The sequence below is a fragment of the Marinomonas sp. CT5 genome (assembly GCF_018336975.1).
GTDB lineage: Bacteria > Pseudomonadota > Gammaproteobacteria > Pseudomonadales > Marinomonadaceae > Marinomonas.
Genome location: NZ_CP025572.1, coordinates 2,397,162 through 2,454,832, shown reverse-complemented (window position 1 = coordinate 2,454,832; position 57,671 = coordinate 2,397,162). Strand labels below are relative to the sequence as shown.

43 protein-coding genes and 8 tRNA genes (1 of these 51 only partly in view) are annotated in these 57,671 nt (G+C 41.6%); 24 read left to right on the top strand and 27 right to left on the bottom strand.

The features are described 5' to 3' along the window. From C0J08_RS11520 to nadC, 12 genes are all read right to left on the bottom strand, one after another. A protein-coding gene (locus C0J08_RS11520; protein WP_212652120.1) for a sensor histidine kinase crosses the window boundary here: on the bottom strand, positions 1-89 show its start. Its footprint begins 601 nt before the window's first position; the window shows 89 of its 690 coding nt (coding positions 1-89); it begins with the start codon at positions 87-89; its stop codon lies off the left edge, out of view. 3 nt (positions 90-92) lie between these two features. Then, positions 93-1,304 carry a response regulator gene (locus C0J08_RS11515; RefSeq protein WP_212652119.1) on the bottom strand — a complete coding sequence of 404 codons (1,212 nt, stop codon included), beginning with the start codon at positions 1,302-1,304 and terminating at the stop codon, positions 93-95. A gap of 25 nt (positions 1,305-1,329) precedes the next feature. Next, on the bottom strand, positions 1,330-1,554 hold the full coding sequence (locus C0J08_RS11510; protein ID WP_212652118.1) for a DNA gyrase inhibitor YacG: 225 nt from the start codon (positions 1,552-1,554) through the stop codon (positions 1,330-1,332). Continuing rightward, positions 1,548-2,159, bottom strand: a complete 612-nt coding sequence (coaE, locus tag C0J08_RS11505; RefSeq protein WP_212652117.1) for a dephospho-CoA kinase — start codon at positions 2,157-2,159, stop codon at positions 1,548-1,550. The genes C0J08_RS11510 and coaE overlap by 7 nt, the downstream gene beginning before the upstream one ends. Then, positions 2,156-2,947, bottom strand: coding sequence for a prepilin peptidase (locus C0J08_RS11500; RefSeq protein WP_212652116.1), 792 nt, complete (start codon positions 2,945-2,947; stop codon positions 2,156-2,158). The genes coaE and C0J08_RS11500 overlap by 4 nt, the downstream gene beginning before the upstream one ends. Then, positions 2,948-4,012, bottom strand: coding sequence for a type II secretion system F family protein (locus tag C0J08_RS11495; RefSeq protein WP_212652115.1), 1,065 nt, complete (start codon positions 4,010-4,012; stop codon positions 2,948-2,950). It abuts the gene before it with no gap. Next, entirely contained in the window at positions 3,999-4,946 is a 948-nt protein-coding gene (locus tag C0J08_RS11490) for a GspE/PulE family protein (protein ID WP_212652114.1), read from the bottom strand. Before C0J08_RS11490 ends, C0J08_RS11495 begins: the two co-directional genes overlap by 14 nt. Then, the gene (locus C0J08_RS11485) at positions 4,943-5,395 is read right to left on the bottom strand and encodes a pilin (protein ID WP_212652113.1); all 453 of its coding nucleotides are present in this window, start codon (positions 5,393-5,395) and stop codon (positions 4,943-4,945) included. The genes C0J08_RS11490 and C0J08_RS11485 overlap by 4 nt, the downstream gene beginning before the upstream one ends. Before the next feature lie 71 nt (positions 5,396-5,466). After that, on the bottom strand, positions 5,467-5,832 hold the full coding sequence (locus C0J08_RS11480) for a hypothetical protein (protein ID WP_212652112.1): 366 nt from the start codon (positions 5,830-5,832) through the stop codon (positions 5,467-5,469). Between the two features lie 160 nt (positions 5,833-5,992). Further along, positions 5,993-8,092 carry a phosphate acetyltransferase gene (pta, locus tag C0J08_RS11475; protein WP_212652111.1) on the bottom strand — a complete coding sequence of 700 codons (2,100 nt, stop codon included), beginning with the start codon at positions 8,090-8,092 and terminating at the stop codon, positions 5,993-5,995. 46 nt (positions 8,093-8,138) lie between these two features. Then, positions 8,139-9,329, bottom strand: coding sequence for an acetate/propionate family kinase (locus C0J08_RS11470; protein WP_212652110.1), 1,191 nt, complete (start codon positions 9,327-9,329; stop codon positions 8,139-8,141). A 2-nt stretch (positions 9,330-9,331) separates the two neighbouring features. Further along, on the bottom strand, positions 9,332-10,180 hold the full coding sequence (nadC, locus tag C0J08_RS11465) for a carboxylating nicotinate-nucleotide diphosphorylase (protein ID WP_212652109.1): 849 nt from the start codon (positions 10,178-10,180) through the stop codon (positions 9,332-9,334). A gap of 885 nt (positions 10,181-11,065) precedes the next feature. Here nadC and aceE point away from each other — a divergent pair. Next, positions 11,066-13,732, top strand: coding sequence for a pyruvate dehydrogenase (acetyl-transferring), homodimeric type (aceE, locus tag C0J08_RS11460; RefSeq protein WP_212652108.1), 2,667 nt, complete (start codon positions 11,066-11,068; stop codon positions 13,730-13,732). 93 nt (positions 13,733-13,825) lie between these two features. Continuing rightward, positions 13,826-15,757, top strand: a complete 1,932-nt coding sequence (gene aceF, locus C0J08_RS11455; RefSeq protein ID WP_212652107.1) for a dihydrolipoyllysine-residue acetyltransferase — start codon at positions 13,826-13,828, stop codon at positions 15,755-15,757. 65 nt (positions 15,758-15,822) lie between these two features. On the opposite strand, the gene C0J08_RS11450 is transcribed toward aceF, so the two are convergent. Both C0J08_RS11450 and rne read right to left on the bottom strand, forming a co-directional pair. Continuing rightward, positions 15,823-17,478 (bottom strand): SulP family inorganic anion transporter, encoded by a 1,656-nt coding sequence (locus C0J08_RS11450; RefSeq protein ID WP_212652106.1) that lies wholly within the window; start codon positions 17,476-17,478, stop codon positions 15,823-15,825. A gap of 124 nt (positions 17,479-17,602) precedes the next feature. Next, entirely contained in the window at positions 17,603-20,770 is a 3,168-nt protein-coding gene (gene rne / locus C0J08_RS11445; RefSeq protein ID WP_212652105.1) for a ribonuclease E, read from the bottom strand. A 471-nt stretch (positions 20,771-21,241) separates the two neighbouring features. Between rne and rluC the strand changes: the two genes are divergently transcribed. Both rluC and C0J08_RS11435 read left to right on the top strand, forming a co-directional pair. Next, positions 21,242-22,213, top strand: coding sequence for a 23S rRNA pseudouridine(955/2504/2580) synthase RluC (rluC, locus tag C0J08_RS11440; RefSeq protein ID WP_212652104.1), 972 nt, complete (start codon positions 21,242-21,244; stop codon positions 22,211-22,213). A 186-nt stretch (positions 22,214-22,399) separates the two neighbouring features. Beyond that, complete coding sequence (locus tag C0J08_RS11435; protein WP_212652103.1) at positions 22,400-23,866, top strand: anion permease; 1,467 nt, start codon at positions 22,400-22,402, stop codon at positions 23,864-23,866. A gap of 84 nt (positions 23,867-23,950) precedes the next feature. On the opposite strand, the gene C0J08_RS11430 is transcribed toward C0J08_RS11435, so the two are convergent. The 3 genes from C0J08_RS11430 to C0J08_RS11420 form a co-directional block, all read right to left on the bottom strand. Further along, on the bottom strand, positions 23,951-25,849 hold the full coding sequence (locus tag C0J08_RS11430; protein WP_212652102.1) for a methyl-accepting chemotaxis protein: 1,899 nt from the start codon (positions 25,847-25,849) through the stop codon (positions 23,951-23,953). A 472-nt stretch (positions 25,850-26,321) separates the two neighbouring features. Beyond that, positions 26,322-28,217 carry a PhoX family protein gene (locus C0J08_RS11425; protein ID WP_212652101.1) on the bottom strand — a complete coding sequence of 632 codons (1,896 nt, stop codon included), beginning with the start codon at positions 28,215-28,217 and terminating at the stop codon, positions 26,322-26,324. Positions 28,218-28,394: 177 nt separating this feature from the next. After that, complete coding sequence (locus tag C0J08_RS11420) at positions 28,395-29,723, bottom strand: aminotransferase-like domain-containing protein (protein WP_212652100.1); 1,329 nt, start codon at positions 29,721-29,723, stop codon at positions 28,395-28,397. An 85-nt stretch (positions 29,724-29,808) separates the two neighbouring features. On the opposite strand from C0J08_RS11420, the gene C0J08_RS11415 reads away from it, so the two are divergent. From C0J08_RS11415 to C0J08_RS11405, 3 genes are all read left to right on the top strand, one after another. Further along, the gene (locus C0J08_RS11415) at positions 29,809-30,408 is read left to right on the top strand and encodes a DJ-1/PfpI family protein (RefSeq protein ID WP_249344244.1); all 600 of its coding nucleotides are present in this window, start codon (positions 29,809-29,811) and stop codon (positions 30,406-30,408) included. Between the two features lie 205 nt (positions 30,409-30,613). Continuing rightward, entirely contained in the window at positions 30,614-31,105 is a 492-nt protein-coding gene (locus C0J08_RS11410; protein ID WP_212652099.1) for a hypothetical protein, read from the top strand. 17 nt (positions 31,106-31,122) lie between these two features. Continuing rightward, entirely contained in the window at positions 31,123-31,872 is a 750-nt protein-coding gene (locus C0J08_RS11405) for a CLCA_X family protein (RefSeq protein WP_212652098.1), read from the top strand. A 425-nt stretch (positions 31,873-32,297) separates the two neighbouring features. Here the strand turns inward: C0J08_RS11405 and C0J08_RS11400 are convergent, their stop codons facing one another. After that, positions 32,298-33,374, bottom strand: a complete 1,077-nt coding sequence (locus C0J08_RS11400; protein ID WP_212652097.1) for a GGDEF domain-containing protein — start codon at positions 33,372-33,374, stop codon at positions 32,298-32,300. 139 nt (positions 33,375-33,513) lie between these two features. Continuing rightward, positions 33,514-34,677 carry an MFS transporter gene (locus C0J08_RS11395; protein WP_212652096.1) on the bottom strand — a complete coding sequence of 388 codons (1,164 nt, stop codon included), beginning with the start codon at positions 34,675-34,677 and terminating at the stop codon, positions 33,514-33,516. Positions 34,678-34,770: 93 nt separating this feature from the next. Here C0J08_RS11395 and C0J08_RS11390 point away from each other — a divergent pair, with 93 nt between their 5' ends. Further along, positions 34,771-35,670, top strand: a complete 900-nt coding sequence (locus C0J08_RS11390; protein ID WP_249344242.1) for a LysR family transcriptional regulator — start codon at positions 34,771-34,773, stop codon at positions 35,668-35,670. A gap of 155 nt (positions 35,671-35,825) precedes the next feature. Here the strand turns inward: C0J08_RS11390 and gcvP are convergent, their stop codons facing one another. The 3 genes from gcvP to glyA form a co-directional block, all read right to left on the bottom strand. Next, positions 35,826-38,690, bottom strand: a complete 2,865-nt coding sequence (gcvP, locus tag C0J08_RS11385) for an aminomethyl-transferring glycine dehydrogenase (RefSeq protein ID WP_212652094.1) — start codon at positions 38,688-38,690, stop codon at positions 35,826-35,828. A gap of 93 nt (positions 38,691-38,783) precedes the next feature. After that, positions 38,784-39,167 carry a glycine cleavage system protein GcvH gene (gene gcvH / locus C0J08_RS11380; RefSeq protein WP_212652093.1) on the bottom strand — a complete coding sequence of 128 codons (384 nt, stop codon included), beginning with the start codon at positions 39,165-39,167 and terminating at the stop codon, positions 38,784-38,786. 56 nt (positions 39,168-39,223) lie between these two features. Continuing rightward, positions 39,224-40,501: a serine hydroxymethyltransferase gene (glyA, locus tag C0J08_RS11375; protein ID WP_212652092.1), complete on the bottom strand. Its 1,278-nt coding sequence runs from the start codon at positions 40,499-40,501 to the stop codon at positions 39,224-39,226. A 366-nt stretch (positions 40,502-40,867) separates the two neighbouring features. Here glyA and gcvT point away from each other — a divergent pair, with 366 nt between their 5' ends. From gcvT to C0J08_RS11355, 4 genes are all read left to right on the top strand, one after another. Next, on the top strand, positions 40,868-41,968 hold the full coding sequence (gcvT, locus tag C0J08_RS11370) for a glycine cleavage system aminomethyltransferase GcvT (protein ID WP_212652091.1): 1,101 nt from the start codon (positions 40,868-40,870) through the stop codon (positions 41,966-41,968). Between the two features lie 131 nt (positions 41,969-42,099). Further along, positions 42,100-42,639, top strand: coding sequence for an elongation factor P hydroxylase (locus C0J08_RS11365; protein ID WP_212652090.1), 540 nt, complete (start codon positions 42,100-42,102; stop codon positions 42,637-42,639). Then, positions 42,620-43,762, top strand: coding sequence for a 4-phosphoerythronate dehydrogenase (locus tag C0J08_RS11360; RefSeq protein ID WP_212652089.1), 1,143 nt, complete (start codon positions 42,620-42,622; stop codon positions 43,760-43,762). Before C0J08_RS11365 ends, C0J08_RS11360 begins: the two co-directional genes overlap by 20 nt. A gap of 9 nt (positions 43,763-43,771) precedes the next feature. Further along, positions 43,772-44,494, top strand: a complete 723-nt coding sequence (locus tag C0J08_RS11355; RefSeq protein WP_212652088.1) for a flagellar brake protein — start codon at positions 43,772-43,774, stop codon at positions 44,492-44,494. A gap of 68 nt (positions 44,495-44,562) precedes the next feature. Here the strand turns inward: C0J08_RS11355 and C0J08_RS11350 are convergent, their stop codons facing one another. Continuing rightward, on the bottom strand, positions 44,563-45,963 hold the full coding sequence (locus C0J08_RS11350; RefSeq protein WP_212652087.1) for an NAD(P)(+) transhydrogenase (Re/Si-specific) subunit beta: 1,401 nt from the start codon (positions 45,961-45,963) through the stop codon (positions 44,563-44,565). A gap of 10 nt (positions 45,964-45,973) precedes the next feature. Beyond that, the gene (locus tag C0J08_RS11345; RefSeq protein WP_212652086.1) at positions 45,974-47,542 is read right to left on the bottom strand and encodes a Re/Si-specific NAD(P)(+) transhydrogenase subunit alpha; all 1,569 of its coding nucleotides are present in this window, start codon (positions 47,540-47,542) and stop codon (positions 45,974-45,976) included. 534 nt (positions 47,543-48,076) lie between these two features. Between C0J08_RS11345 and C0J08_RS11340 the strand changes: the two genes are divergently transcribed. The 4 genes from C0J08_RS11340 to C0J08_RS11325 all read left to right on the top strand — a co-directional run bounded on the left by C0J08_RS11340 (position 48,077) and on the right by C0J08_RS11325 (position 53,368). Next, entirely contained in the window at positions 48,077-48,574 is a 498-nt protein-coding gene (locus tag C0J08_RS11340) for a formate dehydrogenase subunit gamma (protein WP_212652085.1), read from the top strand. Next, positions 48,574-50,148 carry a formate dehydrogenase beta subunit gene (locus C0J08_RS11335; protein WP_212652084.1) on the top strand — a complete coding sequence of 525 codons (1,575 nt, stop codon included), beginning with the start codon at positions 48,574-48,576 and terminating at the stop codon, positions 50,146-50,148. Before C0J08_RS11340 ends, C0J08_RS11335 begins: the two co-directional genes overlap by 1 nt. 1 nt (position 50,149) lies before the next feature. Continuing rightward, on the top strand, positions 50,150-53,014 hold the full coding sequence (gene fdhF / locus C0J08_RS11330) for a formate dehydrogenase subunit alpha (RefSeq protein ID WP_212652083.1): 2,865 nt from the start codon (positions 50,150-50,152) through the stop codon (positions 53,012-53,014). Between the two features lie 123 nt (positions 53,015-53,137). Further along, the gene (locus C0J08_RS11325) at positions 53,138-53,368 is read left to right on the top strand and encodes a formate dehydrogenase subunit delta (protein ID WP_212652082.1); all 231 of its coding nucleotides are present in this window, start codon (positions 53,138-53,140) and stop codon (positions 53,366-53,368) included. Positions 53,369-53,442: 74 nt separating this feature from the next. Here the strand turns inward: C0J08_RS11325 and htpX are convergent, their stop codons facing one another. The 3 genes from htpX to C0J08_RS11310 all read right to left on the bottom strand — a co-directional run bounded on the left by htpX (position 53,443) and on the right by C0J08_RS11310 (position 56,351). Continuing rightward, positions 53,443-54,321, bottom strand: coding sequence for a protease HtpX (htpX, locus tag C0J08_RS11320; protein WP_212652081.1), 879 nt, complete (start codon positions 54,319-54,321; stop codon positions 53,443-53,445). A 67-nt stretch (positions 54,322-54,388) separates the two neighbouring features. Then, entirely contained in the window at positions 54,389-55,606 is a 1,218-nt protein-coding gene (locus C0J08_RS11315; RefSeq protein ID WP_283247037.1) for a pyridoxal phosphate-dependent aminotransferase, read from the bottom strand. 175 nt (positions 55,607-55,781) lie between these two features. After that, positions 55,782-56,351, bottom strand: a complete 570-nt coding sequence (locus tag C0J08_RS11310) for a YajG family lipoprotein (protein WP_212652079.1) — start codon at positions 56,349-56,351, stop codon at positions 55,782-55,784. Between the two features lie 131 nt (positions 56,352-56,482). Here C0J08_RS11310 and C0J08_RS11305 point away from each other — a divergent pair. From C0J08_RS11305 to C0J08_RS11270, 8 genes are all read left to right on the top strand, one after another. Next, a tRNA-Glu gene (locus C0J08_RS11305) sits at positions 56,483-56,558 on the top strand. 58 nt (positions 56,559-56,616) lie between these two features. Continuing rightward, positions 56,617-56,691, top strand: a tRNA-Gly gene (locus tag C0J08_RS11300). Between the two features lie 51 nt (positions 56,692-56,742). Next, positions 56,743-56,818: transfer RNA gene (locus C0J08_RS11295), tRNA-Glu, on the top strand. Positions 56,819-56,910: 92 nt separating this feature from the next. Then, a tRNA-Gly gene (locus tag C0J08_RS11290) sits at positions 56,911-56,985 on the top strand. Between the two features lie 50 nt (positions 56,986-57,035). After that, positions 57,036-57,111, top strand: a tRNA-Glu gene (locus C0J08_RS11285). Positions 57,112-57,197: 86 nt separating this feature from the next. Then, positions 57,198-57,272 (top strand) — tRNA-Gly (locus tag C0J08_RS11280). A 50-nt stretch (positions 57,273-57,322) separates the two neighbouring features. Continuing rightward, positions 57,323-57,398 (top strand) — tRNA-Glu (locus C0J08_RS11275). Between the two features lie 86 nt (positions 57,399-57,484). Next, a tRNA-Gly gene (locus tag C0J08_RS11270) sits at positions 57,485-57,559 on the top strand. Positions 57,560-57,671 lie beyond the last annotated feature (112 nt).

Below are 57,671 nucleotides of genomic sequence, written 5' to 3'. Positions count from 1 at the left end.
CCTTGCAAGTGATACAGCATAGTACCTACTTGGTTTTTACTTTCATGGATTGCACTGGCTAAAATCGTGCTAATGTTGATTTTTTTCATCCGTTAATTCCCAAAAGACTTTTCATAAGTCGAATATTGCTGTTTAGTCGGAGGCGTTGCGAGGTTAGACTCAACTTCACTAAGCCAAACTTCAAATATTTGTTTTGCCGTAGACAGATCATTTTCGGAGAGGAAAATATCTATCTCATAGCTGTAAGATTTAGCTTTATTATCAGGGTTATCAAAGAAAAATTCGTGTACTTTTTTTAAAGTACTGTCGAAATTATCTCTTTGACGAGGGTTAAGGGGCCCACTATCAGATATTCTAGCAAGAGCTTCTAAGTGTTTTAAATACACGTCAGCTGTGTTGTAACAAGAATATTTCGCGAGGAACACCGATCTACGGAATGACATTTCGGCCGTAATATAATCGTTTATCGACAAACTAATATTACCAAGTTCCATTTGTCTTAAAATATTCTTAGGGGATTTACCGATGGCTTCTATGAGCGTTGATTGTGCTTCTTCTATCTTGTTCTGTATAACTTGAATCTTTGCTAGCCAATCATAAGCGCTTACAAAGAAACGGTTATCAAGCATAAGTTGTCGAAAGTTTTGCTCTGCTTTTTCCATATCATTCATGTAAAAATAACACCTTGCTTTACCAAATAATGCCCAAGGCATCTTTCGGTTTTTTAAGGTTTTATTAAATAGAGAAAATGCTTTTTTGTATTCTTTTAGTTCTAGAAGGCTTTCACCTATAATTCTTTCACATTTGCCTGTTAATGCGGGGTGCTGCTTTATTACTTGCTTAGCTGCCTGAATAGCTTCTTTATAATTACTCGCGTCTAATGCGACGTTAACTTTATAGAGTTTGTCTTTTGTTTCCAATAATTTATTAAGACGTCTTTGTAGAACAGCTTGAGAAAAAGGTTTAGTAATATAACCATCAGGTTGGTATTCAATGGCTCCCATTACCATTTCGATTGAAGTTTCTGCCGTAACCATTAAATAAGTTGCAGTATTAGGAATGAGTTTCGAATGGCGAATTTCTTCTAGTAGTTGCTGGCCATCTTTACCATTACCCAGATTGTAATCAGACAAAATAACATCAAAAGATGTGTTTCTCAGAAGCTCTATAGCGGTTTCTGCTTTCATTGCAATATCAATAGAGGTGAACCCAAAGTCAGTCAGCATTTTTCTCTGCATGATTCTTGCTTCAGCCATGTCCTCAATAAGCAACGCTTTTTTCTTTGAGAAATCTTGTTTTGTCATAAGGAACTACATTCCGTTTAAGCAATTATAGGAAAGATTTATTTGGATCAATCACAAGATCTTCTGAAAAAATTTCATCCTCTTCAGAGGTTTGTTGGGGAATAGAATAGGATTCACTTGCCCAAGCTCCTAAATCAATGAGTTTACAGCGAGGACTGCAAAAAGGTCGGTCTATATTGTCTTTGGACCAAGGCGTTTTTTTTTGGCAGGTAGGGCAAGCGACTAAGGGCGCTGTATTACTTTCTAACATGATAACGACTCTAAAATTTTTTGGTGCAATTTGATAACTTTATCATTCAATTCGGCAAGGTTGCCAGTGTTTTCCAAGCAGAAGTCCGCTCTATTGAGGCGATCATTGTTGCTTAATTGAGAGTTGATAATTTTTATCACATTATCGCGAGTTGTTGAGTCGCGCTTCATAACACGTTCTAGTTGTATTTCTCTTGAAACATCAATAGCAATAATAAAATTACAAAGAAAATCTTGTTGAGTCTCGAACAATAGCGGATGAACTAGTAAAGCATATGGGGTATTTATGGAATCTAATTGTGACCGTATTTCTTCTCGGATAGCTGGGTGTGTTTTTGACTCTAACCACGCTTTTTCTTCTGGTTGGTCGAAAATAATGTTACGTAATGCTCTACGGTTTAAATTGCCATCATCTAATAAAATAGCATCGCCAAAATGTTGATGTATTTCTCTAAGGCAAGGCGTGCCTAGTTCAACTATTTGTCGAGCCACATCGTCAGCATCAACGCTTAAAATGCCAAGAGCATTGAAGCATTTTGCAATTGTGCTCTTACCGGATCCAATCCCACCAGTAAGGCCAACTATAGGAGTTTTTGTTAAGGTCATGGGTGAAAATAAAATACCAATAGGGCGGAAAATATTAAAAATGGACCAAATGACAAGTGTTTAGGTCCATTTTTACGTAAGCATATAGTGTATAGGATTCCGCTCAAACTTGCACCGAGTAGCAGGTAAGCTAAGTTTGAAATCCCTAGCCAAGCGCCAAGAGCTGCAAGTAGTTTTGCATCACCTAACCCAATACCCTCTTGATGTTTTAATAGATAGTAAATAAATCGTACGCCATAAATAATGGTGTAGCCAAAGAGCATACCTAAGACACTATTTTCTATAGATCCGGCCATAATATTAAGTATAAGAGCGCAGCCTAAAACAACGATATTGCAGCCGTCGGGAATCAATTGTTGCTCAAAATCAATGACAGCTGACACCATTAAAGCGCTAGCAAGAATTGTTAATAAGCTAAGCTGATAGATATCACCCGCCTTGGTAAAAAGAAGTAAGCAGAAAATTAGGTGCAGTAATTCTATTATTGGATATCTGTAGGATATTTTATGATGGCAATAACGACAGTTTCCTTTTAATGCTATAAAGCTGATTAAAGGAATAAGGTCCATAATTGTCAAAGTATGGAAGCAGTGGAAACATTGTGATCGTGATGTTGTAATGGGTAATGGTTTTGTTTTATAGAATGGTTTAGATAACAATTGATGTGCTTCTTTTTCCCATAAGTAAAAAGCCTTAATAGGCCATCTGGCGGTATAACTTGCGATAAAACTGCCGATACTTAATGTGATTAAAATATAAATTAAATACTCTGATATTAAAAATGTCATTTAAGGTACTTCAAGTAACGGAAGATAAATGGAAACTAGCGCAGAGGCGACAACACTACCAGCAATGAAAAGGCACAATGCTGGAATGAGTTTTTCAAGGAAGGAAATGTGTTTATGCCATTGTTTTTGATGTTCCGTGGCAGCTAATAGCAGAGCCCTTTCAATATTTCCTCCTTGTTCAGCTGAGTGCATAGCAATTGCTGATGCTTTAGGAAACCAATGAGATGGAAAACTTGATGAGTAATGTTGACCAAGCCGAAGGCAGTAATAAGCTTGATAGATCTCCTGTTTTATTGGTTGGTATTGGAAATAATCTGGCATGCGTAAAAGCGCTTGTTGTAAACTTAATCCAGTTTGTCGACTTGTACTAAGTAGGGTGAAAAGTTTTGTTAGCCGGAAACTGCGACTAAGTTTTTCTAGCCAATAACATGCTTGTCCAAGATAAAGGCTTCGGATGCTTGCGAGCTGCAAAAGACTGCATAATAAATAGATGGCAATGTCTTTGGTTAAAGTAAAGAGAAAGCTTTCTTTGCCTTGCTGTTGTAGGGCATGATTAACAATCAGAATAATTAAAGCAATTTGAATAACGCAGAAGGGATAAACAATCGCTTTCAACAATCGTTGAGACCAATCTAATAGCGCTTTTAGTTGGTCAATAGAAACGGATAAGCTTTTTTCACAATCTTCTCTAGTACCTTTTGAATTAATGAGTTGGCAGTAGGGTGCAGCGGAGGAGGTTGTTAATTTCTCCAAGGCTTCATTAAGATCAATTCCTTTATTTAACTCTCCCAATAATGCTTTGCAAACGTTAGATATTATTGAGTTTGTAGACGACATCGCTAGGTGGGATATCGCTTCGCTTAATTGCAAACCTGAGTTAAGGGCATTGTGTAATTCAGTATAGAATGTACGCAACGATTTGTAGTCTAGTTTTTTGGGTCTCCATTCACGAATTCTTAATTCCCATTCTCCATGACTGATATAGTCAAATAAGACCTGCTTTTCTGAATCGCCATAAGAATAATCTACTTTGCCATTTAGGTGTTTAACTTCATACCATGTCATGTTTCACCTCATTGCTATGATGAGTGAAAGCTTTCCATAAAGAGGGGGAAATTAAAGTATCGTAATCCTTTGGAAGAGACTCTCTCCATTCTGGGCGTAACCCATTAAAAATAGGTTGTTGAGAAGAGCTCTTGTATTGCATAGACTGATGGATAATGAGTTTTATAGAACTTACTAAAGAAAAGAAGTCGACTTGCCATCCGTGGCAACGGTGAATAGCATCTAAGGCTGAATTGGTATGTAGTGTAGCTAATACAAGATGACCTGTCAGAGCCGCATTTACAGCTAAATTAGCTGTAATGGCATCACGAACCTCCCCAATCATAATGATATCTGGGTCTTGTCTCATAAATGATTTCAATAGATTGGCAGAATCTAATCCGATTACAGGGTTAGGTTCACATTGAAATAAGTTTGGAATCTCATACTCCACAGGGTCCTCAATGGTGAAAATGCTTTTTTTACCCGTATTGAGAACATCAAGACAAGAATACAGAGTGGTGCTTTTTCCTGCACCAGTTGCGCCACAAACTAAAATTAAACCACTTTTATAGCTTAATGCTGATCTTAACTCTTTAAGAAGAGAGTCTTGTATTCCAATGTCGTTAAGCGCTAGGCGACTTTTCTCTGGCAGCAATCTTAAAGCGGCTTTTTCACCCTTCACAGTAGAAATAATACTGACACGAATAAAGGTACTGCGGCTTTTTTCTTCAAATAAAAATTGTCCTTCTTGAGTTCTCCTCGTTTCTGATAGGTCAAGATTCGCACGCATTTTAATGCGATTCATTATACTGTCACCCTCTGGCAGGTCAGTGACCTTTTTTAGAGATCCATAGCTTCTTTGATAAACGCATATTGTTGGCTTCGAGTGTTCGATGTGAATGTCTGTCGAATGACTATTGAGGGCGTTTGATAAAATTTCTTCTAATGTCATTCCTCATCTCCCGATTGACTCTCGCAATTTATAGGGAGAATTTTTGTTTCTAAATCTGAAACACATTTCCAATTATTATTGGAATCTCGGGTATACCTCAAGTATTGATCTTCAGTAATTCCCGTATTGTCGTTAAGGGTTAGTAGAAAGTCTCCATCACGTTTATTCTGGTTCTCTACGGTAAGGGATTTTGCTATTGAATCAGGCTTTAAGGTTTGTTTGATTAGGTTGAATTCATTTTGATTTGGGAAACTGCCGTGAAGCATGATGAACTCTTCAATCAAAGATTGATGCTGGGTCGCTAGGTTTTGAGCTTCGATTAGTTTTGCTTTTGCTATTTGACGAGTAAATGTTGGAGCCGAAAGGCTAGCTAAAATGGAAATTATGGCAATAACTACCATCAATTCTAGTAGGGTAAAGCCATGAAGGGCTATACGGGAAAGTCGCATTCTTCACTCCTTGAAGATGTTTTTTAGTACATGGCATCCTGCCAATTCTTACTGGGATTTTTTGTTATGAATTAAACCGTATTATCAAGAATTTCTCCGGTTGGCTTCTCCTCCTCATCATAGTGTGTTGTTTTTTTCTCTTTATTGTTAATTAAAATATCATCTTCATCAATGAATTCTTCGAACTCGAGCAGAAGTCCATCACGTTTACTTGCCTGAGTCTCTTTATGCTCTTTATTATTCCGTTGTGCAAGCGCTTGACCTTCTTCGGATATAGTAACAACAAAGTCGCTTGATGCTTTAGCGTTACGAGCATTCAACGCAGCCATATTTGTATCTTCATCAGAGCGTAAATCATATGTGGTATAACCAGGCGTAACAGTGGTATTTGCTGTATGGTTAGCAATTGCAATGGAGTGAGGAAGACTACCGGACATATGGGCCACCAACTTTTGTCTGACGATTAATATTAATTGGCAATTTTCGATATGTCCAATTTTTAACCAGCTTACTAACTTAGAGAAAGAGGGGAGGGGGAATGCTTTTTCTCTAAGTTAGTAAAAAAGTTTAAAAGGTAACGGCCAACTAGCTTGGGTGTTAACTTGCTTTAACATTACCTGCTTGTATGGCTGTTATGGCAATAGTATAAACTATGTCATCGACTAAAGCGCCACGAGATAAGTCATTGACTGGTTTGCGGATACCTTGAAGCATAGGCCCAATACTTACCACATCGGCACTTCTTTGAACCGCTTTATAAGTAGTATTGCCAGTGTTTAAGTCTGGAAAAATAAACACAGTAGCTTTACCGGCCACTTTACTATTTGGTGCTTTTTGCTTAGCAACTTTTTCCATAATGGCAGCATCATATTGGAGCGGACCATCTATTAATAGATCTGGGCGAAGATTTTGTGCAATAGTTGTGGCTTCCCTTACTTTATCAACATCGTTACCGCTCCCAGATCCACCAGTACTGTAGCTGATCATGGCAACTTTTGGCGTAATGCCAAATGCTGCAGCTGAATCAGCACTTTGAATGGCTATTTCTGCAAGTTGCTCGGCGGTTGGGTCTGGATTAATAGCGCAATCGCCATAAACTAATACTTGATCCGGTAAGCACATAAAGAAAATGGATGAAACCAGGTTAGAGTTAGGCGATGTTTTAATTAATTGCAATGCTGGACGAATAGTATTTGCCGTCGTATGAACAGCACCAGATACTAGACCATCAACATCCCCAACTTGAAGCATCATGGTGCCTAAGACTACATTGTCTTCGAGCTGTTCACGAGCAACGATATCGGTTAGTCCGCGGCTTTTTCTTAACTCAACCATTGGTGCCACATAACGTTCTCTAATACTGCTAGGATCTAGTATTTCAATGCCGTGACTTAATTCAATACCATTGTTTTGGGCGATTCGAAGAATTTCCGTTTCTTTACCTAGAAGAGTACAACGAGCTATTCCACGCTCAGCACAGATAGACGCAGCTTGAATGGTGCGAATCTCTTCTCCCTCTGGGAGAATAATACGCTTGTTCAGAGATCGAGCGAGCTCGATTAGACGAAAACGGAAAGCGGGTGGGGAAAGTTTTCTTTCTTCTTGGTTTAACGCAAATGAGTTAATCCAATCATGATCGATGCAACGAGCTATATGCTCTTTAACCATTAATACTCGCTCTTTATCATCAAGCGGTATTTCTTGGTTGAAGGACTGCATGTTGATTACCGTTTCCCAGCTATTGGACTCAACGGAAAGAACCGGTAAGCCTTTTGCCATCGCTTTGCCGCAAAGTTCCATTAGCGCTTCACTTGGTTGGTATCCACCGGTAACGACTAATGCTGCAATTTTAATATCATTTAGCGCCGCAATGGCGGTAGCCATAATGATGTCGGTACGATCGCCTGGGGTAAAGACCAGTACGCCCGGGCGCAATGCTTCTAACATGTTTTCAACGCCACGGGCACAAAGAGTGTAGGACTGCACTCGACGAGACTCAATTTCACCTGCATTGATAATGCGAGCGCCTAAAAAGTCAGCCACATCTTTTACTCGTGGATATGTCAATTCGTCAGCTTTAGGAATTTGGCCAAGCAAGCTAAAGTTTCGCTTGAAGATACCTCTTTGTGCAAACAAATCACCGTATGATTTAACACCAAGTGATCCAGGTGTCGTTTTATTTAAAATACAACCGATCACATCATTGGCTTTGATGCCACCATAAGAACCGGCAGCAATTTCCACATGGTGCTCAAGTTCGTTAACACGCATGTTGTTTGGTGCTGTCACCAGCACCAACCCCGCATCTAGCGTTCTTGCAATGGCTTTATTTAGTCGCGTGGCATAGGGATGGCCTGCTATTTGAGCCAGACCTTCAACAATCACAGTTGAATCTGGTTCTACACTGGCTTGAAAACGGCCAACAATTTCTTCCATGAGTTCATCGATGTTGTCGTTATACAAATAGCGTTCCGCTTCATGAAGGGGAATCGGCTCAGCTGGAGTTAGCGTCGAGCCTTGAGCAACCATAGCCGTTGATTTGTCCGGTCCTTTGTCACCTGGTTGAGGCTGTGCAATTGGCTTGAAGAAGCTGGCTTTTAAGCCTTGCTGTTCAAGTGCGCGGACAAGACCTACAGAGACAGATGTTAGGCCTACGCCTGGTCCCGTCGGTACGGTCATGAGTACATTTATTGACATATCTAATGAATCCTAAATTAGCCCATTATGGTTAGCGTTGTTATGATTACTGTTGAATTAAGCTGATAGTATCAAGTGCGATCATCAGCTCTTCATTAGTTGGTATAATCCAAACTTTGGTGTTGCTCTCTTCAGAGTTTATAGTCGAGGTTTCACCTCGAGGAGCATTTTCATTTAATATTGAGTCTATATGTATATTGAAGGCTTTTAAATTTTTGCATATTACTTGGCGTAAATAGCTTGAGTTTTCACCGATGCCGCCCGTAAAAACTAAGTGATCTATACTATCCAAAGTAGTTGCGACACTTACTAGGTTCTTAGCGGCTCTTATTGCAAACATATCTAAAGCTAATTTCGCTCTTTCGTCTCCAGATGCCATGGCTTCTTCGAGTGTTCGGCAATCATTTGATAATTCTGATACACCTAAAAGGCCGCTTTTCTTATTAAGTACATCGAGTGCTTCATCAGCAGTCAAATTTTTAGCTTTCATAATAAAGGTTAACAGGCTTGGATCTAGGCTACCTGAACGAGTACCCATCATAAGTCCTTCTAGAGGAGTGATCCCCATGCTTGTATCCGTTGACTTACCTTTATTAATGGCACAAGTGCTGGCACCATTGCCAAGGTGGGCAACAAGAACGCCTTCTTGTTCACTGCCTTTCCAAATCTGTGCTAAGCGCTGACTAATATATCGATAACTTGTGCCATGGAAGCCATACTTACGAAAATGATGTTCACGATAAAAATCCATCGGAATAGGGTATAAAAACTGCTCTTCTGATAGGCTTTGGTGAAATGACGTATCGAATACGGCTGCTTGTTGCAGATTTGGAAATAGCATCAAAGATATATTTATACCTTTTAAGTGCGCAGGGCTATGAAGTGGCGCTAAACTTGCGCATTCTTGGATGCCGTTAATAACGTCTTGATTGATTAGCGCAGATTTATTAAAAGTTTCACCTCCATGAACGATTCGATGTCCTACTCCTACTAAGAGGTCATTTATGGTTGGGTGAAGGTCGAGCCATGCCTTAATTTCTTTCACTGCAGATTCATGACTACCTAAAACAAGTGGTTTTTGAAACTTTTCACCTTGGTACTTGAAAGTAATCGTGCTGTTATTTGAACCAAGCTGATCTGCAATGCCTTCCATTAAGGTTTCCTGTCCAGCATTTGCAAGAATTGCAAACTTTAAAGAAGAGCTGCCGCAGTTAATGACTAAAATACTATCTTTCATAGTTATTCCTGAGATACACGTAAAGACAAATCTATCGCTTGGATATGTTTGGTTAAAGCACCAATAGAAACAAAATCGACACCTGTCTCAGCTACTTTTAATAGGCGTTCTTTATCCATGTTGCCTGAAGCTTCAAATTTCACTTGGCCTTTGAACTTAGATACCGCAGCAGACATATCTTCATAGGAAAAATTGTCAAGCATAATGATGTCGACACCCGCCGCAACAGCCATGGAAACTTCTTCTAAATTTTCTGTTTCGACTTCAATGGGTTTATCCGGAGCAATTTCTTTCGCCATATTGACGGCATTAGCGATCGACCCTGCTGCCATGATATGGTTTTCTTTGATCAAAAATGCATCGTATAAGCCCATTCTATGATTTTTACCACCACCGACTGTAACGGCGTATTTTTGAGCTTGGCGCATACCTGGTAAAGTTTTGCGGGTGTCTAAAATGGTAAGTTGGGTATTTGAGACAGTTTCACTGTATTGGCGCGATACTGTTGCTGTGTAAGATAGGGTCTGCAAGAAATTTAGAGCGGCTCGTTCGCCTGTTAATATTGTTCTTGCATGACCTTTAATTGTCAAAAAAGGCTTGTTTATTTCTAACATATCGCCTTCTTCGTTATGCCATGACAGAGTGGTTCTATTTCCTAATTGAGAGAATATTTCTTCTACCCAGGCTTTACCACATAGAACGGCAGCCTCGCGGCTAATAATTGTCGCAGTAATTTCTTGATCATTAGGAATAAGCTGAGCGGTTATGTCACCAGATCCTATATCTTCTTCTAATGCAAACGCTACTTGCGATTGTATATGCTCTACTAATAGAGCGTTCAAGAGAGTCATGTACTATCCTAATCTGATACGTAAATAAAAAGGCATTGTAGCGTTATATTTGTATTGCGTCAGCGTTGTTTTATCGATATTCATTGATTTCGTGAGTCTTTCTATGGCAAAAATAAGAGGCTGTAAGCTTACTTATATTTTTATCATTAAGAATAATTCTTGTTCGTAATTTTGATTTATATCAGGTTTAATGTGATAAAACGTAAGAAGCTAAGATACGTTGTTTGTGCCTAATGTAGCTGTTCTAAGTTAATGTGCATTTCATGTATTTATGAAAGGTATAGTTTCTGTGAATTTTAGCTTGTGACATGGTGTTTGTCAGTTTTTTGCTTAGAATATGACATTTTAAAAGCTTCAAAAGCCCTTCAAATATCTCATTCTTGATCTAGATGGCTAGGCGATTTCTTGTTTAGGTGTTAATCTTACGCCCCAATTGCCCATTTATAAGGTGGTTTAAACCATATAAATCGTAAGGAAATATCAATACATAAAGGGCGCAAACGTTATATAAAGTCCATGTTCTGTGTACATGTAAGAAAACATTTTTGATTTTTTATATGCATTCAGTAAAGCTGGTTGCATATAGAAATTTGATGTTGGGTTTGATGAACCAAACCCAAAATGGAAGCGAGCCGACTAGGTACCCTAGTGGTCGATGCAATGGAAATAAAAATAAAATAAAAAGAGTTTCCATAGAAACGGATACAAACGACGCTTTAATCGCAAAACTAAAATAGGGTGTCGTTTTATCCTAGGTCGGCTGGAATTCATTATGGCTATTCATGTGAATTCCGATGGTTCGTTTAAGTAGCCTCCAAGACTTAAATACAAATAATGTCCTTGGTAGGTTAAGTATCTGTTCTAATAGCGGGAGTTATTAACACGATGACTGAGCAGCATATTCTCGAAGACATTGATCCAATTGAAACAAAAGAGTGGGTCGATGCGCTTGAGTCTGTCCTTCGCGAAGAAGGTTCTGATCGCGCGCAATACATTTTAAATCGTTTGACGAGTGAAGCTTCTAAAGCTGGCGCGTCAATGCCGTCGTCTATAACGACACCTTATCGAAATACAATTGCTCCTGAAAATGAGAAACCATTGCCAGGTGACGTCTTTATGGAGCGTCGTATACGTTCCATTATTCGTTGGAACGCATTGGCGATGGTAATGAAGGCTAACCGTAGTGATTCAACACTTGGTGGTCATATTACAAGTTTCTCCTCTGCAGCAACTTTGTATGATATCGGTTTTAACCACTTTTTCCGTGGTAATGATGGCAAACAGCAAGCAGATATGGTTTTTTTCCAAGGCCATATTTCTCCAGGTATATATGCGCGTTCATATATTGAAGGGCGTTTAACAGATGAGCAGCTTGATAACTTCCGCCGTGAAGTAGATGGTAAAGGCATATCTTCCTATCCACATCCTTGGTTAATGCCTGATTATTGGCAGTTCCCTACGGTATCTATGGGATTGGGGCCTTTACAGGCTATCTACCAAGCGCATGTTATGAAATACCAGCATAGCCGTGGCCTAATTGATCAAGGTGATCGCAAGGTATGGGCTTTCTTAGGTGATGGTGAATGTGATGAGCCAGAATCCCTAGGTGCAATCGCTCTTGCTGGGCGTGAAAAACTGGATAACCTAATTTTTGTTATTAACTGTAACTTACAGCGCCTTGATGGTCCTGTGCGTGGTAACAGTAAAATCGTTCAAGAGCTCGAAGGTGTCTTCCGCGGCGCTGGTTGGAATGTCATTAAATGCTTATGGGGCCGCCATTGGGATCCTTTGTTCGAAAAAGATGACAAAGGTCTGCTTGTTAAACGCATGAATGAAGTGTGTGATGGCGAGCTGCAAAACTACAAAGCAAATGGTGGAGCCTACACTCGTGAACATTTCTTTGGAAAATATCCAGAGTTGTTAGAAATGGTTAAAGACATGACCGACGATGAGATTATGAATCTTAATCGTGGCGGACATGATCCATATAAAGTTTACGCAGCGTATTCCGAAGCAACTTCTCACAAAGGTCAACCAACGGTTATCTTGGCGCAAACCGTTAAAGGCTATGGCATGTTTAAAGCGGCCGAAGCTCAAAACACGGCGCATCAAACCAAGAAGTTGGATGAAGAATCTCTAGCTCAGTTCCGTGATAAATTTGGCATCCCGATTAGTGATGAAGAGCTAAAAGACCTGCCTTATTACAAGCCAGCTGAAGACAGTCCTGAAATGCAATATATGCGTGCACGTCGTAAAGAATTGCATGGTGCATTCCCAATTCGTAACCATGACTGCGAAGCACTTGAGGTCCCTTCTTTAGAGTCCTTTAAATCACAAATTGCAGGGACAAATGGCCGCGAAATATCTACGACAATGGCTTTCGTGCGTGCTTTGAATGTCATGGTTAAAGATAAGCAAATCGGCAAGCGTGTTGTTCCAATTGTTGCTGATGAAGCTCGTACGTTTGGTATGGAAGGTATGTTCCGCCAGCTGGGGATTTATTCTTCAGAAGGTCAGCGCTATACGCCTCACGATCATACTCAGATTATGTATTATAAAGAATCTGATGATGGCCAAATCCTTCAGGAAGGTATTAATGAGCCAGGTGCATTCTCAGCGTGGTTAGCATTGGCGACATCTTATGCGAATAGTGCTTTGCCAATGATCCCTGTATACATCTATTACTCAATGTTTGGTTTCCAGCGTATTGGTGACTTGGCTTGGGCGGCAGGTGATTCACAAGCTCGTGGTTTCTTGATTGGTGCTACAGCAGGTCGTACAACACTAAATGGCGAAGGCCTACAGCACGAAGATGGTCACTCTCATATTCAAGCTGGCCTTATTCCAAACTGTGTATCTTATGATCCGACTTACTCGTACGAAGTTGCTGTTATTATGCAAGATGGCTTGCGTCGTATGTATAAGGAGAAGGAAAGTGTTTTCTATTATCTAACGGTAATGAATGAAAACTATACACACGAAGATATGCCTGAAGGTGTTGAAGACGGCATTATTAAAGGTATGTACAAGCTTAAATCGCATGCGAAGAAAGCGAATAAGAAACAAGTTCAATTGCTTGGTTCTGGTGTGATTCTTCGTGAAGTAGAAGCGGCAGCTGAAATTCTCTTTAATGACTTTGGTGTTAATTCTGATGTTTGGAGTGTGACTTCTTTCAATGAGCTTCGTCGTGAAGGTCTTGATGTAAGTCGTTGGAATATGCTTCACCCAGAGTCAGAAGCTCGCGTATCCTATGTAGAGTCATGCTTGAATGGCAATGGTCCTGTTGTGGCATCTACTGATCATATTAAATTGTTCGCAGATCAAATTCGTCCATTCGTAAATGGTACATATAACGTGCTTGGTACGGATGGTTTTGGTCGTAGTGATACTCGTGCTCAATTGCGTCACTTCTTTGAAGTTAACCGCTATTGGGTTGTGGTTTCAGCCTTGAATGCACTGGCAAAAGACGGTGTGATTGATGCATCTGTAGTTAGTGAGGCAATTGCTAAATTTGGCTTGGACCCTGAAAAGCCAAATCCAGTAACTTGCTAATTACCTGACAATCTGGGTATCTAGCTTAAGTTTAAAGGCTTAAGCTAGATAAGATTTTAAGTTTGATGCGTCTATATGACAAAGGAGATTTCTGTGAGTACTGAAATCATTCGAGTGCCGGATATTGGCGGTGCGGATAACGTCGATGTAATCGAGGTTAGCGTACAAGTTGGTGACATTATCGAAGTCGACCAAACTATTATTGTATTAGAAACTGATAAAGCGTCTATGGACGTGCCTTCTCCATTAGCAGGTAAAATCACCTCTATTAAAGTGAAAGAAAGTGATACGGTTTCTGAAGGTGATGACATTCTTGAGCTTGAAATCGAAGAAGGTGGTAAAGACACCTCTGAAGAGCCAAAGAAAGAAGCGCCAGTAAAAGAAGAAGCACCAGCAGCTGAAGCAAAACCAGCTAAAGAGGCGTCTTCTGAACAAACTGTATCTGTACCAGACATTGGTGGCGCAACAGGTGTAGATATCATTGAGGTTTGTGTTGCTGAAGGTGATGATGTTCAAGAAGGTGATTCCATCATCGTTCTTGAGACAGATAAAGCCTCCATGGATATCCCGGCACCAGCCAGTGGTAAGGTAACGAAAGTCATTATTAAAGAGGGAGATACAGTTTCCGAAGGTGATGATATTCTTGTTCTTACAACGGGGTCGTCTTCTTCAACTTCTGTTGAGCCTGAAGCTAAACAGCAAACGTCTAAATCAGAAGATGTGGCGCCTCAACCTTCTTCTGGTGGCGTTGAGAAGGTGAATGTGCCTGATATTGGTGGTGCAGAAGGTGTAGAAGTTATTGAAGTTGCTGTTACAGCTGGTGACAAGGTTAAAGAAGGTGATTCTATCATCGTTCTTGAAACCGATAAGGCTTCTATGGAAATTCCTTCACCTAAGGATGGTACAGTTAAATCTGTTTCTATCAATGTTGGTGACAAGGTTTCTGAGGGTGATTTCGTTCTTGAGCTTGAAGTGGAGGGTGGTTCTACATCTGAAGCTCCTGCTGCTGAAAAAGCGTCTCCAGCCCCTGCGGCCGAGGCTCCTAAGGCTAGTGCTTCAAAAGCGGCATCAGCACCTGAGATGGATCAATCTGCTGCGTTGTCTGAACCTTCGAAGAAAGTTCATGCTGGCCCTGCAGTGCGGATGCTTGCTCGTGAACTAGGTGTTGACCTTGCTTTTGTTCGTCCTACAGGTCCTCGTGGCCGTATTATGAAAGAAGACCTACAAGCATACGTTAAAACTGCTGTGCAAAAGGCGACGTCTGCTCCTGTTGGTGCAGTGGCGAACTCTGCTTTACCTACGGTGCCAGATCAAGATTTTAGCAAGTTCGGCGAAGTCGAAGTTGTTAAGATGAGCAAAATTCAGCGCCTAACTGCTCAGAACATGGTCCGTAACGCACTTGTAATACCTCATGTTACTCAGTTTGATAAGGCAGATATTACGGATCTTGAAGCGTTTCGTAAGGGCTTGAAAGGGGAGATGGAGAAGCAAGGTGTTAAGTTGACACCACTTCCATTCCTTATTAAAGCTGTTGCTCAAGCTATGGTTGCAAATCCAAGTTTCAATGTGTCTCTAATGGCTGATGGTGAAAACTACGTTCAGAAGCATTATGTACATATTGGTATTGCGGTGGATTCACCGGCTGGCTTGGTTGTTCCTGTTTTGCGTGATGCTGATAAGAAGTCAGTGGTTCAGATTGCAAAAGAAGCGGGCGATCTAATTAAGAAAGCGCTTGATAAGCAGCTCAAACCAGCAGATATGCAAGGTGGTTGTTTTACTATTTCAAGTTTAGGTGCTATCGGCGGTACAGGCTTTACGCCTATTGTTAATGCTCCTGAAGTGGGAATACTTGGTGTCTCTAAAGCAGATGTCGAACCGCGTTGGAATGGTAAAGACTTTGAGCCTCGTACAATGTTGCCATTGTGCTTGTCTTATGATCACAGAGCGGTAAATGGCGGTGATGCTGGTCGCTTCATGACCTATCTTAATGCTTTGTTAAGTGATGTGCGCCGCTTGTCTCTATAATGACTTGCTGTAAGTAAATAAAAAAGCCGCTTTAAGCGGCTTTTTTTTGTTCTTAGATTAAGTGATTAGGTGGTCGTTTCTAGGCTTTGGACGGCATGAAATAATGCAGATTTTCGTGAGTCACAAAAAGCATTGTGTGGTAACCGGTTTAAAATACCAAGTTTTTCAAGCTGCTCTGTAGTTTGTCCGTTGGGGCTGAAAATATAGACAGCGCACTCTGCTTCTATGGCGTCTTTTATTGCGTTCTCTAATGCAAGTCCAATAGTTAGGTCCATCATGGGGACAGCGCTTAAATCAAGAACTACAGCTTTATAGTTATGAATGCGATTATGATGTTTAGCAATTGCCTTACTTGCACCGAATATCATAGGGCCAGACAAATAGAAAAGGAGAACATTGCCATCCGCTTGATCCAATAATGTCTTTTCTTCATCAGAAAGGAAAATGTCATCATCGGCATCACTAATGGCTTTCACATTTCCTGATTGTAGTCGACTGAGTTTTTCAATTGTAATTATATTGGCTATAAAAACGCCGATGCCGACCGCAACCATAAGATCAACAAAGATGGTTAGAGTCATTACGCCATACATTATGATGGTTGGGGATAAGGCGACTTTATGTGCGCGTTTTAAGAAACTCCAGTCGAGAATATTGATTCCTACATATAAGGCGATGCCTGCAAGTACAGCCATTGGAATTGGTTGGATTAGCTCAGATGCCGCCAGTATAACTAATAATAAAATGAGAGCCCTTGAGATACCTGCAAATGGCGATTTACCACCTGATTGAATATTGACAACGGTCCCCATGGTTGCTCCAGCTCCAGGTAACCCACCGAGTAGTCCTGATATAAGATTGGCGCTACCTTGGCCAATAAGCTCACGATTTGAATCATGTTCCTTGCGCGTTAGGCTATCTGCTATGACTGCTGTAAGGAGGGTGTCTATGCAGCCTAGTGTCCCAAGCACTAAACCGTCGATGAACATTTCGATAATCACTGTGCTTTCAAAGTGAGGCCAGTGGATAGAAGGCAATCCAGACGGGATAACACCGATGCGACGGATGTCCGAATCATCGAATAAAATGACTGAAATAAGTGTAATTGCAATTAAGGCTACAAGTTGAGCCGGAATATACCTCCGCCATTTTTTTGGTAAATAAAATAATACCCCTAGCGTAAGGAGGCCCAGAAATAACTCAGAAAATTTCAGATTAATGATAAGGCTTGGTAGCGCGCTGAGGGTTCCCATGACACCACCTGGTGGTGATGGATGGCCAAGGAAGGGGGCTATTTGTAAGATCACCAGTATGACGCCAATTCCAGACATAAAGCCAGAAATAACGCTGTATGGCATTAGGGTAATGTATTTTCCTAATTTTAAGTAGCCAAGGGTTATTTGAAATATTCCAGCTATCATGACAACCGTGAAAGCCATGGCAACACCTCCTTCGGGGTTGCTGGCCAGCATGCTGGTTAAAACAGCTGTCATAATTACTGTCATTGGTCCTGTTGGTTCAGATATTAGGCTAGTTGATCCACCGAATAGTGCAGCAAAAAAACCAACGAGTATTGCTCCCCAAAGTCCTGCTTCTGCTCCTGCGCCTGATGCAACACCAAAAGCCAGTGCTAGGGGAAGTGATACAATGGCGGTGGTTGCTCCACCAAATAAATCGCCAGCAAGCGTCCAATCTTTAAAGCGAGAGAAATCAATGATCATTATTTAATACCTGTCCGTTAATTATGTTCAATTCCATCCGTTGAAAAAATCCATAATGCTCTTTTTGCAAAAGAGCCCGCATAAATGCGGGCTCTTTGTTTTGTTTAGATAAACACCGCAGTATTTAGTCTACGTTAGCTTCCGATGTTGATTCAGGCTCTTGTTGTCTAGCAAGCCTTGGATCATTTTTTACTCGGCCAGAAGAGGTGCGTCGACGTGAAGTCGCCGCTTTTCGTTTTTCTTCCTGTTCCAAGCGAAGCTTTTCTTGTTGAGCTAAGATGGCGGCCGGTAATTCTACAGGTGCTTTAACTTCTGTAGCAGTGTCTTTGGCTGCAGGTTTGCCGCGCCCACGGCGAGGTGTGCGGACTTTTTTGTTAGTGCTCTCAGATGCTTCTTTTTTAACTTCTTCAATCGGTGTTTCTACTTTAGCTTCTTCAGCAGGTGCTTCCGCTTTAGTTTCTTCAGCAGGTGCTTCCGCTTTAGTTTCTTCAGCAGGTGTTTCTACTTTAGCTTCTTCAGCAGGTGCTTCCGCTTTAGCTTCTTCAGCAGGTGCTTCCGCTTTAGCTTCTTCAGCAGGTGCTTCCGCTTTAGCTTCTTCAGCAGGTGCTTCCGCTTTAGTTTCTTCAGCAGGTGCTTCCGCTTTAGTTTCTTCAACAGGTGTTTCTACTTTAGTTTCTTCGGCAGGCGTCTCTACTTTAGCTTCTTCCGCAGGCGTTTCTACTTTAGTTTCTTCCGCCACTGCCGTCTCTTGCTCGATTTTACGCATTTGAGCCTTTACTGACATTTTAGGTTTAACTGGTTTGTTGTCAGCCGCTTTTGGCTCATTTGTGTCTGTGGTATCGGTAGAAGTTGGTTCTTTCTCGGTCTCAGCTATATCGGCTGCTTTATCTTCTTCAGATAGACTGTCATTCTGCTTAATTTCAGTCGTTGATTCTGGCGCTGTTGGAATATCATCAGACTTTGTCTCTTCTGGGCTATTAACAGCAGATTCAGAAGTCTCGGTATTAGCGTTTTCAGATTCAATGTTTTCTTGTTGAATATTATTTTCTTCTTTTTGAGGGCGACGAGAACGACGAGAGCGACGAGAGCGGCGTTGAGGCTCATCATTGCTATCTTTGTTTTCAGCTTCTTTATTTTGAGAGGCTTCAATCAAAGCGGCATCTTCTTGTTCTTGAAGTTTAGTGGCTTCTAATGCTTCATCTTTCAGTTTGCCATTACGACGACGATTTTCATTTCGATCACGCTTGCGTTCTTTAACTTCAGGTATTTCTTTCTGAGTCTGGCGAGGTACTGTTTTCGTAGCGGCTTCATTTTTCTCTGTATGAGAGTCCTGCTTGTTGCCACGGTTATTATTACGGCGGCTGTTTCCTTTTGTGTTTGACTCTGCTTGTTCACGACGTGATTGACGTGTTGAGCGATTATTTTCGCTTGGTTTGCTGTCACTTTTATCCGTATTTTGATGCTTAACGTTACGCTTATTACGATTTACACGAGTATTCTTGGGTTTATTTGTGGTGTTGTCTCGCTCATTTTTTTGAGAGTTATGTGTATTGCTGGTTGATGATTTTGCTTTTGTACTGTTTTGGGTTTCGCCAAATAGCGCTGTCATGATGCGTTTTAGCAGGCTAGGTTTGCTCGTAACCGTCTTGCTTGATTTAGCTGCAGGTGCTGCCGTATGTTCAGGCGCTGGTGATTTAGGAGCAATACTCGTAACGGCTGCTTGTGGGCGAACGTTTTCACTGGCTTGGCGTGGCTCGTATGGAGGCTGTTCTGGTGTTTCTACCAAGTTATAGCTGTTTTCATTCTGTGTCACGACAGTACTGTCATCGCGAATCCGCTCAACTTCAAAGTGTGGTGTCTCCATGTGCGGGTTTGGCACCAGAATGATATGGACGCTATTGCGCTTTTCAATTTTTGCTATGTTGGTACGTTTTTCGTTCAGCAAGAAAGTCGCTACAGAAACTGGTAATACAGCGCGAATTTGAGCTGTACGTTCTTTTGAACATTCCTCTTCAATAAGGCGAAGTACCGAAAGAGCAAGGGATTCTACATCACGAATAAAACCTTGCCCATTACAACGAGGACAAACGATGCCACTGGTTTCGCCAAGGGAAGGGCGTAAACGCTGACGTGACATTTCCAGTAGACCAAAGCGAGAAATTCGGCCTAATTGGACGCGAGCACGATCCGCTTCTAGAGCGTTTTTCATGCGATTTTCAACTTCTTTCTGGTTGCGTACGGGTGTCATATCGATGAAGTCGATAACGACCAAACCGCCTATGTCACGAAGACGAAGTTGGCGAGCGATTTCATCAGCTGCTTCTAAGTTTGTTTGTAATGCGGTTTCTTCAATATCTCCGCCTTTGGTCGCACGAGCAGAGTTAATATCGATAGAGACTAATGCTTCTGTCGGGTCGATAACAATAGAACCGCCAGAAGGTAGACGAACTTCGCGCTGGAAAGCGGTTTCGATCTGAGTTTCGATCTGGAAACGGTTAAAAAGGGGTGTTGAGTCGGTATACATTTTAATGCGTGACTTAAAGTGCGGCATAACTTGCATAACGAAGTTGATAGCGTCTTGGTAAGCGCTTTTTTCATCAATCAATACTTCGCCAATATCTTCACGTAGGTAGTCACGGATGGCGCGGATAACGATGTTGCTTTCTTGATAGATTAAGAAAGGAGCGGGTTTTTCAGAAGCCGCTTTAGTAATGGATGACCACAAAGTATCTAGATAGTCTAAATCCCATTGCAACTCTTCTGTAGAGCGACCAACACCAGCAGTACGTACAATAAGGCCGCCGTTCTCTGGTGTGTTAAGCCCAGACATGGCTTCTTTTAGGTGAGAGCGATCGTCTCCGTCAATGCGGCGAGAAATACCGCCAGCGCGAGGGTTATTTGGCATGAGAACTAAATAACGACCAGCCAAGCTCACAAATGTCGTTAGCGCTGCCCCTTTGTTTCCACGTTCTTCTTTGTCAACTTGCACAATCACTTCTTGACCTTCGGTTAACACGTCTTTGATGTTAATTCGGCCTTCATGATTGGATTTTTTGGAGAAGTAGGTCTTTGAAATTTCTTTTAGAGGGAGGAAACCGTGGCGATCAGCACCGAAGTCAACAAAGGCGGCTTCAAGACTCGGCTCAATGCGAGTAATTCGGCCTTTGTATATGTTTGACTTCTTTTGTTCGCGTGAACCGGATTCAATATCTAGATCATATAGACGTTGTCCGTCTACTAGGGCGACGCGCAACTCTTCTTGTTGAGTTGCATTGATAAGCATTCTAATCATTATATGTGTGAACTCTGTTAGCTGATACGGAAGAGTCACAACAGTGATAGGGTAACCATTAATAAATCTGACTCAGAATTAGAGTAAGTCATTTAGTGTTGTCTGGCGAGATAGAGTACGCGTTTCGTTTACTTTGTGCTAAACGCTTTTGTGCGGTCACTGCCTTGATTAATACCAAATTGTCTCTTTAACCGGTCTCGTTTCTTTGCTTTTACGAAACAACGCGAACGCGTAGTCTAGCAATTTAATGAGAGTTCCTTCCACTGAAGCGGATTTTTCCGAATCATGCGGTTTAATATTTAAGATTAACTGTTACAGAGGTAAGATAGGGGCCAAAGTGTCGCTTCGGCAATTGTCATTCAATTCTTGCATCTTATCTTCGAGGTGTTTTGTTGCCTCTTACCCTTTGCGAATGTGAATATAACAGTAAAAACTAAGTGCTTCAATTATAAAGGAAACCAATCTTTGGTTATGTCGGATTCAGAACAAAATTTAACAGCGCGTCCAGCGGTTCGTTACGTCACAATTGACGACAATAACACGGGCCAACGAATCGATAATTTTTTGGTTACCTATTTAAAAGGGGTTCCGAAAGGCAAAATTTACAACTTACTTAGGAAAGGTGAAATTCGTGTCAATAAGAAACGAATCAAACCGGACTACCGACTTCAAAATGAAGATGTTGTGCGAATTGCCCCAATAGTCATTGCACCAGAATCAGATAAGCCTGTGTTATCAGATCGCCTCAAAAGTGAGATAGAGTCGCGTATTGTCTATGAAGATAAAGGTTTGATTGTGGTGAATAAACCGTCAGGCTTAGCGGTGCATGGTGGTAGCGGTTTAAGCTTTGGTTTGGTGGAAGTGATTCGTCAAATGCGTCCACAAGAAAAATTCATTGAGCTTGTTCACCGACTTGATCGCGATACATCTGGCCTTATTATGATTGCTAAGAAGCGAGCGGTCTTAAAAGAGCTACATACTGCACTACGCGAAAAGGAAGGGGTGCAAAAAACCTACCTTGCTCTGGTTTATGGGAGTTGGCCGAAAAGAAAGCTACAAGTAAACGCACCTTTATTAAAAAATGAACTTAAATCTGGCGAGCGTGTTGTGAAAGTGCATACGGATGGTAAAGAGAGCTTAACTCGCTTTAAATTAGTGCAACAGTTTGAAGGCTATAGCTTAGTTGAATGTGAACCGGTGACTGGACGAACGCACCAAATTCGCGTTCATACTCAATATGCAGGTTACCCAATTGTAGGAGATGACAAGTATTCGCCATCTGAGTCATTAAAAGAGACTAAAGCACTTGGTTTTAAACGCTTATGTTTGCATGCGACTCGGTTGGACATAATGCTTAACGGTGAACGAATGCTTTTTGAAGCCCCTCTTGATAAAGAGTGGCAAAGCTTGATGAATGAAAAGCTAACTGGCGTCTTTGCTTAGTAATAGTGGTTTCTATAAATAGTGACGTTAAAAAGACTTGCGATAGGCAGGTCTTTTTTATGTTGGAGGCAATAAACCTACCTTATATGATGTGTGTCATCCTTCATTTCTTTTAAGTGTTCTAAGCTACAAGGCAAGTCCTCTAATTAGTTGTGAGGATGCTTTTTTGAAATGAAAGGATGTTTTATGAAAGGCGCTGATATTCGCATTGTTCCGGGACTGATTTCTATTTTTATCGCGCTAATGCTTTGGTTCGTTATACCAGTACCTTATGGGGTAACCGCAAATGCATGGCATTTACTGGCGCTGTTTGTTGGTACTGTAGTCGCAATTATTGGTAAGGCAATGCCAATTGGTGCACTGGCGATACTGGCTATTACACTTGTTGCCGTGACGGGCGTAACAAATGACACTCCTTCTGGTGCGATCAAAGATGCATTAAGCGGTTTTTCAAATTCGCTAATTTGGTTGATAGGTATTGCCATAGTCATTTCTCGTGGTTTGGCAAAAACCGGGCTTGGTAATCGTATTGGATATTACTTTATTTCTTTGTTTGGCAAAAAGACCGTTGGCATTGGCTATGCTTTGGCTATTTCAGAGTTGGTGATAGCGCCAGTAACGCCAAGTAATACTGCCCGAGGCGGCGGCATTATTCACCCTATAATGAAGTCTATAGCGGCTAGCTTCGGTTCGTCACCAGAGCAGGGTACTTCTCGAAAAATTGGTCACTATCTTGCTTTGGTTAATTATCATATTAACCCCATCACTTCGGCTATGTTCATTACCGCAACGGCGCCTAATCCTTTAATTGTCAAATTAATTTCCGATGCCACTGGCGCTAATATCAGTATTACTTGGGGTACATGGGCTTTGGCCGCGCTTTTACCAGGTTTAGTGTGTATTGCGCTTGTGCCTTTGGTTGTATATGCCATTTACCCTCCTGAAATAAAAAGTACGCCAGATGCAAGCCAATACGCCAAATCTAAACTGATTGAAATGGGGCCTATGTCTTATGGTGAGAAAGTCATGGTAGCTGTTTTTACCCTTTTGCTGGTTCTGTGGGCTGGTGTTCCTGCTATGCTGTTTGGTGCTGAGTACGTAGTCAATACAACCGCTGTTGCATTTTTAGGTTTGTCTGTTTTATTGGTCACAGGTGTGTTGAGTTGGGATGACGTGCTTAAGGAGAAATCGGCTTGGGACACCGTGGTGTGGTTCTCTGCTTTGGTGATGATGGCGACTTTTTTAAACAAACTAGGACTTGTGCAATGGTTTTCAATGGTGGTAGAAACCAATATTGCGCATTTGGGGTTCGGTTGGGTTGTATCTGTCGTTATCTTGGTAGGCATTTATTTTTATGTGCATTATTTCTTTGCCAGTACCACCGCGCATATAACAGCCATGTTTGCCGCTTTTTATGCTGCAGGATTAGCATTAGGAGCACCGCCTTTGTATCTTGGCTTGTTATTGGCTGGCGCGTCTTCTTTGATGATGTCATTGACTCACTATGCTACTGGTACCTCGCCAATTATATTTGGGTCCGGTTATGTTTCAATGGAAGATTGGTGGATCATGGGCTTTATTATGAGTGTTGTTAATCTGGCCGTATGGGGAATTATCGGTGGATTATGGTGGAAGGTATTGGGGTATTGGTAAAGGAAAGCGATAAAACAGCTACCTACACGTTAGAGTAGATAGCTGTTTGTATTCTGGTAACATTACTTAATGACAAGCTTAATGCTAAATTTTGAATCGATTTGTTAGTGATTTTAGTTGATTGCTTAATGCTCTTAAGTTACTGACGGCACTAACGGTTTCCATAGAGCCCTCTGCGGTTTTATCTGCTAATTGTCTAACATTTTCAACACTGCGATTAATTTCTTCCGATACTTGAGATTGCTCTTCCGCCGCCGTCGCAATTTGATTATTCATATCTTCAACATAACCAACCTGTTCGCTTATGTTTGCGAAAATGGATGATATCTCTTTTGCTTGTTCAGCATTTTTAGTCGATAAGTCTCGACTGTTGAGCATTTTTTCAAGGGATTCTTGGGCGCCGTTTTGTAATTCAACAATTAAATCTTCTATTTCTTTGGCAGAACTTTGGGTTCTACTCGCAAGTCCACGCACTTCATCCGCTACTACGGCAAAACCACGTCCTGCTTCACCCGCTCGCGCGGCCTCAATTGCTGCATTGAGGGCTAGTAAGTTAGTTTGCTCTGCAACGGCTTTAATGACTTCCAGTACGTTACCGACATTATCTGTACGAGCTTTTAGCTGTTCCATGGCTTTGCTGGTTTCGTTTAAGTCGTTGGCGAGAGATTCGATAGATGTTGCTGAATCAGTTACTTTCTGATTACCTTGGTTGACTATATTGTCTGTTTTTGTTGTGGCTTCCGCAGCGGTTTCTGCATTACGTGCGACTTCAGAAACGGTGGATGACATTTCGTTGATAGCCGTCGCAACTTGATCAGTCTCGTCTTTTTGGGACTGCATCATGGTCTGGCCTTGTTTTGATATGGCTTCTAATTGCTCACTTGTCGAGCTTAGGTTTAGAACACCAGTAATAACTTCAGAGATAAGTGTATTTAGAGTGCGGCTCATATTGCCAATTCTATTATAGAGTTGGCCTAGCTCATCTTGACGGTCAGTTTTCAATGTCTGAGTCAAATCGCCATCGGAAATTTTTTCAACGATTGTCATAACCGTATTCATTGGTTTTACTATCAGATGTCGAATGAGCAAAGCAAAGAAAATACCAATCAAAATGGCAAGGATAGTCACTGTAATCAGAACATTAGAGACTCGTTTACCATCCATTTGGCTTTTTTGCTCTTGCAGGGCGGTAATGGAATCAATTTTTGTGTTCATGCTTAACGCCAAAGTCATCAGGTTTTCTTGTGCTTTTACTAGCTCAGCATTAATAGCAGGATTTCTTTTTCCAAGTTCTTCATACTCTTTTAATAAGATAAGAATCCTTTGTTTGTAGTTTTTTGGGTCATTTGAAAGCTTAAGGCTTTTTGTTTCGTCAATAACCTCCTGAAATCGTGTTGTCACGAGCTCTGTTGGTATCTTTTCTTTTTTGGTAACGTAATTATTGATCTCAGTTGTGAGTGCATACCATTTATTAGAAACGTCCAAAGCGGTATTCATGTCTTCAATATCATTTTGCTTTCGGAGTTGTTGAATGGTCTGATCATATAGATTGAATATACTTAGAAGTAACTTATTGGCATCATCGTCAATGGCTTTCCAATTAGCTAAGGCTCCTGTAAGAATGGTAAGTGCTTTTTTATACTCTAAGAGATCTTGTTCAGTTTGCTTTACTAATTTTTTAACATCTGCACCGCTATATAAATCCTGTCCTTCCTTTAAGAAATTATCGAGTACGCTTAAGCGGCGAATTAATTCCGCTTTGTCTTTTGCAGAACCTGATGCAACAAATTGTTCTCTAGCTCTTTGAATTTCAACAACTGAGTCGTCTAGATCATTAGAAAGGTGAACTTTATCGGCTCTGCTTAAAAGTGTATTTACTCCTGAAATACCCACTACGCCTACAATAAGGGCAAGTAATAAGACAGAACCAAAGCCCAATCCAAGTTTTGTTCCTATCATTCTGTTTTCGAGAAATTTTTTCATGAGAATGCTTCCTTAGCTATTCTATACGGAGAGAAAAGTGGGATTAAACTGCGAAGCTTAGTGCGTTCAATCTGACCATTTTGTGTGGGTATCATATAAGTTATATTTACAAGCACGAAATAGCTAAATTGTGTAGAAATCAAGACTTTTAATGGGAATAGATTTTATAGCAGGCGTTTTTTGATGGTCATAAGGTATCGTCCTTAGTTTTTAAATATATATTCATATGGCTTTGGTTAATAAGCCACATATTAGGACGACATTGTTGGTTGATTCTCACTTTTGAGTAAAGATCTACCTATATGAATGACATCTGATAATTGTTCTAAATGAATTTCTTGGCGAGCATAAGTATGGATATTTTTTTGGGGACGAATCAGATTGGAAAATAAGGTGTATTCTTTTGTCTATAGGTTGATGTCTCGCCCAAAAAATACGTCAGCGATTTTAGGGCGAGACAAATTTTTAGCTATTAAATTTTAGGAACCCCTGTGATGTAGCCAACGGCCGCACCGTAACGGTCCTTGTAGTTAGCGCGAATATATGGATCTAGCGTATCTTTTACTTTCGCATGAAGTTTATTATCCCAATCGCCAGCATGCTGGATATTACTCATAATGTAAGTCCAGCCATTAATTTCATCTACTGCGTGTAACCCCGTAGATTCCGCGCCAGCAGGGCATGACATAATGCGTGATAGCTCGCCGCTGTCGACATTATAAGCCCAGAGAAAGTTGTTTACATGGTTTCCACTGTCTTCACCAATGAACAGGGTGCGCAGTTTTTCAGAAAATTTGATGTTGTCAGGGTTGGCAATACGATCGGCATGAGCTGTATTACCAAGTGCATCAGGTGTAATTAAGTCTTCACCAATTAAATTAGCAGGCGCATGCATGTGAACAGATACCCACTCACTATCAATTGCTTCTCCGTTATGATCTTTCTGGCCGCCTGCTAATTTGTGCTCGTATACGGCACCTGCTTTAGGCCCTTCTACATGAATATCCGTACTACCATTTGTCATGGTTTTGTAGATATAAGACATGGCAGAGTAGGCTTTTTTGTCTTTAATATTGACTGTGGTCCCTTCCATTTTAGTAAAGCCCAAAGAACCTCCGACTAAAGCGGCATAGCGATGAGTTTCTAAAAATGCGGCCTCTTTTTCCATACCAGGTATTAGTTTTACCCAATTAAATTTTCCACTATATCCAATTTTTGTGAAGCTCGGATCTTTCGGGTCTTCAGTATGTATTTCCATAATGTCAGTCGATTTAATGCCTGCATCTACTAAGCGTTTAATTTCATCGCTATTTGCTCGGCCCAGTTTGATCCAAGAGATATTGCCTGCTCCAGGTCCTTTGTTAGAGGTTTGATGCCACTTGGCCACATAAAGAGTGCCAGAAGAAAGGTCTCGAGCTTTGTCCGCGATGAACATAAATAAACCACTGTTTGTCGCGTCGTCCCCCATGATCACAGTGCGCTCATCAGGCATCACTTGAACAAGCTCGTGAGATAACCGTCCCATGCAATAATGTTTCTTGATAGACCCTGTTCCGTCTTTGTTTACCGTTACTTCAGGTAAATGACCATAATTATATGGGGTGCCTTTGTTTTCATCACCGAATAAATTTTTGCAGTATGCTTTAAACTGCTTGTCATCTATTTTAGATGAATCTGGCTCGTATTCTTCACTGGAAAGGTGAGTTCCCCATGGAGATAAACTGGCACCACAGGTAATCCATAGACCGCCAACCCCTGAAGTATCAACGTTATGGTATTTAACCAGCTTCAGTTCACCCGTTTCAGGGTTTTGGTCGAGTGTCAAAATAGCAATAGGAGAAGGTAGCTTGCCGTACATGTTGTCGCCAGCACCATCACGGGAAGTGTATTCAAATTGCACTACGGCAAAAACGTGATTGCCATAAACACCAGCCACTTTTGCGTCTTTCACTGTTAGTAAGCTAGAGCCATCTGGGCAGTCGGAGAAAAATTGGCGATTCCCAGCAGTAGGGTCAAGAATTGGCTTGTTATTAATGTCGTAATAGCCACCAGCAATAACAGTGTTGCCATTACCATCGGGAAGTTTGTCACCTGTCATAAAGAATGGTTGATAATCCAGTTTCACCATTCGGCTTGTACCATCTTCAAATTTTAATTGCATTGCTGAATTAATAAGATTGGTTGACATAGCGGCTGGATTACTTAGTGATGGAGCCGCCATAGGAACAAAGCTAACAGAAGAAAGAGGAGTCTCAGTCATTCCTGCAAAAGCAGCAGAGCTAAACATCCCGCCTGCAAGCGGCAGTAATGGTGCACCAGCCATAAAACCGAGCATACGGCGGCGATTTGAGTCGACAGAGTGGGTCATGATTATTTCCTTGATTCCTACAGGTTGCAACCTGATCTATGTGTAAACAGACAATGAGAGAGCCTTTGATCATGGCCCTTGGAAAGGATTAAACCAGTATTTGATTAAGTTTGTGTGACAGGTTCGTTTTATCGACCTATAAATATAAATCACTTATTTATGGGGAATTTGTAGTAATTACCCAAGAAGGGTGGTCTGCTTTATTTTTTCAAGAGCCACTTTAAGTTCAGATAAGCTAACTGAGCCGAGCGCAATTCGTAAAGCATGAGGTGTGCTTCCTGATGTACTAAAAGGCTCGGCTGTCGATACGGAAATATGTTGCTGATTTAATGCTGCCACTACTTTATCTGCTCTCATTTCTTCGGGCAAAGGTAGCCATAAAAAGTAGGAAGATGGGTGACTGATATAAGAAAATTCTTTTAGTATGCTCTTGGCAATGGCTTGTCTTTGTTTTGCATCACGGCGTTTTTCATTTTCGAGTTCTTCAACCGTACCATCCAGAATCCAATTGCAAACTAAAGCCGTGATGAGTGAAGGGGTATTCCAAGTTGTCACACGAATACTTCGCTCTATTTTTGATACATATTTTTCAGGAGCAATAATAAAGCCCATACGCAACCCCGTCGCGACGTTTTTCGAGAAACCAGAAACGTACATTGTGTTTTCAGGGGACAATGCGGCCATGGGAGGAGGGGGATTGTCTGCCAAATAAGCATAGGCAGCGTCTTCTATGATCAGTAGATTATAGTGCTTGGCAATAGAGGCAAGTTGCTCCCTCCATTTTTTATTCATTACCCAACCCATGGGGTTGTGCAGTGTGGGCATTGAGTAAACGGCTCGTACTTTTCTTGTTTTGCAAATCTCAATTAAAGCATCTAAGTTCGGACCATTTTTTGTTACTGGAATGGCAACTAACTCAATGTGATAGGCTTCTGCCAACACTTTTAAACCAGAATAGGTGATTGCATCAACGGCCACGACATCACCAGGAGTGAATTGTGACATTAGAATACAAGATAAGCCGTGTTGTGCTCCGCTAACAATCAATACTTGCTCTGCATTTACAATAAGCCCACGTGATAAAAGATAATTTGCAATGATGGCTCTTTCATGGGGCCTTCCTGCATGTGGTTGATAGCGTAGCAATGCCTCTAAATCGCCTGTTAAAGCCAGTTGGCGAAGTGCTTTTCTGAATATCTCTGTTTGTTTGGGTAGTGTCGGATAATTGAAGTTAAGGTCTAACGTATTATTCTGAACAAGAGATTGATCAACTCCATGACCAAAAGGCACTGCGCTGTCTCTTACGAAAGTACCACGTCCCGTTTCGCCAATTACTAAACCCATTTTTTCAAGTTCAGTGTAGATACGAGAAGCAGTGACAAGAGCTAATCTTTCTCGCTTCGCTAGCTCTCTGTGGGTGGGTAGTCGTACACCTGGCTGAAGTTTCCCTGAGCGAATATCCGCTGCAATACGGTCAACTAGAACTTTGTATCGAGCTTTCGGCATTCTATTGTATCCATGACAATAATTTAATCGTCATGAGCATATGGCGTAGTATGGTTTTTTTCAACATAACAAAAGAGTGTATTTGATGATGAAGATATCCATCTTAACTTTCGATGGCTTTAATGAGTTGGACTCATTTATCGCGCTTGGTATTTTGAACAGAGTAAAAAATAAAGGCTGGAAGGTATCTATTGCCTGTCCAACTAAACAAATTAAGTCGATGAATGGTGTTGTGATTGAGAGGCAGGCTTCGTTTGAAAGTTTATCCACTGCCGATGCTGTCATCATAGGGAGTGGGATAAAAACAAGAGAAGTGGCCGCTGACGCATCTATTATGGCGCAAATACAACTTGACCCAAGTCGTCAGGTCATTGGGGCCCAATGTTCTGGCGCTTTAGTGTTAGCTAAGCTGGGATTATTGGACGATGTTCCTGCTTGTACCGATATAACAACCTTACCATGGGTAAAAGAGGCTGGCGTTGAAGTGCTAAATCAAGCTTTTTTTGCCAAGGGAAATATAGCTACTGCTGGTGGCTGCTTGGCTTCACATTATCTTGCTGCTTGGGTTATTGCTAAGTTAGACAGTATTAAAGAAGCACAAGATGCCATTGACTATGTTGCTCCTGTCGGAGAAAAAGAAGAATATGTATGTCATGTTATGCAACATATTTCCCCGTATTTATAGGTTTTCGTAATGACTGTGTCAGTTTATAGAGCCTAACAGTGCACAGATAAGGTTAAAATGTGCATCTGTGCTTTGGGTGTTGTTCTTATCTTTGGGGCTCAATAGAATCAAGTAACGCTTTTATTCGTCTTGTAATCTTTTTTGAAAGCACATAAAAGATTACAAGCCAGTCTTTACATTTACATAGAACAAAAAGAAGGTTCGCATGAAGAAAGTTTTCTTGAAAAGACTGCAGTCTCTTACTGCGATTCTTGTGTTAAATACGGTGCCCTTTAGTTTTGCCCAAACTGACACCAGTGTTAGTCGTTATGATGTGGAAGTAATACAAGCTAACGTTCTTACGGATGATAGAAAAAATATTTCTAAGAACACAGATTCACAAAAAGATTCTTTGAAGCAATTATATTTTGATAACTCGCTAGCTTATATTCAAAAGCACACAGAGCAAACGGCTAGCTATCAGCATCAAGTGGCTTTGGCGCTGGTGGAAGAGGCCTACCAAGATGATTATGATACTTTATTGGATCAGTATGAGCGCGAATTAGAAAACGCAGTGGCCAGTAACGATCAAGGTGGAATAGAGAATGCAAAAAGCAAGATTGAAAGCCAGTTGCAGGATTTAAAAACGATGCGACTTAAAAAAATTGCTGAGTTTAACCAGCAGTTTGGTATGTCATCATCATTTAGCCATACCTAAACAAATAACGAGCCTTCATGCCTTCGAATCAAGACAGCATCAATTTTGTTATTATACGTCGGCAATTTGATTTTCGTGGTATAGAAATGGGAAGGTGGGTTACGCCAGAGGAAAGAGACCGAGCAGCGGTTAATTTCCAACAGGCATTAGAGGATTTAATGTCTGTATTGCATGGTCCGGAGTTACTGATTTCACTTAGAGGTACTCTTGGTCTTCAATATGGAAAAGGTGGGCGACCTGGCGTTGCTGCTCACTATGTTCCTGCGACAAGGCAGTTGTCTTTAGCTAAAAATGCTGGTGCTGGTAGTCTTGCTCATGAATGGTTCCATGCATTTGATCATTATATGGGTGAAAAGATGTTCCAACATGTCTCTTCTTCCCGGTTTGCTTCTGAATGTTGGTTGAATAGTGCTGAAATAAAATTATCTCGTAACCAATCTCCCCATCCATTGAGCTTGTTGTTAATCGAATGTTTCAAATCCATTATGCTAAATGAGCGAGGAGATGAGCCAAGCGATATGTTTCAAGTTTCTCGTTTGACTGATCAAAAACTTAAAGTCGTCTATTACTCCAAACCAGAAGAGATGGCTGCAAGAGCCTTTGAAGCTTTCGTTGAAGACACAAAGCCTACTAGTACTTTTTTAGTAAAAGGAAGCCGCTTTTCTGATGAAGCCAAATTGGGTCTTTACCCTCAAGGCGAACAACGACTCAGGATCAAACAAGCTTTCCATAATTATTTTAGTTTGCTGGGTTACTACTTAACCTGACAGTATTTTTTTGCTTTCCTATCTTTTGAAAAATGTATTTCAAGTATTCGTTTTTAAAGAAATTTTCGTGCTGGAAAGAAAATATTATCAAGGATTTATAAGTTAAACTTGATAAGCTTGGTGCTGCCAAATAGGTTTTAGTATATACAAAAGGTCTGGTTATTGATTTTAAAATCAATAACATTAAGGCCAGAGCGATTGTTGATGAATAGCTGGCCTACCAGCTTTTAGGTAAACCATGTAACTGTGCATGGTGGTCCATTTCCTTCGACTTCTGATAGTCGTACCACGTCTGTCGGTAGTGCTGCTATTACTCGTTTTCTAAGGCCAGTATGTTATCAAGCTGAAAGGGGTGGGTATTTCACTCCCTTCTTTTCTTGGAAAGAATAAATGTGCTTTAAAACCTTCCTTTTGTAAGTAATTATTTATTTGCAAATACAGTTACGACCTTTGCTCTTAGCCTGATACATTAAGTTATCAGCACGTTTTAATAGCTCACCTTGGTTGTCATTGGGTGTGCTCTGAGCTATGCCGGCACTAAATGTAACTGCTCCATGTATTAAAGGCGTTTTGCTAAATATATCTGCAGCTTGACGAATTATTTGATAGGAATCATCAGCCGATAGAGGAAGCAGAAGAACGAACTCTTCCCCGCCAAGTCTAATAGCGAAACCTTTATTATCTATCGCGATATCCTTTAATAACGATGAAAAAGTTCGCAAGATATCATCTCCATAATTGTGCCCCCATTGGTCATTTTGTTTTTTAAAATGATCTAAATCCAATAAGGCTAAGCTGAAAATTCGGTCTTGTGTTTTCCATAATGAATATTGCTTATCTAATATTCTGCGATTATATAGTTCAGTAAGAGAATCTCTTTCTGATAAGTCGCGTAATTTCTTGGATAGTTGCTCTGCTTTATTTCTTTCTAGTTTGAATCTGGTGGATAAGCTTTCCATCATGGCGATCAAAAAAAGACCAATAATGATGAAGGTAATTGTTAGATCAATTTGTTTCTGTGTTTCTGTGGCATATTGAAAAATAATATCGGGGTATTTCTTTTCAATTAGAATTAATGGGATAGGAATGATGATGCAAAAAAATTGCCCGATACGACGATAGATTCCAAGGTCTTTGAATGAAACAGAGATGTAAATAAGTAAGCCAAGATCAACAAAATAGGTAGGGCCATTTGATCCTGCATTGCCTATCCAGTTTGCGGGTATTGATACCAACAAAATAATAGCGATGAATGCAATTCTCATCTTTTTGAATTGGTTTCGCCAGCGAGATAGATACCAAATGACAAAAATTAAAAGAGCTAAAACAAGCTGAAAGTAGATGCTGTATATGCCAGCTAGTTCGAGATAGTAGTTCGCTATAGCGGCGTAGATATACAACATCATACCCACAAGTAATATTGCGTGATGTGTGTACTCAAATGGATTGTCTTTATTCCCAAGTAACCATTCTAATACTTTCTTCAAATAGTATTTGTACATTTTATTTGCTCACAACATAGTGTTTTTATTGTAAATAAAACATAAGTGGCGTTCGATAGAAGAATTGAAACGAAAGGTGTCTGTACGTGACTTTTGTATTAAAACGGTTACATGAGGGTCAAATGGTTTGTTATTTGAATTATTTGGAAAGTGTCTCTGTGTTTATTGGGCTAAATTTTAAAATCAATAAACCGAAGAAAGCGATAGCAGCACCTAGCCAAATGGTCATTGTTAGTGGATAGCCGAACGATAATGCTGTTCCTGCTGTAAAGCTACCAAACATAATACCTAAAGTTATCATTGAGGCATGCAGTGTGTTGATAAATGCACGACCACCTTGAGGTAATTCCATTAATCGACTGACCATAGCAGGGTTTAGGCTTACGCCACATAATCCGAGTAGCAATGTGCAGGTTATTGCTAGCCAATGATAATCATTGAAAAAGGCAAACATACACAGATTGATAATTAGAAAACTAATACCTATCACGAGCGTTTTTCTTGTATTTTTAGCTGCCATTTTAGCAACCAAATTGTTTCCGATGAGCATAATTCCACCGTATACAAAGAGAATTAATGTGATGCTGTTTTGAGATATTCTAGATGTTTCATTGAGAATAGGGACGATATAGCTAAAAGGAGCGTATACGGCACCAATGATACAAAAACTGGTGCAAAACACCCACCAAAGACGAGCATCAAAGACAGCACCTAATTCTTTTTTAAGAGGTTGTGGTGGTTCAGGAGGAAGATTGGGTAGGGTCAAGTATGTCAATAAAGCACTGATACTTGCCAGACCAACAACAAGGAAAAAACTGGTTTGCCAGTTGCTGTATTCAGACACGACTTTAGCCAGCGGCAAGCCTATGATGGTGCCAAGCATAATGCCTGCTAGTACCGTTGATATAGCTTTCAGTTTGCTATCTGAATTGACAAGTCGAGCTGCTAAACCAATAGAAACGCCAAAAAACGCACCTGAAACCATGCCTGTTATAGATCGAGCGATAACTAGTTGGCTAAAAGTATTCGAAAGGCCGCCAAGTAACTCGCCTAAAATAAAAATGATATAGAGCATCATCAAGGTATTTTTAACGGCTAATCTAGAAACTAATATGGCCAATATAGGGCCGCCAATGGCCATACTAGCAGCAAAAATAGAGACTAAATATCCTGCCTGAGCTATGCTGATTGTCAACGTTGCCGCTAGCTGTTCTATCATCCCTAATACTTGTAGTTCGCAACTGATCATAATGAAAATGCCAAAACTCAGCATATAAACACTAATGGGTAGTGGTGTTCGCATATCTCTCTCCAACATTGTTTTAAGTTGTGAGATTATCTTTAATGATTTAAGTTTAATAAATATAATTAAATCATTTTAGTAATGAATAAAATCATGGAATACGATCTTAATGCTGTAAGGCAGTTTATTAAAGTAGCTGAAAATCTGAGTTTTACTGTTGCAGCTCAACAATTAGATGTGACTCAATCTGGTATCTCTAGAGCAGTAAATCGATTGGAATCCCAGCTAGGTCTTCGCCTATTGCACCGTAATACGCGTAATTTAAAGTTGACGGCAGATGGCGAGTTATTTTTAGAGCGTGTACAGCCGTTGGTTTGTGGCCTTGAGGAGGCGCATCAAGAGTTGCTGGAATATGGGCTTGAACCTATAGGTCGCTTAAAAGTTAGTGCTCCATCAGCTTTTGGTCGGGCTGTTGTTATGCCTATTGTTGCTAAATTATTGGATGAGTACCCGCAGCTGACCATAGAGTTGGTGTTAACTGATCGAATAGTTGATCTGGTAGGAGAAGGGTTTGATGCTGTCATTCGTAGCGGAAATATTCAGGATAGTAGAGTGATTGCGCGGCCCCTTAAAGCTGCTGGCTGGGTGACAGTTGCATCACCAAAATACCTTAATACTTATGGCTTTCCAAAGACGTTAGAGGAATTGCCTGCACATAATTGTATGCAAGTTAGAAATCCAGTTACTGGTCAATTATTTCCTTGGACATTTCGGAATAATGAGAGGGATACAGACTTTCCCATTAGAGGAAGCTTAGTTGTTGATCATGGAGACCCTTTAATAGAAGCTGCGTTATTAAGTATTGGTATGGCGCAATTGATGACCTTTTTTGTAGAAGGTTATTTGAAGGACGGGTTGTTGACGCCAGTTTTAAATGAATATGCTCGATCATCGACGCCTTTGACACTTCTCTATCCATCCGCTCGACATCGATCAGCCAAGTTAATGATGTTTCGTGATGCGTTGCTTGAGCACTGGGGTGGGCAAGAATAAATAAAATTGAATCTATATAATAAATATGATCATAGATTTGCGACATTTATCTTTGGTCTTGAGTTTCCCTTAGTTGCTTTATACGCAGCTAAAAAAGGCGAATCATTGCTGATTCGCCTTTTTTGGTTCTAGTACTTTTTTAGAAGCTCCGAAGATTAGCTTTCGTAGCTGTCTATTGGCGGGCATTCACAGAATAGGTTGCGGTCGCCGTAGACGTTGTCGATACGGCCAACAGGTGGCCAGTATTTACGAGCCTTGATCCAATTAAGTGGATAAGCCGCTTCTTTGCGAGAATAAGCGTGATTCCACTCCATGTCTAGGAGGCTGTCTGCGGTATGTGGAGCATTGACTAGCGGGTTGTCTTCTAGTGGCCATTCACCAGCTTGCACCTTGCTGATTTCTCCGCGAATCTGAATCATGGCATCACAGAAGCGGTCTAGTTCTTCTAAATTTTCAGATTCCGTCGGTTCGATCATTAACGTGCCCGCAACAGGGAAGGACATGGTTGGTGCGTGGAAACCGAAGTCCATCAAGCGTTTAGCGATGTCTTCTTCACTGATGCCTGATTCTGCTTTTAATGGTCGAATGTCGATAATACATTCGTGTGCCACAGTGCCGTTTTTGCCTGTATAAAGAACAGGGTAATGCTCGCCTAGTCGCTTAGCGATGTAGTTAGCATTCAAAATCGCATTGAAAGTTGCATCTCGTAAGCCTTTGTCGCCCATCATTTTGATGTACATCCAAGTGATTACAAGAATGCTCGCACTGCCATAGGGCGCTGCGGATACCGCGCCATGTTGTTCAAGCATTCCCATAACTGGTGCAACAGCATGGCCAGGTAGGAAAGGAGCAAGGTGAGATTTAACACCGATTGGACCCATGCCTGGGCCGCCACCGCCATGTGGAATACAGAATGTTTTGTGTAGGTTAAGGTGAGAAACATCGCCACCAAAGGTGCCTGGAGGTGCAACGCCCACAAGGGCATTTAAGTTGGCACCATCAATGTAGACCTGACCGCCGAATTTATGAACGATGTCACACACTTCACGAATGTGTTCTTCGAATACACCGTGAGTAGACGGATAAGTCGCCATGATGCAGCTAAGTTGTGTAGCATGTTTTTCTGCCTTTTCCGCAAGATCAACCAAATCGATATTGCCGTTTTCGTCGCACTTAACAATAACAACTTTCATGCCTGCTAATGCGGCAGAGGCTGGGTTTGTGCCATGAGCAGAGCTTGGAATCAAACAGACATCACGGTCATGATCACCACGAGATTTATGATATTTGTCGATAGCAATAAGGCCCGCATATTCACCTTGTGCGCCAGAGTTTGGCTGTAAAGAAACCGTGTCGTAACCAGTTGCTTTTGAGAGCATTTCGATAAGCTCTTGCAGCAAGGCTTGATAACCAGTTACTTGATTACTTGGAGTGAATGGGTGAATACGGCCAAATTCAGCCCAAGTAACAGGAATCATTTCTGATGCAGCATTTAGCTTCATGGTGCAAGAACCAAGAGGGATCATGCTCTGGTTTAAGGCAATATCTTTCACTTCTAGCTGGTGTAAGTAACGCATCAATTCTGTTTCACTGTGATGGCTGTTAAATACGGGATGAGTAAGTATGTCATCTTGGCGCAGCATGGAAGTATCAAAACCAAATGAGGTTTCGGTGTTAGCAATATCTTTTAGTGACAGCTCGGCGCCAAAGCATTCGGCCAAATCCATAAGGTCATTCGGCGTAGTGGTCTCGTTCAACGAAATAGATACTTGGCTATCAGACACTTTGTAGAAGTTCATTAACTTCGCAGCGCCTTTTGTCATGATGTCGTCTGTTTGTTCGCCAGTGTTAATGATAAGGGTATCGAAGTAATTAACATTAGTAGAAAAACCTTGCTCTTGAATGGCCTTAGCAAAGCAATTCGTTAATGCGGCAATACGAGTAGCAATCTTTTTAAGACCAGCCGGACCATGATACACAGCATAAAAACCAGCCATCATAGCCAGTAGTGCCTGAGCAGTACAAATGTTCGAAGTCGCTTTTTCGCGACGAATGTGCTGTTCGCGAGTTTGCATTGCCATGCGGAGTGCTGGCTTGCCATGGCTATCTTTTGAAACACCTATAACACGGCCTGGCATGGAGCGTTTAAAAGCGTCTTTGGTCGCCAAGAAAGCGGCGTGAGGTCCACCAAAGCCCATTGGGACGCCAAAGCGTTGTGCTGAGCCGAAAACAATGTCAGCTCCCATTTCACCTGGTGATTTTAATAAAACAAGAGAAAGCAAATCCACTGCAACACTTACTAAAGCACCTTGCTCATGTGCCAGCGCAATGGCTTGAGTTAAATCAATAACTGTGCCGTCAATACCAGGGTATTGGAAAATGGCACCAAATACATCATATTGAGAGAAGTTGTTGATATCATCAACTACAACTTGGATTTCCAATAGTTCGGCACGCGTTTTAATGACATCTATTGTTTGTGGTAAGCAATGGTTAGCAACAAATAGTGTATCGCTTTTTTTGCGATTCGAACGCTTCATCAAAGTCATCGCTTCGGCTGCGGATGTCGCTTCGTCTAGCAGCGAGGCGTTAGATATTTCCATACCTGTTAGGTCGATGATGACTTGCTGGAAGTTTAATAGAGCTTCCAAGCGACCTTGAGATATTTCCGGTTGATAGGGGGTGTACGCTGTATACCAGCCAGGATTTTCCAGTAGGTTGCGTAAAATAGGTGATGGTACATGAGTATCGTGATACCCCATACCAATAAACGATCGTGCTACTTTGTTTTGGGTGGCAATCGCTTTTAGCTCTACAAGTGCATCACTTTCGCTAACTGGATTGGCTGAAAGGTCTAGATTTGCTTGACGAATGGCTTCTGGAACCGTTTTTTCGATGAGTTCTGGTAGGCTGTCTATGCCAATTGCCGCCAACATTTTGGCTTGTTCTGATTCATCAGGGCCAATGTGGCGAGCAATAAATTCATCATTGTTTAGCAAATCGTGAATGCACGAGGTCATGTTTCAATCACCTATAAAGATAAAGATCTGAGGGGTAGGCTCTCATCATAATGAAGTAGGAGAGCCTAGAGTTGGAACTATGTAGCGCTGGAATTATGCGATCGCGGCCGCGTAGCCCGCAGAATCAAGTAATTTATCAAGATCAGCTTCGTTGCTTAGCTTGATTTTGGCAATCCAAGCACCTTCATAAGGCGTTTCATTAATAAGTTCTGGAGAGTCATTTAGCGTGTCATTGACTTCAACTACTGTGCCATTTACTGGTGCATAAATATCGGAAGCAGCTTTTACGGACTCGACAAGAGAAAATTGTTCAGTTGCTGTCACTTCAGAGTCTATCTCTGGTAGTTCAACATAAACAACATCGCCGAGTAGGTCTTGTGCATGATCGGTAATACCAACAGTAACAGTGCCATCACCATTATCTAGAACCCATTCATGTGAGTCAGCGTATTTTAGATTTTCTGGTATAGTGCTCATTTTATTTATGCCTCTTTAAAAAATACCCAAGGAGATTGCTCCTTGGGTATGTGATTTTAGCGGTAAAGTGGGAAGCGTTTACAAAGCTCTTTTACTTCTGCAAGTACACGAGCTTCTACTTCAGGGTTGCCTTCAGGCATTTCAACTAAACCGTCAAGTACGTCACTGATAAGATGACCTACTTTTTGGAACTCTTCAATACCAAAACCACGGGATGTTGCTGCTGGTGTACCCAAACGAATACCAGAAGTTACCATTGGTTTTTCAGTGTCGAATGGAATGCCGTTTTTATTACAAGTTATGCCGGCACGCTCAAGAGCTGCATCTGCGGCATTACCTTTCAATCCTTTAGGACGTAGGTCAACCAACATTAAGTGTGTATCAGTACCACCTGTAACAATGTCACAACCACGCTCAACCATCACTTCTGCAAGTGCTTTGGCGTTAGCAACTACTTGTTTAATATAGTCGGCAAATTCAGGCTTTAGCGCTTCTCCGAAAGCAACCGCTTTACCTGCAATGACATGCATCAATGGACCACCTTGGTAGCCTGGGAATACGGCAGAGTTGATTTTCTTACCAAGATCTACATCGTTGGAAAGGATCATGCCGCCACGAGGACCACGAAGTGTTTTATGTGTTGTTGTTGTAACAACATGAGCGTGTGGTAGTGGTGAAGGATGAGCGCCCGTTGCAACAAGGCCAGCAATGTGAGCCATATCAACAAACAGGTAAGCGCCAACTTTATCAGCAATTTCACGGAAACGTTTGAAATCAATTTGACGAGGAATCGCTGAACCACCTGCGATAATCATTTTTGGCTTGCACTCTAAGGCTTGTGCTTCAATGGCATCGTAATCAATTAGTAGTGTTTCAGGGTTTACTTCGTATTGTACTGCGTTAAACCACTTACCCGACTGAGCCGGTGCAGCGCCATGAGTCAAGTGACCACCAGAAGACAATGACATACCCATAATAGTGTCGCCAGGTTGAAGTAATGCCAACATTACCGCGCCGTTTGCTTGCGCACCTGAGTGAGGTTGTACGTTTGCAAACTCACAATTGAATAGCTTCTTAGCACGATCAATAGCAAGTTGTTCAGTTACGTCAACTGCTTCACAGCCACCGTAATAACGGCGGTGAGGGTAGCCTTCTGCGTATTTATTAGTTAGCACGGAGCCCTGAGCTTCCAAAACGGCTTTTGAAGTGATGTTTTCAGAAGCGATTAATTCAATGCCAGTTTCTTGGCGCTCTTGTTCTTCAACGATTGTTGCAAAAAGCTCTTGATCTCGTTCAGCTAGGTTTTGGCTGAAAAAGGCTTCGGTGTTAGCCATTGGAAATTCCTCTTATATAAACATGTATGCCTAAAGACATTAAGTCTTTGCGTATAATAACACTAAGGCAGTCTAGGGTGATGAAAAAAGATCATCTTTCTAAGAGCGTCAGTCATTGTTCGTTTTACGTCATGTCTGCTTATAATAATCAAAAAGTTTCCAATTGGAAACAGCAAAGCAAGAGTAATCTGAAAGATTCATTGCTGAAAAAGCTGACCGATTAGTTAGTTTTATCTAGATAATTACGGTGTTTTGTAGCAAATATTGATGAATATCTCTGCTAAATGCTTGTCAAATCCTGCTGCTTTTAGATACTCTGTTTCCGATTGGAAACAATGTTCTCATTATTTTAATAAGGTTTTCGTTATGAAACGTACTGCTTTACGTGATCTACATGTTGCTTCTGGCGCTAGAATGGTTGAATTTGCTGGCTATGAAATGCCTGTTCAGTATCCGCTGGGAGTAATGAAAGAACATTTGTGGACACGTGAAAGTGTCGGTTTGTTTGATGTTTCTCATATGGGGCAGGTTTTATTGCGCGGTGAGCATGTCAAAACTGCACTTGAAACCATCTTACCTGTTGACGTATTAGGGTTGGAAGAGGGAATGCAACGCTATGGAATGTTTACTACCGAACAAGGCGGCATTACAGATGACTTGATGTTTGCTAACTGGGGAAATGAAATCTTTATGGTAGTGAATGCCGGCTGCAAGGATCAAGATTTTGATTATTTAAAGTCTTCTCTTGTCGGTTGCGATGTTGAAGTCATTGAGGATAGGTCGTTGTTGGCTATTCAAGGTCCAAAAGCACGTGATGTTTTTGCTCGAATGGTACCGGACGTTTTGGCAATGACTTTCATGCAAAGCCAAAAATTTGAATGGCAAGGTGTTGAACTTTGGGTTAGTTGTTCTGGTTATACAGGGGAAGATGGTTACGAGGTTTCTGTACCAAATCACAATGCTGAAGCTTTTGTTAATGCTTTGTTAGCTTACGATGAAGTTGAATGGATTGGCCTTGGTGCGCGTGATTCATTACGCTTAGAGGCTGGGTTGTGTTTATATGGTCATGATATCGATACCGGTACAACGCCTGTTGAAGCCTCTTTAAATTGGGCTATTCAGAAAGTTCGTCGGTTAGGCGGTGAACGTGAAGCTGGCTTTAAAGGTGCAGAAAAGATATTGCCTCAGTTTGTAGAAAAGCCTGCAAGAAAACGTGTTGGCTTTTTAGTTGATGGACGTGCACCCGTTCGTGAAAGTGTGGAAATAGTTAATAGCACTGGAGATGTTAAAGGTGTTGTGACTAGTGGTGGTTTTTCGCCAACACTTTCTCAGCCTATTGTGATGGCTTATGTCTCTTCGCAGAGCTTAGATGTTGAGGAGTCACTTTTTGCTCTCGTTAGAGGTAAAAGTATTCCGTTAACACGAACAGCAATGCCTTTTGTTCCTTCTCGTTATTTCAGAGGGTAATTGGCTGCCATTCTGCCTTTTATGGTAAAGCAGCTTTAAGCAAACCATTGGGTGCGTTACGTGAAGATTTGTTCTTTGCGTAGCGCATTTTTGCTTCTTATGGGATAATTTCCATTTTTTGGAGTCAACAGTTGGTCAATGCAGAGCAGCTTATAGAGGCTTTTAATGATTGTTTTTTCTCAAGTTATAGCACTTGCTTGCTTGGTGATGCTGAAGAACCTCTTTATCTACCCAAATCTCCTGATGGCTTAGCCACTATTTATTTTCGTTTCGATTACCCATCGAGTGCGCTGCATGAAGTGAGCCACTGGTGTATTGCTGGTGAGCAAAGAAGGTTGCTAGAAGATTATGGTTACTGGTATGAATCTGATACACGCAATCTTCAAACGCAAAAGCAATTTGAGCAAGTTGAAGTAAAGCCACAAGCAGTGGAGTGTATTTTTCATTGGGTTGCAGGGCTGCCGTTTCGAGTTAGTGTCGATAATTTATCAATGCCTGATTATGATGCTGCTCACTTTGAACAAGCCGTTATGTCTCAAGTTGAGGTGTATATTTCAACTGGATTTCCTAAAAGGGCGGAGATCTTTTCTAAGTATTTATTAGCCAAGCGCCTTCCTGGCATAGAATTCAATGAGTTTTTAAAGCAGAAGTATGAAGATTATTGCAGATGAAAATATGCCAAATGCGGAAGCTTTGTTCTCGCATCTCGGCGTCGTAGAGTTGGTTAATGGTCGAACTTTAACTAATGCGCAAGTAAGAGATGCCGATGTGCTTTTAGTACGTTCGGTGACAAAGGTTAATCAGGCTCTTCTTGAAGGAAGTTCGGTCCGTTTTGTCGGTAGTGCGACGATTGGTGTCGACCATATTGATTTGGAGTATTTAACTAAAACAAATATTGCCTTCAGTAGTGCCCCTGGTTGTAATGCTGAAGCAGTCGCTGATTATGTTTTTAGTGCTTTAAGTCATCTTCATATGACGAAGGGGCTAAATTGGCTTGATAAAAAAATTGGCGTCATAGGTTATGGTAATGTAGGGAAAACTGTTTATGCCCGTTTTGCCAGTTTAGGGTGTCAGGTTTGTGTTTATGACCCTTTTAGAGAAAGGGAAGACCGTTCGGCTAATTTTGTAACACTGAATGATATTCTTTCATGTGAAGTAATCTCTTTACACGCTCCCTTAACGAGTGAAGGCGTTTATCCAACTCAAGGAATGATTGGGGCTAAAGAGTTAGCGCAATTGTCTGCTGGTACGACGATTATTTCGGCTGGTCGAGGAGGAGTCATTGATGAAAAAGCGCTATTTGAACGTTCTCGGCAACTAAATGGAGATCTTCATCTAATATTGGATGTGTGGGATGGTGAGCCGGCCATTAATCAAAAACTGGTTTCTATTGCTGATATTGCGACGCCTCATATTGCAGGGTACAGCAAACAAGGTCGTGAAAAAGGTACATGGATGGTGTATCAGTCTTTGTGCGATTATTTGTCATTAGGGGACTCTAGTATGAGTCATAAAAGTGGCATTAGTGATGGCTGGATTAAATCAATAAAAATTAATAGTAATGGACAACAAGAAGAAGTTTTGGCTCGAAGCATCCAGTCTATTTATGATGTTGCGAGAGATGATGTGCGTTTACGCTTCAAGTATCGAGAGAATAAAGAAAGTAACGTTTTTGACTGGCTGCGTAAAAACTATGTAGAAAGAGACGAATATAATACTTGTTTAGTTGATGTTAAAAATGAGGCCGCGAGTGCGCTTTTAGTCGCGGTTGGTTTTTTGGTAAATAAAGACTAGGGTAAATGCATGGCTGGAGTAATGCAGATAGATCTCGGGGATCTTGATGTTCCAATAGGTACAAAGGTTCAGTTGGAGTTCATATCTCCTCCTGGGCGTTACATGGTTAAAGTGCTTGGTAATATTCCAGGAAGCTCACTAATTTTATCGACTCCTAAGATAAATGGTAAAAATATCCTTGTAAGAGACAGTCAGCTTGTCAATATTCGTTTGATGTTAAGTACTCATGTCTGTGCTTTTTCAAGCAAGGTGGCAAAAAGCTATTTGGAGCCAGCTGCACATCTTCATATAGCGTATCCAAGTTATGTCGAAACTTCTGAAGTAAGACAAACCGTTCGTGTTGAAACGCGTTTGATATCGAATATAGAGCCAGGCTCAGGCCAAGCACCTATTGCGGATTCAGCCTCTGGCATAGTTGTTGATTTAAGTATGGGGGGGGCAAAGGTTATTTCTAAGGAGGATTTTGGTTCGATAAATCAAACAATGCGTTTAGTCTGTAATGTAACCATTGGTCCTTATAACCATATACTTAAATTAGACAGTGAAATCAGGACGCAAGAAATACAGATGCTTGAGCAAGTTCAAGCTAGTTTGGTTGATAATGATTTTTTGAGTAAAATGGGGGTAGAGTATTTCTACGTCTTTGGGGTGCGCTTCTTAGATATAGCGAAAGAAGTTGGAATTCCTCTTATGGCCTTTATTTTAGAGGCTCAAAGAAATAAAACGAAATAATGTCAGAAACAGCCCCTAAATATTTAGGGGCTGTTTTTTTATAATGAGGAATGAATGGCCTTGGTTTACTAAGAAAGATGTTTCAATAAAGCTTCAACGCTTTCTTTAGCATCACCAAATAGCATGCGAGTATTCTCTTTGAAGAATAATGGGTTTTCGACCCCCGCATAACCTTTGCTCATACCACGCTTCAGTACAATAGTTTGTTTGCCATGCCATGGCTCTAATACCGGCATTCCTGCAATAGGGCTGTCTGGTTCTTCATTGGCAGCTGGGTTAACAATATCGTTAGCACCAATGACAATTGATACATCAATGCTTTTGAAATCGTCATTTATTTCATCCATTTCATAGACAATGTCATATGGAACTTTTGCCTCTGCTAGGAGTACATTCATATGTCCAGGCATACGGCCAGCAACTGGGTGGATACCGAAACGAACATTGACCCCTTTGTCTCGAAGTTTTTTTGTAATTTCATAGACTGTGTGCTGAGCTTGAGCAACGGCCATGCCATAACCTGGTAAGATCATGACTTCTTTTGCATCCGCTAAAGCTTGAGCTGCTTCTTCTACCTGAATCTCAATAATGCTTCCTTGAATTTCGGCAGATGAATCTAATGTCACTTTAGTTGTCTTGTTACCGCCGATTCCTCCTAAAATAACATTAAGGAATTTACGGTTCATGGCACGACACATAATATAGCTTAGAATTGCACCGCTACTACCTACCAAGGCACCAATGACAATCAGTAGATCGTTGCCTAGCATAAAGCCCATAGCCGCTGCGGCCCAACCTGAATAGCTGTTAAGCATAGAAACTACGACAGGCATATCTGCACCGCCAATCGCTACAACTAAGTGAGCACCAAAAAGTAAAGCAAGAACAGTGATAATAACTAAATAATGCAGGCCTTTTTCAGCACCTATTTGAGCAAATTGCACAATTAAATACACTTCAACCATACATATGAGTAAGTTGATTAAGTGACGTGCAGGTAGTCTAAGAGGTTTGCCAGATACTTTGCCACTTAGTTTCAAATAGGCCACTAATGAACCGGTAAAGGTTACCGCGCCAATGAATATTCCTAACGCCGTTTCGACATCATGAATACGTTGTGCGACAAGAGAATTATACGCGCCATGTCCAAAAGCATTAGCGAAGCCCACCAATACCGCTGCTAAGCCGACAAGGCTATGTAATACGGCAACAAGCTCTGGCATCTGTGTCATGTCAACGCGTTTTGCAAGAACCCAGCCAATAAGGCTACCAGGTAGTATACCCAGTAATAAAAGTTGATAGTTATCGGTAACTGCACCTGTAATGGTGACGGCGATGGCAAGAGCCATTCCGAGCATTCCGTAGATGTTGCCGCGTCTAGCGCTTTCTTGATGGCTTAATCCACCTAAGGCCATGATAAACAAAGCACTAGCTCCTATATAGGAGGCTGTCATAACTCCAAGATCCATTGTATCTCTCCTATTTACGGAACATTTTTAGCATGCGATGAGTGACAGCGAAGCCGCCCACAATATTGATACTGGTAATAAATATCGCCAGAGCGGCGAGAATGGAAACGGTTGGACTTTGGCTAGATACCTGCGTTATTGCTCCTATGACAATAATGCTACTAATAGCATTTGTAACACTCATTAATGGTGTATGAAGAGAGTGGCTAACACCCCAAACTACCATGTATCCAACAAAACAAGATAAGACAAAAACGGTTAAATGGCCCATGAATTCGGCTGGAGCAACCGAGCCTAATCCGAGCAATATCATGCCTGTAATAAAAACAGGAATTAGAAAGCCAAATGTACTGGATTTTTTCTCTTTCACAGTGGCGTGTGTTTTTTCTGTCGGTAGCGGTTCGCTAACATCGGTTTTGGGTGCAGCAGAAAGGCGTGGTGCTGGTGGTGGCCAGGTAATGCTTCCGTCTTTGACAACAGTGGCGCCACGAATCACTTCGTCTTTCATGTTTAGGAAAATTTCACCATTTTTCTCTGGGCATAACTCAGTTAATAAGTGCAAAATATTAGTGGCAAATAATTGGCTGGATTGGGCGGCCATACGGCTTGGTAAGTTGGTGTAACCAATTATAGAAACGCCATGAACATTAACCACCTTGTTTGCTTCAGTTAAACGACTGTTTCCACCTGTTTCGGCGGCAAGATCGACAATCACACTACCTGCTTTCATGGAACGCACCATTTCTTCCGTGATAAGTTCTGGAGCTGTCTTGCCCGGAATTAATGCCGTCGTAATAATGATATCGACTTCTTTTGCTTGTTCTGCAAACAGTGTCATTTCAGCGGCGATGAACTCAGCACTCATGGTTTTGGCATAACCACCTTCGCCATTACCATCTTCATCAGAAAAGTCCAATAGCAAAAATTCAGCATTCATGCTCTCTACTTGTTCTTTTACTTCGGGTCGCGTATCGAACGCACGAACAATGGCTCCCATACTTTTAGCTGCACCGATAGCGGCTAAGCCTGCGACACCCGCTCCAATAACCAGTACTTTCGCTGGTGGCACTTTTCCCGCCGCCGTGATTTGACCTGTAAAAAAACGTCCAAAATGCTGAGCTGCTTCGACTACTGCCCGATAGCCAGCAATGTTCGCCATTGAGCTAAGCACATCCATTTTTTGAGCTCGTGAAATGCGCGGAACAGCATCAAGTGCGATCACATTGGTACCACGTTCAGACAATTGTTGAAGTTTGGTTGCATTTTGAGCTGGGTGTATGAGGCTAATTAGGGTTTGGTTATTTCCCAACAGTTCAATGCCATAAAAACCAAGTTCTGGGTGTTCTACTGGGGGACGAACTTTCACTAAAATATCAGCTTCATGCCATAGTTGCTTGGTGTCCAGAGTAACTTCTACACCAGCCTCTTTGTAGGCTTCATCTGAATATGATGCAGCAGCACCAGCACCGCTCTCTATCATGATATCAAACCCTAGTTGCTTCACTCTTGAAGCAACAGAGGGGGTTATAGCGACTCTTAATTCGCCTTCTTCTATCTCTTTTGGTATTCCGATCTTCATATTAATGCCGTTATTGTTATTAGATTTTTATTTGTGCATTTTTTGAGGGAAAGCAAAAAATGCTACCTTTGTTTTTTGTGGTGCTGCTTTTTGGAAGCGCTGGTAATTAAAAACCAGCTGTGTGTTGTTATATTGCATGCAAGCGTCAACAGCTGTTGCTTTAACGACGTTTTGATCTGTGGTTAGGGTGACTTAATTGGGCTTATAAATAGAGTGATCGTTGTCTTATTTGATTTGTGGTGAAAGTAGGGTGTCTGACATTACAAAATGTCGTAATAAGATAAGTTAGAGGTTGTCAGATATGCGATCCTGCGCCATCCAACGTCAAAAATCGCTTAAGAGAATATGCCTAAATTTCGATGTTTTTACGATTGTAAATGAGCGACAGTCTTAATCTAGAAATCATAATTTATTGGTTTTTAACTTAAGTGCTAATGTATGATTCGTATCAATAGATACTAAAAATAAAAGTAACACTCCCGCCTAGATATGAGTTACTCAATAGATATGGCGGTGGTAGGAGGAATTACAATAATGACTACGCCGAGATTCGTGACTTGGGAGCCTTCCATCGCTCAAACAATCATTGATGAGTTTAAGTCAAAACCAGGGGCATTGTTGCCACTTTTGCATGCTATCCAAGATCGTTTTTCATATGTCCCTGAAGAGGCGGTGGGGATGATTGCAGGCGCATTGAAATTGAGTCGTGCAGAAGTGCATGGCGTTATCAGTTTTTATCATCATTTTCGTACCAAACAACCCGGACGTCACGTAGTTGAAATTTGCCGAGCAGAGGCTTGTCAGTCTGTAGGGGCACGTGCATTGGAAACTTATGCGAAAAGTGTGCTGGGTGTTCAATATCATCAAACAACAGCGGATAATAATATTACTTTAGAGCCTGTTTACTGTCTTGGAAATTGCAGTTGCGGGCCATCTATTCGTGTTGGAAATGATGTTTATGCCCAAGTCGATTCACAGCGCTTTGACGAATTGGTGGATAGTCTTAAAACTGAGCGAGTGGAGATTATTTAATGACTTATCGTATTTATGTGCCTTCTGATACGACCGCTAAAGCATTAGGGGCGGATCGTGTCGCTCGTTTAGTTGAAATATATGCAAAAGAAAAGGGCGTTGATGTTGAAATCCATCGTAATGGTACTCGTGCTTTGTATTGGATTGAGCCTCTCCTGGAGGTCGCAACTGAAAGAGGCCGCTATGGATTTGGTCCAGTAAAAGAGGGGGATGTTGAATCCTTGTTCGCTGCTGAGTTCTGGAAGGGGGATGTCAGCCATCCTTTAGCTTTAGGTTTAGTTGAAGAAATTCCTTACTTAAAACGACAAGAGCGCTTTACCTTTTCTCGTCTCGGTATTACTGACCCATTGTCCTTAGAAGATTATAAAGCACATAACGGTTTTAACGGCTTAAAAAATGCGATTAAGCTATCATCTCAGAGTATTGTTGATGCCGTAAAAGAATCAGGTTTGCGTGGGCGTGGTGGCGCCGCTTTCCCCACCGGAATAAAGTGGCAAACAGTACTGGATGCGGAATCACCAAAGAATCAAAAATATATCGTATGTAATGCGGATGAAGGTGATTCAGGTACATTTGCAGACCGCTTGGTCATGGAATGCGACCCATTTATGTTAATTGAAGGCATGATTATAGCGGGTCTTGCTGTTGGCGCCTCGCAAGGTTATATCTACTGCCGATCTGAATACCCTCTTTCAATTGAAAACCTGAATAAAGCCATTAATACCGCTTACGAGAATAACTTATTGGGAGCGGATATTTTAGCTAGTGGCAAGCATTTCGACCTAGAAGTTCGCATGGGAGCAGGTGCATATATATGTGGAGAGGAAACGTCTTTATTAGAAAGTCTTGAAGGCAAACGCGGTCTTGTTCGTGCTAAGCCGCCATTACCTGCGATTGTCGGTTTATTTGGTCAGCCAACAGTTGTGAATAATGTTCTCTCTCTAGCCGCTATCCCATTTATTATGGATAAAGGCGCTAAAGCGTATGCTGATGTGGGCGTTGGTCGTTCGCGGGGGACGTTACCTTTCCAAGTAGCTGGTAACGTGAAATTTGGTGGTTTGGTGGAATTGGCGTTTGGTCCAACACTTAATGAGTTAATGTTCGATTTTGGCGGTGGAACGCGAAGTGGTCGTCCCTTACGCGCTGTGCAAGTCGGTGGTCCTTTGGGGGCATATTTACACGAAAGTCAGTGGGATACGCCGCTGGGCTATGAAGAGTTTAGTCAAAAAGAAGCGGTTCTCGGTCACGGTGGTGTTGTCATGTTCGATGATACTGTAGATATGAGTGAGCAAGCTCGATTCTCAATGGAGTTTTGTGTTGCAGAATCATGTGGCAAATGTACACCATGTCGTATTGGCTCCACTCGTGGTGTTGAAGTTATCGACCGAATTCGTTCCGGTGAAAACGTGGATCGCAATCTGACGTTATTAGCCGACCTTTGTGAAACTATGGTTGATGGCTCATTGTGTGCGATGGGGGGTATGACTCCATTTCCAGTACAAAGTGCGATGAAATTCTTTAAAGAAGACTTTGTGAAGAATGCTGCTTCAACGAACAATGTAGAGGAGGTCTAATATGTTGCAATATTTTGATCCTAATAAAGACTATGGGACGCCTGCCTCGCTTAGTGAGCAGTTAGTTACTTTAGAAATTGATGGTGTTGAAGTCACTGTGCCAGAGGGCACTTCTGTAATGCGTGCTGCTGCTCTGTTCGACATTAATATTCCAAAGTTATGCGCAACGGATAATCTTGAAGCATTTGGCTCTTGTCGATTGTGTGCTGTTCAAATTGAGGGGCGTCGGGGAATGCCTGCGTCTTGTACAACACCTGCTGAACAGGGAATGAAAGTTTCCACTCAAAATGACAAGCTAGCCAAACTGCGTCGTAACATTATGGAGCTTTATATTTCCGATCACCCGCTGGATTGCTTAACCTGTCCAGCTAATGGGGATTGTGAATTACAGGATATGGCTGGTGCTGTTGGACTTAGAGAGGTTCGCTATGGTTTTGATGGCGAAAACCACTTAGATGCGCCTAAAGATACTTCAAACCCCTATTTTACCTTTGATGCGAGTAAGTGCATCGTATGTTCTCGCTGTGTTCGCGCCTGTGAAGAGGTTCAAGGTACATTTGCTTTGACTATTGATGGTAGAGGTTTTGATTCAAAAGTGTCGGCAGGTCAAAACGAGAACTTCCTTGATTCTGAATGTGTTTCCTGTGGTGCGTGTGTACAAGCTTGCCCTACAGCGACGTTATCAGAAAATTCGATTATTGAATTAGGTCAACCTGAGCATAGTGTTGTCACCACATGTGCTTATTGTGGCGTTGGCTGTTCATTTCGTGCGGAAATGAAAGGCGACCAATTGGTTCGTATGGTTCCAGATAAAGGTGGCGATGCAAACCATGGCCATTCTTGTGTGAAAGGGCGTTTTGCTTTTGGTTATGCGACACACAAAGATCGCATTAAAACACCTATGATTCGAGATTCAATCGATCAGCCATGGAAAGAAGTGAGTTGGGAGGAGGCCATGAATTTCGCTGCAGGGCGTTTAAAAGAGATTCAATCTGAGCACGGTCGTGAAAGTATTGGCGGAATCACATCTTCTCGTTGCACTAACGAAGAAACCTATTTAGTACAAAAACTTATCCGCGCTGCATTCGGAAATAACAATACCGATACTTGCGCTCGCGTTTGTCACAGTCCAACAGGTTATGGCTTGAAGCAAACTCTAGGGGAATCTGCTGGTACGCAAACATTTGACTCTGTTCTGAAATCTGATTGTGTTCTGGTAATTGGTGCTAATCCAACGGATGCTCACCCAGTATTTGGTTCTTTAATGCGTCGACGTCTTCGTGAAGGTGCGAGTTTGATTGTTGCTGACCCTAGAAGAATAGATTTGCTCAAAACACCACATTTGGGTGATGCTGTGCATTTGCCATTACGCCCGGGAACAAATGTGGCTATGGTCAATGCTTTAGCCCATGTTGTTATTACGGATGGTTTGGAAGATAAAGATTTTATTGCTAAGCGTTGTGAATCGGATGCTTATAGCAAGTGGCGTGCTTTTATCTCTGATCCTCGTCATGCACCGGAAGCGGTAGAAGAGGTAACTGGAGTCAAAGCAGAGCAAGTGCGTGAATCTGCTCGTATGTTTGCTAAGGCGCCTAATGCTGCTATTTATTATGGCTTAGGGGTGACTGAACATAGTCAAGGCTCAACAATGGTTATGGGCATTGCTAATTTAGCATTGGCTACAGGCAACATAGGCCGTGACGGTGTTGGTGTTAACCCATTACGTGGGCAGAATAACGTGCAAGGCTCTTGTGATATGGGATCATTTCCACATGAGTTACCTGGTTATCAGCATGTTTCTGATCCCATTGCACGCGGTCGTTTTGAGGCTGTATGGGGGGTTAAGTTAGATGATGAGCCAGGGTTGCGAATTCCAAATATGTTTGACGCGGCTATAGCCGGACAATTCCGGGCCTTATACGTTCAAGGGGAAGACATTGCTCAGTCTGATCCTAACACTCAACATGTTGAGGCGGCATTAAAGGCTTTGGACTGCCTAATTGTTCAAGATATTTTCCTCAACGAAACGGCAAAATTTGCTCATGTACTTTTACCTGGTTCAACTTTCTTGGAAAAAAATGGCACTTTTACAAACGCAGAGCGCCGTATTAACCGTGTTCGTAAAGTCATGCCCCCTATTGCGGGTAAAGAAGACTGGCAAGTGACGGTAGAGCTTGCTAATGCTTTAGGATACCCAATGAATTACAGTCATCCATCTGAGATCATGGATGAAATTGCAATGCTGACACCAAGTTTTTCAGGAGTTAGCTATGACAAGTTGGATGAGCATGGAAGTTTGCAGTGGCCTTGTAACGCTGAATTTCCTGTTGGATCACCTATTATGCATGTTGATAGTTTTCCGACTGTTGAGGGTAAGGGGCATTTTGCTATTACAGAGTTTGTTCCAACGACGGAGAGAGCTAATCGTCGATTCCCATTATTATTGACAACAGGTCGAATTCTTAGTCAGTACAATGTGGGGGCTCAAACGCGTCGTACCGATAATCAAGCATGGCATGATGAAGACTTTTTAGAGCTTCACCCACATGACGCTGAAGAGCGTGGGGTGAATGATGGTGATTGGCTTGGAATCAGTAGTCGCGCGGGGCACACTGTTCTTCGAGCTCGTATCAGTGATCGAATGCAGCCGGGTGTGGTTTATACAACGTTCCATCATCCAGGAAGTGGGGCTAACGTGATCACAACGAATAATTCCGACTGGGCAACAAATTGTCCGGAATATAAGGTGACAGCGGTACAGGTAGAAAAAGTTTCTCAACCATCTGAGTGGCAGAAGAATTTTGAGGCGAATCACCATCGCCAACAAAGATTCCTCTCAGAAGCAACGTTAGTGGCCACTAAATAACGGGTAGAGAATGGGGTTATCTTGATTGGCATATGGAGTGTGATGGTGAGATTTAAATCTTCATCACTCTAATTTGCTGGATTGGATATGGTTAGATGTGAATTGTTGCTGTGAGAATAAAATATGCATCAAAGTGAGCAAGAGCGTGTGATAGAAATGATTAACCAGATTGCTGTTAATAACATAAGCGCTGGAGACAATACTGAGGTTGCAGAAGTTATTGCGGGACATGTAACAAAGTTTTGGCCAAGACGTATGAAAGCGATGTTGAATGATTACATCACTGAGGGGGGAGAGCAACTTCACCCAGCCGCTTTGTTGGCGGGAAAAAAGCTTTTCAGTACTGATAATTAAGCTTTAAAAAATCACTGATAAAAAAACGCCAGCTTATGCTGGCGTTTTTTTGGGGGGTATTTGGTGAGCAAATTTTAAAGCGCTTGAAGGGCCTTGATTCGATCGCCAATAGGTGGGTGACTAGAAAAAAGTTCGCCCAGTGTTGGTTTCTTGCCGCGACGAATACCGAAAGCAAGCATAGAGTCTGGCATATGACTTTCTTCGTGTTCTTGTTGTAGTCGAGCTAATGCGGCGATCATCGCTCCTTTTCCTGCGAGTTTAGCTCCAGCTTCATCAGCACGAAACTCCCGGAATCGAGAGAACCACATAACAATCATAGAAGCTAAAATACCAAAAACGATCTCAAACACGAACGTTGCAATATAGTAACCCCAGCCAACTGAGCCTTCGTTGTCATCCCTTCTCAAGAATTGATCAACAGCGTAAGCTGCTATGCGGGCGAAAAACATAACAAAAGTGTTTACCACGCCTTGAATAAGGGAGAGAGTGATCATGTCTCCATTAGCAACGTGCCCAATTTCATGGCCAAGAACGGCTTTAATCTCATCAGGAGAGAATCGATCAAGCATACCGCTTGATACCGCAACAAGGGCATCATTTTTATTCCAGCCTGTGGCAAAAGCGTTGGCCTCATGAGCTGGAAAAATTGCCACTTCAGGCATTTTTATACCTGCGTTGTGCGAAAGCTCCTTAACGGTATCTAATAACCATACTTCTTTATGGTTACGTGGTTGCTCTATAACCACTGCACCTGAACCACGCTTTGCCATAAATTTGGATAGAAATAGTGAAATTAAACTGCCGGTAAAACCAAATACCCCACAGAAAATCAGTAAAGACGTGAAGTTCAAACCGTTACTGGTCATATAGCCATTAACGCCTAAAAGACTTAAAACAATCCCTGCAACCACCATGACAGCAAGGTTTGTCAGCAAAAACAGAATAATACGCATTGATATGCTCCTTAAGAAACTGTTAAGGAGCATAGTAGGGCTTTCCTAGATTATTTCAAGAGAGGGGTTAACGCTTTCTCATTCGAGCTAAAAATGCATCAAAGCGCTCCATAGCGGGAGTTAGCTCTTCAACATGTGGGAGAAAAACAAAGCGCACATGGTCTGGTGTTGGCCAGTTAAACCCCGTGCCTTGCACAATAAGTACTTTCTCTTCACGTAGGAACTGTAAAACTAAGTCAATGTCATTTTTAATGTTATAGATATTTGGGTCGAGACGAGGAAATAAGTACAAAGCGCCTTCTGGTTTATGACAATGAACGCCAGGGATAGAATCTAATGCTTCCCATGCGACCTTACGTTGTTCATATAAGCGCCCACCAGGGATAATTAACTCATCAATACTCTGATATCCACCAAGGGCTGTTTGAACCGCGTGCTGGGCTGGTACATTAGCGCATAAGCGCATTGAGCTAAGTATCTCTAACCCTTCTATATAGTCACTAATGCCACTTCTATCACCAGTTATGGTCATCCAACCAGATCGAAAGCCAGCTGTTCGGTAGACTTTAGATAAACCACCAAAAGTAACACAAGGGGCTCGCCCCTCTGTTAAGGTTGCGGTAGGAATGTGCTTGGCTTCGTCATAAAGAATTTTGTCGTAAATTTCGTCTGAAAAAATCAGTAATTTGTGTTCTTCAGCAAGATTAATAATGGCTTCGAGAATATCTTTGCTATAAACAGCCCCTGTTGGGTTATTGGGGTTGATGATGACAATCGCTTTGGTTTTATTGGAAATTTTTGAGCGGATATCATTAATATCTGGTTGCCAGCCTGCGCCTTCATCACAAAGGTAATGTTTTACATAACCACCAGATAATGTCGCTGCAGCGGTCCAAAGAGGGTAATCTGGTGCTGGGATAAGGATTTCATCGCCATCATTTAATAAACCTTGCATGGCCATTACGATGAGCTCACTGACACCATTCCCCATCCAAACGTGATTAACATCTGCGGATTTTATCCCCATAGCTTGGTATTTTTGCATGACAGCTTTACGGGCTGAAAAAAGTCCTTTTGATTCGCAGTATCCCTGAGAGGTTGGTAGATTGCGAATAACGTCAACAAGAATTTCATCAGGAGCTTCAAAACCGAATGGTGCAGGGTTACCAATATTTAATTTCAGAATTCGTTGACCTTCTTCTTCCATTCGAACCGCTTCTTTAAGAACAGGTCCACGTATTTCATAACATATATTGGCGAGCTTATTAGATTTGCGAATTTGCACCACGGTATCCTTTTTAGACTGGGATAAAAAAGTTAACTTTACACCTTACATCAAGGCAATCAAGTTGAAGAATTAAGATGTTAATAAAAAAGTGGTTTGAAGTGATGTGTTGATAGGTAGGAGTAGGGCAGCAATGGTCTTGCTGTTCAGGCAAGACCATTTTGTTGTAATTATTTTATTTAAGTAAAGCAATAATGTTGGGGTCACTGAGCAAACGATTTACTGTTTGGCTAGCTAAACCATTCATGTCATCTTGAACGGCTTCTTGATAAGGCATTGTGCCGTATTCTCTTACTTTCTGTGAACCATAGTTAGCTTTATAGGTCTGGCCTTTCGCCGCTAAGGTTACTTTTAATTCAAAATCTAGTGTAGCAACCGTTTTTAATGTCTCAACTTTTGTAGTGTAACTCATCTTGGTAATGTCGATTTGAAGTTTGGCAGGGGGCATTAGACCTTGATCAGGAGTAAAGCCTAATTGGCGTAAGCCACTTAGTACACTGTCTTTAACACTTTGTGTTACATCATTGGTGGTGAAAATATCCGCGTGTTCATTAATGCCTGTTTTAATTGAACCAACAGAGTTGGTTAGTTTTGTGCTTGTGCTGACCTCGATGACCCTTTCGTTTGTAAGGCTAGCGTTTTTGATATTTGTTTCTGGGGTGATGCTTATATAGTGGGTTGTAGAGCAGCCAGCTAATAAAAGCGTGGTAAGTGATAAGGTCAAAAAAAAGTGTTTATTTAGCATAAAAGCTCCGATCAGATTGATTTTCAAAGCGACTTTTTCTCTAAGTAGCTTAAATTAATGAAAAAAACTATTGATTTTATGATTGGTAACAGTAATATACGCACCCGCTCACACAGCAAGATTATTACGTTGTCCCGTTCGTCTAGAGGCCTAGGACACCGCCCTTTCACGGCGGTAACAGGGGTTCGAACCCCCTACGGGACGCCATCCTTTCATAAGGTTGGTTGTAGAGTCTACTTTTTTTGATGTTGTATGAGAAGTTTTTGCGGGAATAGCTCAGTGGTAGAGCACAACCTTGCCAAGGTTGGGGTCGCGAGTTCGAGCCTCGTTTCCCGCTCCATTTCCTTTTAGAAAAAGGAAAGTAGTTATAGCACTATAAAAGCTAAGGTGTGTCCCGTTCGTCTAGAGGCCTAGGACACCGCCCTTTCACGGCGGTAACAGGGGTTCGAACCCCCTACGGGACGCCACAAATTATTAAATCATGATTGGCTTAAGCTTAAGCTTGATCATGATGAGATCACTCACTGCTTTGTGCGAGTAAAGAGTAGGGTGGTCGAATGCGGGAATAGCTCAGTGGTAGAGCACAACCTTGCCAAGGTTGGGGTCGCGAGTTCGAGCCTCGTTTCCCGCTCCATTTCCTTTTAGAAAAGGAAAATAGTTGTAGCACTATAAAAGCTAAGATGTGTCCCGTTCGTCTAGAGGCCTAGGACACCGCCCTTTCACGGCGGTAACAGGGGTTCGAACCCCCTACGGGACGCCACAAATTATTAAATCATGATTGGCTTAAGCTTGATCATGATGAGATCACTCACTGCTTTATGCGAGTAAAGAGTAGGGTGGTCGAATGCGGGAATAGCTCAGTGGTAGAGCACAACCTTGCCAAGGTTGGGGTCGCGAGTTCGAGCCTCGTTTCCCGCTCCATTTCCTTTTAGCAAAGGAAAATAGTTGTAGTACTATAAAAGCTAAGATGTGTCCCGTTCGTCTAGAGGCCTAGGACACCGCCCTTTCACGGCGGTAACAGGGGTTCGAACCCCCTACGGGACGCCACAAATTATTAAATTATGATTGGCTTAAGCTTGATCATGATGAGATCACTCACTGCTTTATGCGAGTAAAGAGTAGGGTGGTCGAATGCGGGAATAGCTCAGTGGTAGAGCACAACCTTGCCAAGGTTGGGGTCGCGAGTTCGAGCCTCGTTTCCCGCTCCATTTCCTTTTAGAAAAGGAAAATAGTTGTAGCACTATAAAAGCTAAGATGTGTCCCGTTCGTCTAGAGGCCTAGGACACCGCCCTTTCACGGCGGTAACAGGGGTTCGAACCC

Coding starts and splice junctions, on each gene's coding strand:
- C0J08_RS11515 (WP_212652119.1), bottom strand. CDS start 1,304: ATGACAAAACAAGATTTCTCAAAGAAAAAAGCGTTGCTTATTGAGGAC.
- C0J08_RS11510 (WP_212652118.1), bottom strand. CDS start 1,554: ATGTTAGAAAGTAATACAGCGCCCTTAGTCGCTTGCCCTACCTGCCAA.
- coaE (WP_212652117.1), bottom strand. CDS start 2,159: ATGACCTTAACAAAAACTCCTATAGTTGGCCTTACTGGTGGGATTGGA.
- C0J08_RS11500 (WP_212652116.1), bottom strand. CDS start 2,947: ATGACATTTTTAATATCAGAGTATTTAATTTATATTTTAATCACATTA.
- C0J08_RS11495 (WP_212652115.1), bottom strand. CDS start 4,012: ATGACATGGTATGAAGTTAAACACCTAAATGGCAAAGTAGATTATTCT.
- C0J08_RS11490 (WP_212652114.1), bottom strand. CDS start 4,946: ATGACATTAGAAGAAATTTTATCAAACGCCCTCAATAGTCATTCGACA.
- C0J08_RS11485 (WP_212652113.1), bottom strand. CDS start 5,395: ATGCGACTTTCCCGTATAGCCCTTCATGGCTTTACCCTACTAGAATTG.
- C0J08_RS11480 (WP_212652112.1), bottom strand. CDS start 5,832: ATGTCCGGTAGTCTTCCTCACTCCATTGCAATTGCTAACCATACAGCA.
- pta (WP_212652111.1), bottom strand. CDS start 8,092: ATGTCAATAAATGTACTCATGACCGTACCGACGGGACCAGGCGTAGGC.
- C0J08_RS11470 (WP_212652110.1), bottom strand. CDS start 9,329: ATGAAAGATAGTATTTTAGTCATTAACTGCGGCAGCTCTTCTTTAAAG.
- nadC (WP_212652109.1), bottom strand. CDS start 10,180: ATGACTCTCTTGAACGCTCTATTAGTAGAGCATATACAATCGCAAGTA.
- aceE (WP_212652108.1), top strand. CDS start 11,066: ATGACTGAGCAGCATATTCTCGAAGACATTGATCCAATTGAAACAAAA.
- C0J08_RS11450 (WP_212652106.1), bottom strand. CDS start 17,478: ATGATCATTGATTTCTCTCGCTTTAAAGATTGGACGCTTGCTGGCGAT.
- rne (WP_212652105.1), bottom strand. CDS start 20,770: ATGATTAGAATGCTTATCAATGCAACTCAACAAGAAGAGTTGCGCGTC.
- rluC (WP_212652104.1), top strand. CDS start 21,242: ATGTCGGATTCAGAACAAAATTTAACAGCGCGTCCAGCGGTTCGTTAC.
- C0J08_RS11435 (WP_212652103.1), top strand. CDS start 22,400: ATGAAAGGCGCTGATATTCGCATTGTTCCGGGACTGATTTCTATTTTT.
- C0J08_RS11430 (WP_212652102.1), bottom strand. CDS start 25,849: ATGAAAAAATTTCTCGAAAACAGAATGATAGGAACAAAACTTGGATTG.
- C0J08_RS11425 (WP_212652101.1), bottom strand. CDS start 28,217: ATGACCCACTCTGTCGACTCAAATCGCCGCCGTATGCTCGGTTTTATG.
- C0J08_RS11420 (WP_212652100.1), bottom strand. CDS start 29,723: ATGCCGAAAGCTCGATACAAAGTTCTAGTTGACCGTATTGCAGCGGAT.
- C0J08_RS11415 (WP_249344244.1), top strand. CDS start 29,809: ATGATGAAGATATCCATCTTAACTTTCGATGGCTTTAATGAGTTGGAC.
- C0J08_RS11410 (WP_212652099.1), top strand. CDS start 30,614: ATGAAGAAAGTTTTCTTGAAAAGACTGCAGTCTCTTACTGCGATTCTT.
- C0J08_RS11405 (WP_212652098.1), top strand. CDS start 31,123: ATGCCTTCGAATCAAGACAGCATCAATTTTGTTATTATACGTCGGCAA.
- C0J08_RS11400 (WP_212652097.1), bottom strand. CDS start 33,374: ATGTACAAATACTATTTGAAGAAAGTATTAGAATGGTTACTTGGGAAT.
- C0J08_RS11395 (WP_212652096.1), bottom strand. CDS start 34,677: ATGCGAACACCACTACCCATTAGTGTTTATATGCTGAGTTTTGGCATT.
- C0J08_RS11390 (WP_249344242.1), top strand. CDS start 34,771: ATGGAATACGATCTTAATGCTGTAAGGCAGTTTATTAAAGTAGCTGAA.
- gcvP (WP_212652094.1), bottom strand. CDS start 38,690: ATGACCTCGTGCATTCACGATTTGCTAAACAATGATGAATTTATTGCT.
- gcvH (WP_212652093.1), bottom strand. CDS start 39,167: ATGAGCACTATACCAGAAAATCTAAAATACGCTGACTCACATGAATGG.
- glyA (WP_212652092.1), bottom strand. CDS start 40,501: ATGGCTAACACCGAAGCCTTTTTCAGCCAAAACCTAGCTGAACGAGAT.
- gcvT (WP_212652091.1), top strand. CDS start 40,868: ATGAAACGTACTGCTTTACGTGATCTACATGTTGCTTCTGGCGCTAGA.
- C0J08_RS11360 (WP_212652089.1), top strand. CDS start 42,620: ATGAAGATTATTGCAGATGAAAATATGCCAAATGCGGAAGCTTTGTTC.
- C0J08_RS11355 (WP_212652088.1), top strand. CDS start 43,772: ATGGCTGGAGTAATGCAGATAGATCTCGGGGATCTTGATGTTCCAATA.
- C0J08_RS11350 (WP_212652087.1), bottom strand. CDS start 45,963: ATGGATCTTGGAGTTATGACAGCCTCCTATATAGGAGCTAGTGCTTTG.
- C0J08_RS11345 (WP_212652086.1), bottom strand. CDS start 47,542: ATGAAGATCGGAATACCAAAAGAGATAGAAGAAGGCGAATTAAGAGTC.
- C0J08_RS11340 (WP_212652085.1), top strand. CDS start 48,077: ATGACTACGCCGAGATTCGTGACTTGGGAGCCTTCCATCGCTCAAACA.
- C0J08_RS11335 (WP_212652084.1), top strand. CDS start 48,574: ATGACTTATCGTATTTATGTGCCTTCTGATACGACCGCTAAAGCATTA.
- fdhF (WP_212652083.1), top strand. CDS start 50,150: ATGTTGCAATATTTTGATCCTAATAAAGACTATGGGACGCCTGCCTCG.
- C0J08_RS11325 (WP_212652082.1), top strand. CDS start 53,138: ATGCATCAAAGTGAGCAAGAGCGTGTGATAGAAATGATTAACCAGATT.
- htpX (WP_212652081.1), bottom strand. CDS start 54,321: ATGCGTATTATTCTGTTTTTGCTGACAAACCTTGCTGTCATGGTGGTT.
- C0J08_RS11310 (WP_212652079.1), bottom strand. CDS start 56,351: ATGCTAAATAAACACTTTTTTTTGACCTTATCACTTACCACGCTTTTA.